This is a genomic window from Psychrobacter sp. CoH-33_TS_01 (assembly GCF_058189395.1).
Map to the genome: position 1 here is coordinate 1 of NZ_JBVGQI010000008.1, position 57,671 is coordinate 57,671.

The window sequence follows — 57,671 nt, forward strand, 5'->3', positions numbered from 1 at the left end:
ATAAAACACCAAATGCCTTATCAGCCTCAAGTCGCTCATATCGCCTCTTGATTCTGATTTGCTAAGATGGTATCTACGTACCATTTTAAAAAGAAGATTTGTATCTATATGAACTATGCAAGAACGTCCCCTCCTTTTAACTACGCGAGCACAGCTCTTGTCTTGCGTCAGGACAAAACAGTGCTTTGTTGTTACCTGACTCAGGGCTGGGGAGGATTTTTCTAATACTCTTCAAAACTAACTCTAGAACTTATAAAGCAAGCCTAAAGTCGTTTTAGAGTCAATACGTGAGTCGACCATAGGGCTATCGTATTGCTTATCCGAGAGATAATCGATGCTCTGACTGGCAAAGCCTGCCCACTTATCATTGAAGTCATACATGCCACTGACGTTGATATAAGGACTAACGCTTGAGCCAGGAGAGTAGCTTGGCAGACCGGTCTTCGTCGCTTCCTGATCGCTAATACCATAGTAATAGTCATTATAATCGCTGTCATTCCACTCAAGGCCGATACTTGGATAGACAGTGAGCTTGTCGGTGCTATATTTGGCCAGATAGGTCAAGCGAGCCACGCTACCATCGGTACGACCGGCGATATCAGTAGCGACTTGGGCGCGGAAGCCACCGATAGGAGTACGCTGTAGATAGCTTAGACCAGCCAGTCCCGTCCATTTACGTTCATCTAGACCCGCGAGTGCACCTTCAGCATCGTCTGGATCAAAGCTGTTGCCAGCGATTTGCGCAAAGCCATCCAATTGATGGGTGCCGTCATTAATGATATAGGCGCCAAAGGTGTTACCACGCGCATAGACTTTATTATTGTCATAAAACAGCCCTGGCAATACCGCAAACTCACTGCTATCGGTATCATAAGGGGACTGCTCATAGCGGACATTGACGCCCACGCTGAGCTCGGCATCCGGGTCAGCCGGTAAGTTATTATCAAACGGAGCAGCTTGCGCAGATACACTGGTCATCAGCAGGACCGTGCTACCTAATAGGGCGGTCGCTAAAGGCAAAGGGCGAAGTAAGGTAGTCATCAGCAAGTCTCGTATATAAAGGTGGGCAGGAGGCTAAATATAGCCTTAGTTGGCATTGATAAAATGGGTAAGATTATACTTTCGTTAAAGAGATATAGCGTTAGGCTTCCAATTGTTTTAAGTGTAGCGCTATCTGTTGATAAATGTCTAGCCAGCAGAAGTAAAAAGCGACCGTAACCGCTACGATGACTAGCCAAGGTAGTAACTGCCAAATGCCATTATTAGCGTTATGACCATTAGCCCCATGACCATTAGCCGAGACCGCAGCAGGAGAATACGGGGCGTTTGGCTGTACCGTAAGGCCTTGTTTACGATAGGCAAGAGCGATAGGTAAGGCCAGTAGGGCACCAGTGATAGCGCCTCCAATATGAGCCGCATTATCAATGCCAGGCACGGCAAATCCGTAAACTAAGTTAATCCCCATAATGAGGACTAAGCTACGTAGGTTTAGCATTAGGCCACCAACGGCCACTTTAAATAGCGCCCCTACTAATAAAGCCCCACCAATCCCCATAATCCCGCCGGAAGCCCCAGCTGAGAGTCCAGGCTGTGCCCCCTCATTAATTAGTGCATACCAAGTGACATAGTTATTTAATAGCGTGCCGCCGACCGCAGAGAGTAAGAATATGGCCAGAAATTTCGCATGACCAAACATAGGCTCAGCGACTTGCCCAAAGAAATACATGGCAAAGGTATTAAAGATTAGATGCATGAGCCCAATATGCAAAAACGCACTGGTAAGCAGTCGCCAAGGCTCATCAATCATAGTGAATGGCAAGGCATTGGCACCCCAATGAATCAAATCTTGCGAAGTAGGATTATTGGCATCTACCCCAGTGAAGAGCTGAATAAGATATAAGCCGACGAAGCTTATAAGCAATAGGGTGGTAATTGGGGCTTTTTTTAATAACGTTTGCAAAGTCATAGCTAGGGTAAGGCCTTATTTATAGTCAGTCGTGCTTATCGGGTTTGGTAGGCACTCATTTAATAAAAGGAGCTACTAATATAAGGCATTCATAGTATCCATGCCTATCAAAGTATTAGCTAAGCACGTGAGGGAGAAACTTTTAAATTTTCAAACGTTCCCCTCACCAAAATATCATCAGTTACTTTATTAATATTGGTATGGCCACAAAAAGCCATCGTAATATCGCATTCTTTATAGAGAATCTCTAGCGCACGGCGCACACCATCTTCCCCATACGCACCCAACCCATATAAAAATGAGCGTCCAATCATCGTGCCTTTAGCGCCAAGAGAGATGGCTTTCAACACATCTTGTCCTGAGCGCACGCCGCTATCGAGCCAAACTTCAATATTGCTATTTTCCGCATGGACGGCCTGTACGATATCAGATAAAGCCGCGATAGAGGAGAGCGCGCCATCCAATTGCCGACCGCCATGATTTGAGACTACTAGCGCATCGGCACCGCTACGAGCCGCTAAAATAGCGTCTTCTGGTTCCATGATGCCTTTGATGATGAGTTTGCCGCCCCACATGTCTTTAATACGTGCGACATCATCCCAGCTCAGACGAGGATCAAATTGCTCTTCGGTCCAAGCGGTCAAGGAAGACAAATCATCTACACCCTTTGCATGACCCACGATATTACCAAAGGTATGGCGACGGGTTTGCAGCATATTCATACACCATTGCGGTTTGGTCATCAGATTCAAAATATTAGCCAAGGTCGGGCGCGGTGGCGCTGACAGTCCATTCTTAATATCTTTATGACGTTGCCCCAATACCTGCAAATCCGCAGTTAATATCAAGGCCGAGCAGTTGGCAGCCTTAGCGCGTTTAATAAGGTTGGCCACATACTCATGATCGCGCATGACGTAAAGTTGAAACCAAAATGGGCGACTGGTATTTTCAGCCACATCTTCAATCGAGCAAATACTCATAGTGGATAAGGAAAAAGGAATACCAAATTTCTCAGCAGCTCGCGCGGCATGAATCTCACCATCTGCCCACATCATCCCAGTAAATCCAGTCGGCGCTATCGCCACTGGCATATGCGCCTCTTCACCAATCATTTTGGTGGCCAAACTACGGCCTTCCATATTGACTAGCACACGCTGGCGCAATTTAATGCGGTCAAAGTCCGTTTCATTATTACGGTAAGTCGTCTCTGTCCAGGACCCTGAGTCTACATAATCATAGAACATACGCGGTACTTTACGCTCAGCCACACGGCGCAAATCTTCAATTTCAGTAATTTTTTTCAGGTCTTTCATCGCATGTCCTTATGAGCCAGCTAGGGGGTAAGTGCTCAATTTCTTATTAAGTAAGGGGATTATTATTGGCAGTCCACTCAAGATTGGGTGCAGAGTCAACAGGATTGACTGTAGAGGGTACTGAGTTGGGGCTAGAGGTCGTACAAATTCAGAGCTAAAGCATTAATATAGTTATTAGTTTAATACGGGAAACGCTATTGTGCTGAGTAATCTTTGGCTATTTTTGTGCAACAGCAATTTTGACTTCCTTGATGCCTTAGCGGCGAGCGTAGTAGTGAGAGTGCATTGCTATGGGTTAAGGCTGGGTAGCCAACTGCTGCAAATCTAATATAGAAAAAGGATAGTTCAGCCGTGCCTTGGGGGTAAGTAGTACCGGAATTTCAGTAGCAAAGGCCGCCATGTCATCATCCGTTAGTCTAACAATATCTAATAGTTGATAAGAGATGGGAATGACAGTCTGCAATCGTTGAATCAGGCCTTCAGCCACATCACACAGATGACAGCCAGCCGTACCGAGTAACCACCAAGTATCCGCATCCAAATCAGGGCACTGCGCCGCCAACCGTTGTCGCCACTGCTCAGGATTCATTGGCGTCGTGGTTAAGGTGGCGGTCACTAATGGGGAGATAGTCATAAGGAATTAACCTATTGCAATGGATGAAACGGGAATAATGGCCAAGGCTTTGCGGTCAAAGCCAATCATTAAAGGCACTAACAAGGCTATAATACAGGTACTAATAAGACCATAAGCAGTAAAGTATTGGCATAGAATTTTTAAGAATTATCATTGATTATCCTCAATTTAAACTACGGACCATAGTGGTTAGCTAATGACACTAGGGGCAGGTTTGGGTAAGATAGCATACTTTATGGCGTCCACTAAACGCGCACACTGTGGATGCGCTGACGGCAGCTCGCTATGCCGCCCAGTATTTAATACCTTCTTTTCATTATATTAGGCAGTCGCTAATGTCAGCTTTGTTTAAATTTATTAAGCGCATACTTATCTCTCTCATGCTGCTATTCGTGGCCTACCAAATTTTGGTCATAGCTTTACTGGCGATGTGGAAGAGTCAACCGGTTGAAAACAGTATGTTTATGCTCGCGCATCGTATTGGCGGCGGTTCGGTCACGCAAGAGTGGGTAGACTATGACCAAATAGCCAAGCCCGTCAAGCAAGCGGCTATTGCTAGCGAGGATGCTAAGTTTATCAATCATGAAGGCTTTGATATGGAAGGTATCGAAGCGGCTAGGCAAAAGAATGAAGAGTCGGGTAAGGCAAGCGCAGGGGGCTCGACCATTACTCAGCAGTTGGCCAAAAATTTATTCTTAACCTCGCATCGCTCCTATGTCCGTAAAGGCGAAGAGGCCCTCATCACCGTGTTGCTCGAAAATATGTGGGACAAACAGCGTATTCTCGCCGTCTATCTCAATGTGGCAGAATTTGGTAATGGTATTTACGGCATTGAAGCGGCAGCTCAGCATTACTTTGATAAGCCGGCTAAAAAACTCAACCGTGATGAAGCAGCGCTATTAATTGCTATGTTACCGAACCCTAAATATTATGAAGAACATCAAGGCGCTAAACGTCTACGTAATAAGCAGCGTATCATCATGAGACGCATGAACAGTGCCGCCTTGCCAGCGCCACCAGCGGAGTAAGCGTCGGCCCCTTGGCTCTGACATAAAACAATCATATTAATACGCTATAATCGATTGAGGATTCAAAGCTTTAAGCAAAATATATGCAGGCGTCTCACTTTAAGGAATAGGCTTATATAAAGCCTATTGTTATTTTACTTAGTTGCACTTAGCGTTACCCGCCCATTAGGAAGCCATCATGACCGCCGTTCCCTCGACCTCTACTACAGACCAAACTACTAAAAATAACGCTACTAACAACGCTACTAAAAGCAACACGACGAAACTGGCCGCTAAAATTGCGGCTGCGAATGCCATGATTGAGGAGCCTATGGCCGCTCAAGATAATGGCAGTGATACTGCTAACGGCGGCGCGGCTTTAACGCAGATTGATTGGCAGCGTTTTGACGATGGCACTTACTCGGCCAACAGCTATATTCATCGCGACATCTCCTTACTGCATTTTCATTTACGCGTATTGGCACAAGCCAAAGACCCACGCCATCCTTTGCTAGAGCGTTTGTTCTTTTTGATTATTTTCTCATCAAACATGGATGAGTTTTTCGAGATTCGTGTGGCGGGTCTCATGCAAAAGTTAAATCATGCCGATGTGGCCAGTACCCCACACGGTATGCGCCCAAGCGAAGTGTTGCGCCTGATTGCCGGTATTACTCATGAGGCCATCGCTGAACAATATCGTATCTTAAACGAAGACGTCTTGCCCGAATTGGCCAAACGCGATATCCGCTATCTGAAGCGCGATGAGCTAGACGCTGCGCAATCTGCTTGGATGAAGCGTTACTTTATCGAGCAGGTCATGCCCGTACTGACCCCGATTAGTATTGATCCGGCGCATCCGTTCCCACGCTTGGTCAATAAAAGTCTCAACTTTATGGTGAGCTTAGAGGGCAAAGACGCCTTTGGTCGTGATATTAATTTAGCAGTCGTGCCAGCCCCGCGCAGTTTGCCACGCGTGATTCGCTTACCTGATGAGTTAACGGGCGGCAAAGAGCACCATGTCATGCTATCGGCTATCATCCATGAGCATGTGAATGAGCTGTTTCCCGGGATGACGGTGAAGGGGTGCCATCAGTTTAGACTGACCCGTAATGCCGATTTAAACCTAGCAGATGATGTTGAGGATATCGCTAAAGCCTTAGAAGGCGAGCTGGAAAACCGTCGTTTTGGCGATAAAGTACGCCTTGAGGTCACCACCAACTGCCCACAGAGCATCATCGACTTCCTATTAGAAGAGTTTGAGCTGCATGCCAACCAGCTCTATCGTGTGAATGGCCCGGTCAACCTGACCCGCTTACTGTTTGATTTTAATCTGCCCGGTCTACGCTACGAGTCTTTTACCCATATGGTGCCCAAAGCTTTCCGCCGCGAGTCTTTCGAAAAAGGCGAGAAATCAAGAAGCATGTTTACGGCCATGCGCCGTGGGGATGTGTTAGTGCATCACCCGTTCCATGCGTTCTCTCCAATTGTAAACCTGCTTTGGCAAGCGGCTAATGACCCTAAAGTCCTCGCTATTAAGCAGACGCTATATCGCTCTGGTACCAACTCTGAAATCGTACAAGCGCTAGCTGCTGCTGCCCGTAATGGTAAAGAAGTTACCGCCGTCATCGAGCTACGCGCTCGCTTTGATGAGGCGTCTAATATCGCCGTAGCGAACTTCCTGCAAGAGGCTGGCGTGGTCGTGGTCTATGGTATCGTCGGTTATAAAACCCATGCCAAGCTCATGCTCATTGTGCGCCGAGAAGATGAGTATATTCGCCGTTATGTGCATTTAGGGACGGGTAACTATCATGCGGGTAATGCCAAGGCCTATACCGATTACGGCTTATTTACAGCTGACCCCGATATCTCTGAAGATGTGCATAAAATCTTCCAAGAGCTGACCGGAATGGGCAAGCCGGCCAATTTGAAAAAGCTCTTACATGCGCCTTTTACCTTGCACGATCAGCTCATGGCGTTTATTGATGATGAGATTGCCAATGCTCAAGCGGGTAAAAAAGCGCATATCATTATCAAGGTCAATGCCCTAACTGAGCGTAAACTGATCGATAAACTTTATGATGCCTCGCAAGCCGGGGTAAAAATTGAGCTGATATTACGCTCGATGTGCTGTCTGCGCCCGCAAGTACCCGGACTGTCAGACAATATTACCGTGCGCTCAGTGATAGGTCGCTTTTTGGAGCATACCCGCGTCTACTATTTTTATAATGGGGGCGACGAGCGCTTATATTGTGGCAGCGCTGACTGGATGGACCGCAATCTATTCCATCGTGTTGAGGTGGCTTTCCCCATTGAAGATAAGAAATTATTCAAAAAGGTGTATGAGCAAGGTCTGATTAACTACTTGCAAGATAACGTGCAGGCTTGGGAGTTGGCAGGCAATGGACAGTGGCATCGTTGTCACCCTCAAGCAGGCGAGACCCCGCATATTGCTCAGGATTACTTATTAGCTACGATTAATGAAGTCAGTCTGCTCAATACAGAGAGTTAATATTGGTTATCTAGCATTGCACAGACAGCGCCTTAAATTGGGCGCTGTTTTTGTTTGTATGGGTTATTCATGCAAAATAAGCAGTACAAGCTTATAAGCCTAAAACTAATGATTTATAAGCAATTGAAATTACGTGTGCTAACTAGCTAAAAATCTAGATTTATTGGGTCATATGATGTAGTGGTTATCTTATCGACTAAAAATTCGACTACGCAATGCGGGCAAGTCTGGTTACAAAGCGAGCAGGGTTATCACAATTTTTCACATTTGGATACGCGTGACCACTGGCAACATACCGTAGATTATTATAATTTTGAACCTAGCAGAGTTAATAACATTCAATAACTAAAATAATCTAGGACATACCATTATGAGTAATAATCAACCTAATAATCCAGACCAGTCTCAAGTAAAGCAAGCCATTGATAATGCTGATGCCGAGCAAATTTCAGAAAACTTAGATACGAGCAATGTTGATAAAGCTGAAGAAGCTGAGAGCCTGACAGAAGAGCAGAAGACTCCTTTTATTGATGACTCCGTGCGTACGGATAAATAAGCGTTATATCTATTTATTTCACCTCTAGTTATTCGACATCTATTTATTCAATATCTGTAAGGACATGTTATGAACGACAAAAAAGTAATCATTGATGACGAGCGTCAAGTTGTTGTTGAAGAGTCAGCAGAGCAGGTCTCTACGACGCCAGAAATTCCAACAGATGAAAACCCAAAAGACAGCTTTGAAGGCCGCAAGCATCAGCCTGATATTGATGGCCCTATGCAGGACTCACAAGAGACTGATGAAATTTATTCAGACCCGCGTAAGCAGGAAGACTTACCACCAGGTGGCAAAAATGTCGCTGACCTAAATGCCTATGATTTGAGCCAAAAAGGCAATGAAATCTAAGCTGCTATTCTAACGATCTATGATTTTGACTAATGAATAGTCATTTTTAAAATTAGATAGTAACCCCTAAAATAATGAACAATAAGGTGAATACGATGGAAACCAATGACCCGCATTTAAGTAAAACCCCTATAGAGCCTGCCATCAATCGTAGTGAGCCTGTCGAAGCCAATCATATCGCAGATGCTTCACTGGATGACACGGTTCTAACTGATAGAGTAGCAGAAGATGCTCGTTTAGCGGCAGAGACTTCAGTCAATAAAGGGACGGAAACTTTTGATGATAATCTAGTCGGTACGGAGCACGTAAACGAAGGCGATATGCCTGCTCGTCAGCCTGACCGTCGTGATCAAGAGGGTGATGCTTTCGATGATGGCGTAAACGACAAAACTACTGCGCATGCTAGCCCGCATAACCCTAAAAGTGATGAGATTAATGACCTAAACCGCTATGCCAGTGTCGATAATGCGCAAACTCGAGTATTAAATACTACTGATCAAGAAAAGTAGGCTAGAGCCTACTGCCATTTGCTCTCTATATTTATCATTTTTTAAGGAAATATTATGTCGATAAATGATTCACAACCTGACCAAGATAAAATAGCAGATTATAAATTAAGAGATGCAGATGATACCAATGGGGTCGTGCCAGAGGATGCGTTACAGAATGCCAATCCTGCTGCTGCGGCAGAGTTAGTGCCCGATCAAGATCCGCATCATGTCGCCAAAGACCATACCCAATACAATACAGACGTTACCAAAGACTGAGAGGGATTGAGCCGAGTTGGGTAGGTATAGTTAGCTAGTTAGATATAAGTCATAGCTTAGTATAAATAATTAATCTCAGTAAGAGGCTTAGAGGCGCTTTTACTGAGATTTTTTTATGGCTAGAAGTCAGCAGCTAGAGTCTTTATAACTAGGCTGGCACGCCACTATGAAAACGTACTTCAGGATCAGGGCTAGTAATCAGCTCAGCCTCTACTGCTTTGAATAGCGCAATACGCTGATCTATATCCTCGGCAGGATCTTTAGCCGTCATTTCACGAGCTAAGGCCAAATAGTCTTCAAAATGTCGGCTTTCTGATTTGAGCAGGTAGCGATAATATCGAGCCAAACGCTCATCTTGTATTTGCTCCGCTAAGGCCGCAAAACGCTCACAAGAACGCGCCTCTATAAAGGCCCCAATGATTAGCACATCAGCCATGGCAGCAGGCTCATAAGAGCGCTTATGTTTCAGCATGCCCTTAGCATAGCGTCCCGCAGATAGGTGCTGCCAAGTTTGACCGCGCTCATGCATCAGTTTAATCACTTGCTCATAATGCAGCATCTCCTCACGAATCAGCTGCGCCAATTTACACTGTAGATTATAGGCAAACTCATAACGAAAGATGATATTCATAGCCGTACCCGCAGCCTTTTTTTCACAATTGGCATGGTCTTGGATAATCGTCGGCAAGTTCGCTAGCGCAGCATCAACCCAAGCCTGAGACGTTCTAGCACCCAAAAAATTATAGATGGGGGTCAAATCTACTGTGGATGAGGCTGTAGTAGGGGTAATATCATCAGACTGTGTCAATGTGTCGGCAAGGGGTAACTCAGCATTTTCGAGCATAACCTCAGTATTCATAGTAATCACTTATCACTTATCACTTAACAGGAAACTCGCAAGGAGTTAGGAAGCCAATATAGGGCGTTCTTTAAAGGCAAATTAAAGGAAAGTTAAACGCAAAAATTTTATGCCGCTATTGTAGCAAACAAGCTGAAGCCTAGCCTAATCTCGTAGTAATCCTTTAAGTTTCTATAAGCTTACCCATAAGTCATGATATATTTTTCGTAAAAATATGCGCTGCAACCCTGTAAATAATTGGGACATCACATTTATTGAGTCCTACTATTTATTAGCTAAATACCCCTGCCTTGTTAATTTCCTACTTTGATAGTACGATAACAATTGTGACAGCGAAAGAGGGCTAAGACAGTGGTGCTATCTGCACGCTTATTTACAGTCCGCTATCATGATTTGGTCCACCAATAGTCATCACTCAATAGGCACTTTAAAGCCAATATGCCTCTTAAAGCCGACAACGCCTTAATAGCGTGCTAGGGTAGTGGTGAGTTATTATCCCCTAAAAAAAAGACATGCCTAGACCGTCTTTAGCCTACATTAGGCTTCTAATGCTACGGGTTGAGGCGAGTTGTCATAGCTTATGTCTATGTTCATATAAAAAGCGGTTGAATTTAAAACCTTAACTGCCTTATGCTAAAACTCAACTTTACAACCTGCTAATCAGCGGTTACCCGCTAGTGTTTATAAAGGCTCAGTCTTGCTACTGGTCTACTAAGCTCACTAGGAACGCCGCTTGTGTTCCTATCTCACAGTTCTTACTCTTTTCATCGTACTTTATTTTATTACTCTGACAATAAGGATAGCAATATGACCCAGTCTCAAAATCAGGCACAACAGCAGTCAACAGATAATGCCAATCGGGTACAAAAAGGCGCGCTTGCCATTGATAAGCAGCTTTATGACTTTATTGAAAATGAAGTACTGCCGCGCGTTGATGTGACCTCAGACAGCTATTGGACCGGCTTTGAAAAGGTCGTCAAAGACCTGATGCCACGCAATAAGGCGCTATTGGCAAAGCGTACGGATTTACAAGAGCAAATTAACCAATGGCATTTGGATAACCCTGCGCAAGATGGTCAGATTGACTATCCTAAATATAAGCAGTTTTTGACCGATATCGGCTATCTGCTACCTGAAGGTGATGATTTCACCGTGACTACAGAAAATGTGGATGCTGAGATTGCCAGTATTCCAGGACCGCAGTTGGTAGTGCCTGTACGTAATGCTCGTTATGCGCTAAACGCTGCAAATGCGCGTTGGGGCAGCTTGTACGATGCCTTATACGGCACCGATATGATTGATGATGCTGACGGTAAAGACAAAGGCAGCAGCTACAATCCTAAGCGTGGTGCTGAAGTCGTGGCTTATGCCAAAGCTTTCTTAGATGAGCACTTTGCTTTACAACAAGGCTCGTATAACGATGCGACGGGTTTTGCAGTAGAAGAAGGCAAGCTGGTTGTTTCCCAAGGCGATAGCAAAACCGAACTAAAAGACGCGGCTAAGTTTGCGGGTTATGTGGGCGACGCTGCTGCACCAACGGGTATCTTGCTGAAGAATAATAACTTGCATGCTGAGATTCAAATCGATGCCAACCATCCGGTAGGTCAAGACGATCCTGCGAATATCAAAGATGTGTTGCTTGAGTCGGCGATCACGGCTATTCAGGATTGTGAAGATTCCGTCGCTGCAGTAGATGCTGAAGAAAAAGTAGAAGTATATCGCAACTGGTTTGGCCTAATGAATGGTGATCTTTCTGAAACCTTTATGAAAGGCGGTAAAGAGCGTACGCGTAAACTGAATCCAGACCGCGAATACACCACGCCAGATGGCGGCAAATTAGTGCTACCAGGTCGCTCGTTATTGCTCATTCGTAACGTCGGTCACCTAATGCAAAACCCAGCAATTTTAGTAGATTTGGGAGAAGGTCAAGAAGAGATCTTCGAAGGTATCATGGACGCTCTTATTACTTCGTTACTCACGTTAAATGATATCAAAGGCAACAATGAGCTGTCTAACTCACGCAAAGGCTCAATGTACATCGTGAAGCCGAAGATGCATGGCCCTGAAGAGGTGAAATTTGCAGTAGACCTATTCTCAGCGGCTGAAGACTTGCTAAACATTCCTCGTAATACTTTAAAAATCGGTATTATGGATGAAGAACGCCGTATGACGGTCAACCTAAAAGAAGCGATTCGTCAGGCCAAAGAGCGTGTTATCTTTATTAATACAGGCTTCTTAGACCGTACTGGCGATGAGATGCACACCAGTATGAATGCCGGTCCTTTTGTGCGTAAAGGCGATATGAAGTCACAAGTGTGGCAGCCTGCCTATGAGCAGTGGAACGTGGATATCGGTCTTGAGACGGGTCTACAAGGCCATGCGCAGATTGGTAAAGGCATGTGGGCCAAGCCTGATGAGATGAAAGAAATGATGGCGACCAAAGCGGGTCATCCACAAGCGGGCGCGACTACGGCTTGGGTACCTTCACCTACTGGGGCTACCTTGCACAGCATCCATTACCATCAAGTCAACGTGAATGAAGTGCAAAATGAGCTGAAATCGCGTAAACGGGCCAGCCTTGATGACATCATCACCATTCCATTAGCCAAAGACACTAACTGGACGGACGAAGAAAAGCGTCAAGAAGTTGAGAATAATGCGCAGGGTATCTTGGGCTATGTCGTACGCTGGGTAGATCATGGCGTTGGCTGCTCAAAAGTGCCGGACATCAACGATGTAGGCTTGATGGAAGACCGTGCCACCCTACGTATCTCTAGTCAGCACATTGCCAACTGGTTGCACCATGGCATCGTGACAGAAGAGCAAGTTATGGACGCTATGAAGCGTATGGCCAAAGTCGTCGATGAGCAAAACGTTGGTGATGCTAGCTACCAGCCTATGGCAGCTGACTTCAAGGGCTCTGTAGCCTTCCAAGCAGCGTGTGACTTGGTCTTTAAAGGTCGTGAGCAACCTAGTGGCTATACTGAGCCGTTATTGCATCAAGCACGTCTAAATCTAAAGGCTAAAGCTTGCTAATTTAAAATAAATAAAGACTAATACAGTAGGGGTCGTAGCCATAGTTACGACCCCTATTTTATGGCCTGTAGGTTCTCTCAGCTGTAGCTATTTACTGGTCAATCATAAAGTTAAGGTAGGTTGCCGAAAACCAATAGTGCAGTTTCAGATGAAGAATTGCACACAAAATGGTATGAAAAAATGATTGCCATCCAGTTATTGATGGCGTTGTTAGCGACTAATTTTATTCACTGTTTGTTAAGTAATGGTTTTTATTTGCCAGATTAAAAAGCATTTTTTTACTCTGCTAATGGGTTCGATGAGCTGTGAAGCCTATGCCTATTGATGGTCAATAATCTATCGTTGAATCTGCGAAAATAAAAGTACTAGGACGATTAAAAAAAGTGTTGCAAATTATGTCAAAGTTGTTATGCTTATATCCGAAGTACGAGTTTAGTAACGGATGTTACGGCACTATTATGTAACTTACATAAGCTGATTATCATAGGTTGGACGACCAATCTTAGAGCAGAGTATGACGGTTTCATGAAAATGTAACAAAAGTTTGCTATACTTTTACACCTTACCTTGGTAACGAGTCTATCATTACTTTTTGAGGATTCGACGAGTTATCATCTTGGGCGTTAGCTTGCTAGGGCAGCCCGTTAATAAAATTGTTAAGTGGAGATATTCCCCATGAAAAAACTACTTTTAGCATCAGCCGTTGCTGCTCTATCTGTTTCTGCTGCTAACGCGGCTCCTACTGTTTACGGTAAAGCTTTCGTAGCTGCTGACTATGTAAATGCTGAGTTTGATACAAGCGCAGCTGGCGTTAACTACGACGAAGATACTGTAGAAATCAACTCTCATGCTTCACGTATTGGTCTTAAAGGCTCTGAAGCTATGACCGCTAACACTGATGTTATCTATCAGTTAGAGTACGGCACTAGCGTTGATGGCGACAAAAATGGTTTCACTAACCGTGACACGTTCCTTGGTGTGGTTAACAAGCAATTCGGTGAGTTCCGTGTTGGTAAAAACCAATCAAGCCTAGCTAGAATTGACAACGTTGTTGTAAACCAAGGTTACTGGGATAACCTAGGTACTACTCAGAACGAAAACGAAGTTGTTGATGCGCTAAACATGGCGGATAGTAACCGTATTCCAAGCTCAATCATCTGGACTGCGCCTAAATACAATGGTATGCCATTACAACTGTCTGCAATGTATAGCTCTGATGATGCTAACGGCAATGACAACGCAGGTTTTGGTGTAGCAGCAATGTTTGATCAAGGCACAGGCTTCACAGCTGGTCTTGCTTATGACAAAGATCAAAACATCGCTGGTGATATCATCCGTGGTACCGCTACTGTAGACCTAGGCAAATACATGGCTGCTCCTGTAATGCTTGGCGCTCTATACCAAGTAGCTGACTATGATGGTGGTGCTGAAAAAGAGAAAGGTCTAGTTGTAAGTGCTGAAATGGGTCTAACTAACTTTGCTCGTCCTGCGTCTGTATACGCTCAGTACAACAACACTACTAACCTAAACGGTTTTGGTGATGCTGATTCAAATCAGATCGTAGTTGGCGGTAAATACATGTATAAAGACAATATCATTGCTCATCTTTATGCTGGTATGAACAAAGCTGACGATGTTGCCTATCGCTATAATACTGGTATAAAAGATACTAATGGTGATGATGTTTACGCACCTGCAATGGGCGATGCTGAAGTATTCGTAGTTGGTACTGGTCTAGAATACAAATTCTAATCTAACCATTAGAATCTAGTACTAAAAAATCCATCCCTCGGGGTGGATTTTTTTATGATAACTATTTTTCCTAGGTTAATAGTGCGTAGGCTCTGTTAATTTGAAGGGATTTTTAGTAGAATCCCCTTTTACCACTACCGTGTTTTGATGCCATGATGACTAGTAACGAAATAATTAACAACGACCCAACGACCAAATCACTGACCAACCCTAAGTTTATCTTCGTAACAGGTGGTGTGGTTTCCTCTTTAGGCAAGGGTATTACCGCAGCCTCGCTAGCGGCCATCTTAGAGGCCCGTGGCCTAAAAGTCACTATGACTAAGATGGACCCGTATATCAACGTTGATCCAGGGACCATGAGCCCTTTTCAACACGGCGAAGTGTTCGTCACCGAAGACGGCGCTGAGACTGACTTAGATTTAGGCTACTACGAGCGGTTCTTACGCCACTCTAAAATGAGTAAAACCAATAACTTCACTAGCGGCCGTATTTACCAGACGGTATTGAATAAAGAGCGTCGTGGTGATTATCTTGGTGGTACCGTACAGGTGATTCCGCACATCACTGATGAGATCAAGCATCGCATCAGAGCTAGTGGTGAAGGTTATGACATCGCTATCATTGAGATTGGTGGCACCGTAGGTGATATCGAATCACTTCCCTTTATGGAAGCTGTGCGTCAGATGAAGGTCGAGCTTGGCCATCGCAATGCAATGTTAATGCATTTGACCCTAGTACCTTATATCTCTAGTGCCGGTGAGACTAAGACCAAGCCAACCCAGCATTCGGTCAAAGAATTACGCTCAATTGGTCTGCAGCCAGATATCCTAATCTGCCGCTCAGAGCATCCCATCTCAGAAGATAATCGCCGTAAAATCGCCCTATTCACAAACGTGGAAGAGCGCGCCGTCGTCATGTGCCAAGATGCGCAAAGCATTTATCAGATTCCGCGCACGCTATATGAGCAAGACTTGGACGATATCATTTGTGAGCGTTTTGGTTTAGACGTTCCGGAAGCTGATTTATCCGATTGGGATAATGTGGTTGATGCTTTGCTGAACGCTGATGGTGAAATTACCGTCGCTATCGTTGGTAAATATGTCGAGCTGCCTGATGCTTATAAGTCTATTAACGAAGCCTTGCTACATGCCGGTATCATTTATAAAAAGCACATCAATATCGATTATGTAGATGCTGAAACTTTAGGCGACTATAGCGATGACGCTGTGGTAGAACGTTTAAGCCAAGCCAATGCTATATTAGTGCCTGGTGGGTTTGGCGAGCGCGGTACTATGGGTAAGATGAAAGCTATTACCTATGCGCGTACGCAACAAGTCCCTTATTTAGGCATCTGCTTAGGCATGCAACTGGCGGTAATCGAATACGCCCGTAACGTCCTAAAGCTTGAAGCCAACTCTTCAGAGTTTGACCGTAAGACGGCAGAGCCTATCATCGGTCTCATCACTGAGTGGTTGGATGAAAAGGGTGAGCTACAGATTCGTAGTGATGATTCAGACCTAGGTGGCACTATGCGTTTAGGCGCACAGCAAGCTGAATTGGTTGAAGACTCTAAACTGCGTAAGATTTATGGCGCTAGCACGATTACTGAGCGTCATCGTCACCGCTATGAGATGAACAACCGTTACATCGAGCCTTTAGAGTCTGCTGGTATGAAAATCTCTGGCTACTCTGCCAAGCAGCATTTGGTAGAATCGGTTGAGATTCCAGAGCATCCTTGGTTTGTCGCTGTGCAGTTCCACCCGGAATTCACTAGTGCGCCACGTGGCGGCCACCCGCTATTTGCTAGCTTTATCAAAGCTGCTATTAGTCAGCAAGAGCAGAAGGCTTAATCATTATAGCTAGCTAGTGACTAGCATTAGTCATTAAGTAGGGTTGGCTAAGTCAAGTTGCCCTTTTGATAAAAGAGACCAATATTAATATTGGTCTTTTTTTATCTGCGCATTTTAACAGCGGCCTTATATTCCGTTACAATAGAGGGCACTATTCAGCGTATGATAGTCTCTATAACCTATTTAGGGTCAAACAGACCCCACTAATCTAATAAAAAATAAGGACCTCCATGAGCGAATTAACTACTGCGCAGTCGCATCTACAGTTAGGTGATATCCGGATTGGCAATGATCAACCTTTTGTATTATTTGGTGGCATGAACGTCTTAGAGTCGCAAGAAATGGCGTTTGAAATTGCCGAAAGCTATATCGAGATTTGTCAGCGTTTAGATATCGGTTATGTGTTTAAGGCGAGTTTTGATAAGGCCAACCGCTCAAGCTTGCATTCGTTCCGTGGGCCTGGCTTAGAAAAAGGCATTCAATGGCTGGCTGATATTAAAGAAAAATATAATGTGCCTATTATCACGGACGTGCATGAGCCGTATCAAGCCGCGCCCGTCGCTGAAGTAGCTGATATTATTCAGCTGCCTGCTTTTTTAAGCCGGCAAACTGACTTAGTACAAGCTATGGCAAAGACGGATGCCATTATCAATATCAAAAAAGCGCAGTTTTTAGCCCCGCATGAAATGCGCCATATTATGAATAAGTGCTTAGAGGCCGGTAATGATAAGATTATCTTGTGCGAGCGTGGTACAGCGTTTGGGTATAACAACCTAGTGGTGGATATGCTAGGATTCGATACCATGAAGCAAATGGATGTGCCGGTATTCTTTGATGTGACCCATAGCTTACAGCAGCCGGGTGGCCGTAGTGATAGTGCAGGTGGCCGCCGTGAGCAGATTACTACTCTAGCCCGTGCCGGGATGGCAACGGGTTTGGCTGGACTGTTTTTAGAAGCGCATCCTGAACCTGAAAAGGCCAAATGCGATGGTCCGTGTGCTTTAAGACTTAGCCAATTAGAAGCCTTCCTCAAGCAGCTTAAGCAGATTGATACTTTGGTTAAAGGTTTTGAGACTTTAGATACCCATTAATCTATTTGACACTCTTACTCTTTATTCTCACACTCTATTGGAGTCCCTATAATGGCTACCCAAATAGCGCAAGTTAGCATCAAAAATATAGACGATACAGCAGGCCTAGAAGAGGTGATGGTGGCGCTTAAAAACATCGATGGTGTGACGGCTATAGAGCTGCATCCTGATACCGATGTGGCGCTGGTCCGCTATGAAGATACGGAGACGTCGATACATGCCTTAACCGCTGCTATCAGTACGGTTGATTATGTGACCCAGCCTTTTCCTGTAGATGCCCCGCAAAACCCTAATAACGACTTATAATTTATAATAATTTTCAAGTAGGCTGCGAGTCGACAGTGTTTGTGTCAGACTGTGGTTAAAGTATTTATTAAAAAATAGCCTACTTAGCAACACTTATGACGACAACCCATAAATACACTAAGGAAAAATATTATGACTATGCAAACTCGCCTTATCAACGTCGATGGTATGACCTGTAATAACTGCGTACAAAGCGTGCATACGGTCGTTAGCAAACTAGCGGGCGTAGAGACACTTTCAGTGAACCTAGAAGATAAATTGGCCACAGTGACTTTTGATGATGCGCAAGTAAGCGCTGAGCAAATCGCTGCAACCATTGAAGACGCAGGTTTTGATGCTACCGTGGCTAATGCTTAGCTTTGGCCATAGCTGTTATTGATTAGTAGCTATAATTTGTTAGATAAATAGGCGCTTCTTTAGAGGCGTCTATCGTTATGGCTAAGTTTCTAATAGCTAAGTCCTTAATAGCTAAGCCCTTAAGTATTTCCCTCGCAATTAGACCGTCTATTATCTATTCCATCTTTTTCAAAAATGAGCATTATCATGTCATTGTCTACTCCTGTTACCTCTACCGATACCACTGCAAAGCAAGCAGAGCCTGCTAAACTTGCCCATTTGCAGTTGGCAGTAGACGGTATGTCTTGCCAAGCCTGTGCCACCCGCATCGAAAAGGTTTTGAATAAAAAACCAGCCATCACGCAAGCCAGTGTCAATTTTGCCGCAGAGACGTTAAATGTAGATTATGACAGTACGCAAACCAGTGCCGATGAAGTGATTGCTTGGGTAGCGAAGACGGGCTTTGAAGCCAATGTGAAAGAGAGCCAAGCCCTTGGGGCCGTAGCGGAGGAGACACCGACCGAACTGCCTTGGCGATTACTGGCTATTTGGCTATGTTTAATCCCGTTTTTAGTCGGTATGGCCGGCATGATGGTTGGGCAAGGGATGGCTTGGATGCCACCAGTGTGGTTACAGTTTATCCTCGCCACCATCGTGCAATTTGGCCTGGCTTGGCCTTTTTATAAGAGTGCCTGGGCCTCCATCAAGGGCGGCGTCGCCAATATGGATGTGCTGGTCGTGTTGGGCACAGTTACCATTTGGGCGTACTCAACCTATGCTTGGCTAATCTTAGGCGGTGGTCTAGAGATGTTGCAAAGTCTCGCGGCTGGGGCTGCCCCCATGGCGATACCAATGACCCATGACTCGCATATTTACTTTGAAGCCGGGGTGATGGTCATTGCTTTTGTCCGTTTGGGTAAGTATTTAGAAGCCCGTACCAAAAAGCACAGCTTAAACAGCATTGACCTTTTATTATCCTTAACGCCAAGCGATGTTGAAAAACAACAAGCCGATGGTAGTTTTGTCACAGCGGCCTTATCTGAAGTCGTGGTGGGGGATCAACTGCGGGCTAAGCAGGGCAGCCGTATTGCCACCGATGGAGTGGTTATCGCCGGCTCAGGTTGGTGTGTTGAGAGCCACTTAACCGGTGAGTCGGTACCGCTAAAAAAACAAGACGGTGACGGGGTGCTCGCAGGCGCCTTGGTGGATAATGGCAGTTTGGTTTATCGAGTGACTGCCACAGGAGCGCAAACGCAGCTGGGCGATATGGTGCAAGCGCTGAGCGATGCCCAAGGCTCAAAAGCTAATTTAGCCCGTCTAGCCGATAAGGTTACGGCTATCTTTGTCCCTGTGGTCGTTGCGATTGCCTTGGTGACTTTGGGACTGACATGGTGGCTTACGGGCAATCTTGAAACAGCGATTATGCATGCAGTAGCGGTTTTAGTCATCGCTTGTCCTTGTGCCTTAGGGTTAGCAACGCCAGCAGCCATTATGGCGGGTATGGGCGTAGCAGCACGGCATGGGGTTTGGTTTAAAGATGCGCAGAGCTTAGAGGCGGCGGGCAATATCGATACCGTCGTGGTGGATAAGACAGGGACGCTTACAGTAGGCCGTCCCGTATTAGTAGATCAGGTAGTCGTTGATAACACTATTAATATTCAAGACGTCTTACAACTGGCCGCCAGTGTCGAAGCCCATGCTAGCCATCCTTTAGCGACTGCGCTAGTCAATGCGGCTCATGCGCAAGGCTTAGAATTGCTGGATGTTAGCGATATTAATGTCGTCCAAGGGCAGGGCATCTCTGCACAGATTGCAGGCTTAGGCACTATCAAGGTCGGTACGCCTGATTTTGCCTCTTTAACCTTGCCTAAGCACATGCCTAAAGTGTGGCAAATTGCGAGTAGCGTCGCGGTCAGTGTGAATGGCTCGCCATTGGGAGCTTTTGCGCTAGCCGATGATTTAAAAAATGAGGCCAAGCAAACCATTGATGCCTTACGGGCAGACAATATTAACGTGATTTTGATGAGTGGCGATAAAATGTCGGTCGTCAATCATGTGGCTGGCGAGTTAGGCATCACTGAAGCTTATGCGCATCTGAGCCCGCGCGACAAAGCGGAGAAGATAGCCTCCTTACAAGGGGCAGGGCATAAGGTGGCCATGGTCGGCGATGGCGTCAATGATGCCCCCGCTATGGCGACGGCCGATGCCAGTTTTGCTATGTTTGAAGGCACGGATGTGGCACAACACAGCGCTTCCGCTAGGCTAATGGGCAGCTCGCTAATGCATGTGGATGCGGCACAAAAAATTGCCCATGCAACTGTGAAAAATATTAAGCAGAATCTGTTTTTTGCCTTTATTTATAATTGTATTGGTATTCCGCTAGCGGCCTTTGGTTTTCTGAATCCGATGCTGGCCGCGGCTGCCATGGCACTCAGCTCCATTTCCGTATTAATGAATGCGATGCGTTTAACCCGTTATCAGACCAGTGTTGGTAGTCAAGAAGTGACTGTGACGCCTATCGATTATGATAAGCCCGTATCATCGGAAGATGCGACGATTTAACGCAGCGGCTATCTAAATAAGTGATTTGACGAATACACTTGAAGAAGTGACTTGGAGAAACGAGTCGAACAAGAATGTTAAAGGCGTTCGTGCGGGTAACGCTGCTAAATTATGGGCAAGTTATGTTATTATGAGCGCTATGCTTATAGTTGGCGATTGTGCTCTAACTGAGTGGTTTTTTTAAGCTTATTTTATGGTTTATGAAGATGGACTGCCCATAAGCGTTCCTTTATGACTCACAGCCCTAATAGCTATTAACATCCTTAATAACTATCAACAGCCCTGAGCTGATAAGTAGTAGTTCTGAGCGCTAGCAAGTATTGTTATGGACAGTCACAGCGACTGCCTAAGTATTGAGCGTAATTCATGTTGGGTTAACCCCGTATCATGACGACAAGCTCTGCAAAAAAGATCCGCTTGGCTTATCGGCCAATTGATCGTGGTTTCATGTATTTTATCTATATATATTCTATCTAAATGTTTGGAGACATTATGTACGCTGAAGATACCAAGAACGTCAGTGAAATCAAAGATATTCTAGCTAGAGAGATTCTAGACTCGCGTGGCAACCCTACGATTGAAGCTGATGTTATCTTAGCGGATGGTACGCTAGGACGTGCTGCTGCCCCTAGTGGCGCTTCCACGGGCTCTCGTGAAGCTTTAGAGCTGCGTGATGGCGATCAGACTCGCTACATGGGCAAAGGCGTAAAAAAGGCAGTGGCTAATGTGAACAGCCAGATTCGTGCCGCTCTAGTTGATACTGATGTGACCGAACAGCAAAAGATTGATGACATCTTGATTGCGTTAGATGGCACTGAAAATAAAGGCAATTTAGGCGCAAATGCCATGCTAGCGGTATCGTTAGCAGCTTCTAAAGCAGCGGCTCTATCACAAGGCTTACCGCTACATCAGTACATCGCCAATCTACGGGGTCAGACCTCATTGACTATGCCTGTGCCGATGATGAACATCTTAAATGGTGGTGAGCACGCGGATAACACCGTCGATATCCAAGAGTTTATGATTGAGCCAGTCGGCTTTAGCAGCTTTTCTGATGCGCTACGTGCGGGTACAGAAGTCTTCCATAGCTTAAAATCAGTCCTAAAGTCACAAGGCTTAAGCACTTCTGTTGGTGATGAAGGTGGCTTTGCCCCTAACTTACGTAGCAATGAAGAAGCCATTACCGTCATTATGTCGGCTATCGAACAAGTCGGTTATACGCCAGGTAAAGACATCTACTTAGCGCTAGATTGTGCTGCCAGTGAGTTCTATAAAAACGGTCAATATATCTTAGCGGGCGAAGGCAATAAAGCTTTTGATAGCCAAGGGTTTTCAGACTACCTAGTCGGCCTAGCCAATCAATATCCTATCATCTCAATCGAAGATGGTCTGGATGAGTCAGATTGGGAAGGTTGGGCTTATTTAACCCAGCAAATCGGTGATAAAGTGCAGTTGGTAGGCGATGATTTATTCGTGACCAACCCAGCTATCTTACAAGAAGGCATCGATAAGAAAATCGCTAATGCTATCTTGATTAAGTTTAACCAGATTGGTACGCTTTCTGAGACCTTAGATGCTATCTATATGGCGAAGAAAAACGGTTATGCTACGGTTATCTCACATCGTTCAGGTGAGACGGAAGACAGTACTATTGCTGATTTGGCCGTAGGGACAGCTGCAGGTCAGATTAAAACGGGCTCGCTATGCCGTTCAGACCGCGTAGCTAAGTACAACCAACTGCTTCGTATTGAGCAGCAAGTGCGTGCCAGCTATCGCGGTCCACAAGAATTCATCGGTCTACGTGGCGAGTAATTACCATGAAATACTTTAGCCAGTTTATGTTGTTTATTGTCGCTGTGGCCGTATTCTTAGGGCTGCAGTATCAGTATTGGCTAGGGGAAAATGGGCATGCCCAGTATGAAGCTTTACTGAGTGAGATTGCTGAACAGCAGCAAATTAATGACAATCAGGTCGCTGATAATAATATCTTGCGCGCAGATGTTCGCGATTTGAAGACGGGTTTAGAAGCCGTCGAGGAGCATGCGCGTTTAGACTTAGGTCTGATAAAAGCGGATGAGACCTTTGTGCAGCTCTCTACTGCTCCGACCGCGACTCGTTCAGCAGCAGCGACTGCCAATTAGAGCTAGGTTTTTACTAAAGTGCTAGTTTATTAGTAATAGGTCATTAAGCTTTAGCGCTGCACACTTAAGTAAAGTAGACCGTAACGGCAGTTAGAATTAGATTCTGACTGCCGTTTTTACTTTATAAACTTATCAATTGCACGGTATTAAACTGAAATACAGTAAGTATAACTACAGGATAAATAAAAACAGTGCTTATGACTCATAACCAAAGTAACGCTGCCAAAGCAGCCGCACAGCTTAAAGATAATTCTAAGACAGTAGGAAGTGCTGATATAGCTATTCATGCGTTAATAGTAGCGGCGGGGAAGGGCAGTCGCTTCGGCTCTGACTTACCTAAACAATATACTCAATTGGGCACACAGACCTTACTGCAGCACTCGGTAGCCCGCTTGGCCAGCTGCTCTGATATTCATGAGTGTCTTATTGTGATTGCCGCTGATGATAAGCAGGCGCAGCAACTGGACTATGCGATACCCGTAAATTTTGCGATAGGCGGAGCTGAGCGTTGGCAATCGGTGCAAGCAGGCGTGCAGTCGTTACTCGACGCTGGAGGTGGTGCCGATGAGCTGGTGGTAATTCATGATGCCGCTAGACCGGCAGTCCCTCGTAAAGACATAGATGCTGTTATTAAGGCGGCCAGCACCGAACCCTATGGGGCCATTTTAGCCTGCCCAGTGACGGATACTTTAAAAGCGCAACAGCCAGAGGTTAATGACAACAATAGCGGCGCTTATATCGCCAATACCGTCAGTCGAGATGGGTTATGGCAAGCGCAAACCCCACAAGTATTCCGCTTAGCAGCTTTACGCGAGGTCTTAGCGTACGTGGCAGCGCACAACCTAGCTATTACGGATGAAGCCAGTGCATTTGAAGCCTTATCCTTACCCGTTAAGTTGGTAGCCGGCAGTCGTGAAAATTTGAAATTGACCTATCCCGAAGACCATAACTTGTTATTAGCAATTTTAGCTATGGACTCGCAAGATGCAATAGAGCGATAAGCCATCATATAAAATAAGAAAACTTGCAGAAACTATTGAAAAATTGTTTGCTTTAACTGCGAATAGCGCATAAGATGATAACTTATCGCTTTAGATACACTATCTATACGAAATAACATATCAAACAAACATTAGCTGTTTATAATCTTTCTTGTTGTGGCAGTAGCGTTATTAATAATGCGCCCAATAAAAATAATTCAATAATATTCATACTTCCATTTCTTAGTTATTCCCGTAGGTCCTTTTCAAGCATAAAGGTTTTTTATAGGCCTCTAAGCTTTCATTACCGCACATGCCGGCAGGCAAATATCGAATGATCAAGTTAGCGCTTGATAGTGAAGAGACCCTGAAAGTTCCCTTAGCTTATAAAGCTATAAATTATCAGACTGCTGATTAAGGGAAGCACACATTCGTGCACTTAGCCTCTTTACTACATTTTATAATCAGTTATCGCTAATTCTGCCCTGTGTGTTGTACGCGTTAATATTTGGTTGAGCAGTAGCCTTTCTTATAAGCCATTCATAGCTAGTCGCTGTCTTATTAATGGCAGTGATATGGATATAAAAGCTGCTGCACCAACCAATTTTGCAATGTTGTCATGACATTGCGTTAGGAGAAACAACTTGGTATCGATCACCGCACCCGCTATAGCGCAGCCAGAAGAGCTATACAGTATGGTATACATTAGCCGGATTACTTCTGCTGGCATGATGGCCGCAGGTACTTTAAATGACATTGCCGCTACTGCTAGCGCTAATAACCAACAGAATAATATTACGGGTGTGCTGTGCTACGGCAACGGCTACTTTTTTCAATGTTTAGAAGGTAGTGAAGAGGCCCTAACTCATCTTAAAAATGAACTGGTATTAGATAATCGTCATAAAGACATGCAAGTCTTACATTTTGATCGATTATCAGAGCGGGCATTTGCGGGCTGGTCTTTACAATCTTTAGTATTAGAAAATTGGTTGGTCAATAAGTCACAGATGAAAAAACTGCTGCCTTTTCGTCCAGACCGCTGGAGAGGCAAGGATTGGGAAATGTTTTTGGAGGTATTGAAAGACCATCTAGATCAGCATGAGCAGGATCAGACGCCGCCCATTCAATACAATACCTTAGGCTTTACCGTGACCCGTCTGTTTAGCGATCATCAAGCCTTCTTTATGGTACAAGCCATATTGGGTGCCCTAGTGCTGATAACGGTCACTTCTCTGATGTTCAGTAGCTTCTAGAGCAGTAATACAGAGTCGTTCAATGATTAGGGTCATAAGATAGGGTGCGATGGGCAGCTTTTGCTAGTGTCCATCTTAAATAGAGCAGCTATGTTAATTTTTAGACAAAAAAAAGCCAAATTCAATGAATTTGGCTTTTTTAGTGTTACTCAGTTATTTTAGTAGCGATAGTCACTATTAACAATAACTGCGTCCCGAGGTATGTGGCGTCCCCAGGGGGATTCGAACCCCCGTTACCGCCGTGAAAGGGCGGTGTCCTAGGCCTCTAGACGATGGGGACTAGTACAACTAACTTCGACTGCTTTCACCATTAATGTCGAAGTGGTGCGTATTCTAAGGCTAAAGTTATGGTGAGTCAAGCTTTTTTATCAAACTTTTTTAAATTTAATGGTATTGGCTTGAGGGCACACGAAGCACCGGTCTCAAACTGCTTTAAATGATGACGAATCCAAAGGGAAGTGATGATGCTAATAGTCACGGCTAATAGCATATAACCGCCGATGGTGGACCAGAGTATATGATGTGGCTGCATGATAAATTCCTTTTTATCCGGCTCACATATAGAGCACCTTGCCTCTATATATAAGGCTAAGCAGCAAGTATCTAAGTTGCATTGCAAGGATAGTCAGGAATGTCATCATGAAATTTTGAGTAATCGCATCAGGATCGATGAGTAGTGCGGCCGATATACTGCAAATTTAACATAACAGCATGGGAAGGCGATGGGACTAACTAAAAACTAGAGGAAAGGGACTAAAAAATCGCCGTCGTATTAATATCCTTAGCAATGTGGTTATCGCAACTATAAAGGTCAAATAGTCGGTTACTGAGCTATTCCCCTAATAGAACGATACCAAGACGCTGCCTATGGTTTGTCGTTGTCTTCTAACTCTACTGGTATTTGCTCAACATGTAAAGCATTAGGTAGCATAGGATAATTGTTTAAAATGTGGCAAAACAGCTCAGCGGTCTTTTGCGTGTCATACAGGGCAGAGTGGGCATCATTGCCATCAAACTCTAATCCTGCGGCTTTGCACGCCCGCGCTAATACCGTTTGGCCAAAAGCTAGCGCTGAAAGGGTTACGGTATCGAATACGGAAAAGGCATGAAAAGGGCTGTGATTTTTGCTATTGGTGCGTTCGATAGCGGCATTGAGAAAAGCTAAGTCAAAATGCGCGTTATGACCTACCAAGACGCATTGGCGGCACTCATGCTCCCGGCGCACTTCCTTTAAAGTTTTAAAGATACGGCGCATAGCGACTTTCTCTTCTTCGGCAATAGCTTTGCGCATAGGGTTGCTGGGGTCAATACCGGTAAAGGCTAATGCGCGTGGCTCAAGATTAGCGCCCTCGAAAGGCTCAATATGCGAATTGACGGCTTCGCCCGGGTAGAAGTGACCTGTCTCATCCAATAAGATAGGAATACAGGCAATTTCTAATAAGGCATCGGTCTGGGCATTAAAACCAGCAGTCTCGACATCGACTACCACAGGCATAAACTTACGAAAGCGTTCGCTGAGCTTTAACTTAGTTTCGCTCTCAGTCACGTCATTGGTAGCGTTTGCAGTAGTGGCGTCAGTCACGGGAGTCACAGTATTTTCTGCTGGCGGCATTGGGGTATCAGGTGCATTCATACAAGGCATCAGTTCAGTTAATTTTAGTTAGAAAAAGGCAGGCAAGCAGCGGGTAATAGGGTGATAGCAGTTATGGCGGTCACAGCCAGTGGTGATGCTAGCTCTTAAAGGACTACAGGTTTAAGTAACTAGGCTATCCATCCCCTTATCCTATAAGGAAAAAAGATAGCGTCTCACTATAGCCCTAAGATAAGTCAGTAGCCGCAGACTGTTAGCAGCTAGCCACTCAACCGGCTCACTGCTAATGGCTTAGATTAGCTGCTAAATGACCAAGGCAAGGTGTCACCGGCTGCCAGTGGCGTGACGGTAGTGTGCTCCGCAGTATCTGCTAGATAAGGATAGTGGCTAGGCACAAGTAGCGGCTGTTTCACTAGCGTAATGGTGCTTTCGTTGACCGGCAGACCGTAGAATTGTGCGCCGAAACGACTGGCAAACCCTTCCAGCTTATCGATTTTACCCACGCTGTCAAAAGCGGTGGCATATAGCGGCAGTGCGATAGAAGAGCTGTAGCACCCTGCGCAGCCGCATGCGTTTTCTTTGGCATGGGTAGCATGGGGTGCCGAGTCGGTGCCTAAGAAGAACTTAGGGTTGCCGCTGGTAGCCACATCAAGTAAGACCTTCTGATGCTGTTCACGCTTTAAGATAGGCAAGCAATAGAAATGCGGTTTGATACCGCCTACCAACAGGTGGTTGCGGTTATATAATAAATGTTGCGGAGTAATCGTGGCGGCGACTCGGTTGCTTTGCTCCAACACAAAGTCAGCCGCATCGCTAGTGGTGATATGCTCCACTACAATCTTAAGCTCAGGGAATTTCGCAATAATCTGGCTGAGTACTTCTTCTAAAAAGCGTTTTTCTCTGTCAAAGATATCCACATGAGAAGCGGTTACTTCACCATGAATGAGTAAGGGCAGGTTGTACTTCTCAAGCGCATCAAAGATATCGACGCATTTATTAATGTCGGTCACGCCGTCTGCAGAGTTGGTAGTAGCGCCTGCAGGATAAAGTTTGACCGCCTGTACCAGACCTGACCGAGCGGCTTCAGCAATATCTGCTGCCGTCGTATGATCGGTTAAGTATAGGGTCATGCGCGGGTCAAAAGCGTCTTTGCGGGCTTGTGGCAAGTCAGAAGCTTGGAGCGCTGCCATAATACGCTCGCGATAGGCAATGGCATCGCTAGCCGTCTTAACGGGCGGTACCAAATTGGGCATACACATTACTCGATTAAAGCTTTGTGCGGCGTGTGCTACCGTCGTTTTTAGAGCAGCCCCATCACGCAAGTGAATGTGCCAATCATCCGGCTGGATTAGGGTAATAGTCTGGGCCATAGTATCCGCAGAAATAGCGTCAGTTACGGGCAAAGTGGCAGAGGTATCATGAGCAGGCGAAGTAGCTAAATTTTGAGCAGTCATAGAGCAAATCGGCACTTAAATTAGGATAGCGATATGATAACAGATTTTGCCTAGCGACTAAATGAGCAGCGGGTGAGAATGCACAATATGTAAGCAATATAAAGCGCTAAGGGTTTACTAAAGCCAGCAGACGGTCTATTCTATAATGAGGTATTGGGGCGTATTTTTAGACGATAGACCAACGGATTGACCGCTAAATGGCTGTCTTTAGGCTTGGTCTGCGCTTATTTTGCTTATCTTAAGAAATTCGACTTAAGCGAGCACTATGTTTTTTGCGTTTGTTATTCATTATATAAGGATTTTCTATGTCAAAACTTGATCCAAAAAATATCAATAAGATTGTATTGGCGTACTCTGGCGGTCTAGACACGTCGATCATCGCTCAATGGCTACAAGAGACCTATGACGCTGAAGTGATTACCTTCACCGCCGATATCGGTCAAGGCGAAGAAGTTGAGCCTGCGCGTGCTAAAGCTAAAGCCATGGGCATCAAAAATATCCATATCGAAGATCTGCGCGAAGAATTTGCTCGTGATTACGTCTATCCAATGTTCCGTGCTAACGCCATTTATGAAGGCGAGTATTTATTAGGCACTTCAATCGCGCGTCCATTAATTGCAAAACGCTTGGTTGAAATCGCTAAAGAGCATAACGCTGACGCTATCAGCCATGGCGCTACCGGTAAAGGTAATGACCAAGTGCGTTTTGAGTTAGGTGCCATTGCCCTAGCCCCAGATATCAAAACGATTGCTCCATGGCGCGAGTGGGATTTATCGAGCCGCGAAAGCTTAATGAAATACGCAGAAGAGCGTAATATCCCAATCGACTTTGCTGGCAATAAGAAAAAGTCTCCTTATTCGATGGATGCCAACTTACTGCATATCTCTTATGAAGGCGGTATCTTAGAAGACCCATTCGCCGAAGCTGAAGACGATATGTGGCGCTGGTCAGTGAGCCCAGAGCAAGCCCCAGATGAAGCACAATATCTAGAGCTTGAATACGAAAAAGGCGACTTAGTGGCTATCGATGGCGAGCGTCTCAAGCCCTTCGAAGTCATGATTAAGCTGAATGAGTTGGGTGGCAAGCATGGTATCGGCCGTCTAGATATCGTAGAAAACCGTTATGTGGGTATGAAGTCACGCGGCTGCTACGAGACGCCAGCGGGCACTATCATGCTCAAAGCCCACCGCGGTATTGAGTCTTTAACGCTAGACCGTGAAGCGGCGCATCTTAAAGATGAACTAATGCCACGCTATGCTAAGATTATCTATAACGGCTACTGGTTTAGTCCTGAGCGCGAAATGCTACAGGCGCTAATCGACAAGTCGCAGGAATACGTCAATGGTACGGTGCGCGTGAAGCTATATAAAGGCAGCGTGAGCGTAGTCGGTCGTAAGTCAGACGATTCACTATTTGACGAAAAGATTGCTACTTTTGAAGACGATGCCGGTGCTTACGATCAGAAAGACGCAGAAGGTTTCATCCGTCTAAACGGTCTACGTCTGGCTATCGAAGCCAGTCGTGGTCGCGACTTATCTAAATAAGTCCGCGTATATCGCTAGTATCAGTATTAGTACAACGAAAAAAGCAGAGCCTCTCGAGGCTCTGCTTTTTTTATACCTTTTACTAACCTTGATTAATACCCACACTAGATAATAGCTGACGGTTGTTAGTTATTTTGCCGCCTGGATTTGGCTATCAGTGCCAGTACCATTATTAGTGTCGGCGTCGCTAGCTTTAGCCGACATTGAGCTAGGCTTAGCCTTAACTTTAGTTTTGGCGACAGTAGCGGTGTTCTGCATAATATTGGCTTGTTTGGATTGGTATTTCAGCATAGCTAGAGCGCCTAATCCCCCAATCACTATGAATATTAATAAGATAACCGGGTCTTTCCAAAGCGGTTTGGCTTTAGGGGGCACCAGTGTGGCCTTGCTAGCCATCTCATCTGTAGGGGTGGCTACTGTTGGAGTGACCCCTAACATACTTAAACTAACAAAGGGGCGGCTAGGCGGCGATTTTGGCTCTGATGCGATGCGCAAACGTTGGCGACTGAGATAAATATCACTAATCTTGGCCAGCTGTAATAACCAGCGTTGATGCGGTAGCGATACGGCGCCCATAGGACCAAAAGCTAGCAAATCATCGTGCAGGCTTTGATCGGCATTGTCTACCGAGCGCCCGATGATTTTGGCATAATGCGGCACACCATCATCGTTACTTTCGGTGATAACTATAGGGGCTGGCGAGTAATGAGTAATCTCATACCAGTAAGGGTCAAAGGGTGGCGGGGCAATGATAGCGTCCATAGCCGCTAAGTCTTGCACAATTTCTTGATTTAAAATCTGCTTAGGGCGGTTATCGCTAGTGGCGGCCGTATTGTTATTGGTATTATTAGTCGTATTGTTATTCTGTTTATCCCAAGCCTGGTTTTGCTGAGTGAGGGTCGCTAGTTCTAAGGCGGGGTCGTTATTGACGGGGTCAAATCGAGCTGCGGATAAAAACTGCGGTTGCAGTTGTAGCCACTCGCTAACATCCTCGCTATCGAGCTGGGCGTAGTCCGCTAAAATAGCTAATTCACGCAAAAATATGACGCTAAGTGTGGTTAATAAGGTGTGTACTTGTTCTGGCTTTGCTTGAATATCGGCAGCGATATAATCTACTGCGGCAGCGAGACTGCGTGCATCTAGGAATATCGCATCAGCGACGGCTTGCCGATAATTTAACGCAATACTCATCGTGACGAAATTCATCGAATTGTATTGGCGCAAGTCCTTAATACCACTGCGCGAAAACAGTTTTTTTAGCACCGCAGTGCCGCCATGACGAGCTTGGTAAGACAGTAAAGCGCTGAGCAAGGCTTGTAAGCTAGCGGTGAGGGCGCGTTTGGACTGTGGTAGAGATAAATGCGAGATGTCGGCTAATAAAGGCGTCAGCGGCAAGGTGTCGGTATACATAAAGTCATAAATCGACACCCGTGTCGGTGAAATAAGTTTCATAAGACCACAGTGTTAAGGAATGTGACTCTATATTAAGGTCACAATCTCCATGTTACAATCCCTAAATAAACTTTAGCATTTTAAAATAAGTAGATATGACTATGACCAAGCCCTCTGATAACGCTAGCGCCGCGAATACAGATGCCTCACAATTACTCGTAAGTGTGAGTGAGCAGACTTTACGACATTACCGTAATGGTGAGTTGGTAAAAACGTACTCAGTCTCTACGGCTGAAAATGGTATTGGCAGTACGGAAGGCAGCGGCAAGACACCGCTAGGTCGCCATATTATTGGCAGTAAGATTGGCGGTGAGCAGCCTATTAACGCTGTGTTTATTGCTCGCGTTCCTACCGGTGAGGTCTATAGCGAGGAGCTTGGACAAGAGTACCCTGAGCGTGATTGGATTTTAAGCCGTATCTTACGTTTAGAAGGCTGCGAAGAGGGGCTGAATAAAGGCGTTGATGCTAATGGCGTCTGTTGTGATACTTATGAGCGCTACGTCTATATCCACGGTACTCCAGACTCTGAGCCGATGGGCATCCCGCTATCCTTTGGCTGTATTCGTATGCGCAATCAAGATGTTGTTGAGCTGTTTGAGCAAGTCGTGGAAGGGACAGTGGTTAATATCGTTGCTTAGTTGCTTTCGCGAGTAACGACTACAGAACGAAACAAGGCTGGAAGATATTCTCCCAGCCTTTTCTTATATAGGGTTATAGACGTATAGGTCGGTAAAAAGGTAGGACTCGTTCGAAAGAGCGTTAGACCGCTACCAGAAAACCGGCGCATCCTGTACAGATTTTAAGCTCACGGCACAATCTCTAGCCGCATGCTGTTGTTGGGCACTAAAATAACCCACAGCAAACCAAGCCGCCGCATCGCTCTCGGCTTTCAGGCGATAGAACTCTTGACCCACAATATCATCGTTATACTCTCCTAACACTTCTTGTGCCGGCTCAAGGTATTTTAAGAATTTCTTAGTAGGTTTGTTTTTATACATTGGGGCCACAAATTCGCTGATATAGCGTAAGCTTTTTAGGCGTTTGCGGACATCATGCTGGGCCTCGATATCGAGCTCGGCGAAATGACTGCTGGCTTGTGAGATTTTGCCAAATAGTTTGCCAAGTATCTTACTCACCTGGTCTTTAGCGGGCTTACTGGTAGCGTCTGTCTCAGTAGCACTATCGGCATCTGTAGACCCCATGCTGTACTCAATCAGCTCCAGTAAAGTAATCTGGAAGTCGTTGGCGCGCACCGCATCTATGGGGGCGACCATTAGGCTGTCGCGTTCTGGTGCCCAATCTACGAAAGGCGCACCTTTGTCTTCTAGCATAGGCTGGGTCTTGGTCTGCAGCAACTCACGATCGCGGTATTCACCAAGGAGGCTAAACGTTTGCTTTAGCACCGGCATCCAATCTGAATTAATAGTGTCTGAGAAGTCCGCAAAAAACTTCAGCGCAGTCCGTAGGCGACGTATGCCAACACGTAGCTGATGCACATGATGGCCATCTTGGCTACCGGCAGCGATAGCACTGGCGTTGGGCAATATCTGCAGCATACAGTGATGCACAACCGCACGTAAAAACTCAGCTGGGCTCATCTCAGCCGTGACTTCTAATGGGTTTGCATTGGCCTTAGTCGCGTCAGAATGGGCTTTGCCCGCGACCAACAGACCCCCGCGTTCTGCTTTTGTGACGGTAGAGACGCACAGCTTATAGCGCTTACACCAAGTCTTGGCAATCTCAAACAGATAACTCGTATCGCCTTCTATCAGCTCAAATTCGACTTCATGAATACTGCTTTGCTGGGTATCATCTTCACCATGAATCACGACGCCGGTGTCATAAGCCACTTCGATAACGTTGCTGTCTTTTTTTACCAGGCGAGTAATCCGCTCGACATCGGTAACGTATTGACGCTGCAACGACTTCGCCAATTTTTTCATTTTAAAATCTTGCAGTACTGTGGCAATCTCGCCTGTTTGATAGACACTTAAATCAGGCGCTAAGGCCTGATCTTGAATAGCTTGCTCAGCCGCTGCTTGATCCAATATATGATTATGCTCAAGGCGAGCGGCCATACCATCGCCGGCGGCCTTAATAGTCTGCACCCAATCAGCGTTCTCTTTACGAATGCGTAGGGCGATACCAGCGTTTGCCAATTCGCGATTTGCGGTATCAAAATAGTGAGCTGCCAATTGCGAGGTTGCAGAAGATTTAATTTTGGTTTGTCGCATGAGCGCATTTACTTTATATTCAGGCACTAAAAACTTCAGTTCAATCTCTTGCATGACTTTCCTCGGCGGTTTTTATTCATTAGTAATAGAACTAGACGTCTAGGCCATAAGATGAGGTAGGCCTAAAAAATTATCATAATCAACACATCCTATGGGAGCTGCAGAGGAATGACAAGCTAAATTACATGACAGATTCATGACAATAGCCAACCTCTAAATTTAATAGAGTAATAAGTGTTGTAAGTCGGGCTATGCGGCCAACTCGTAACATTTCATGTTATGGAGATATTTTGTACTAAAAGTCGCTATAATCAAGGCCAACAATTAGACAAAAGTAGGCTGTGTATGTTAAATAAATTCAATGATTTATCCAGAGCATCCACGCAAACTCTGTCTAAGCCTATGGGGGCTGCTAGACCGCTTGCAGAGCCTATAGAATTAGGGGGGATCCCAGTATCAGTATCATTACTAGCAACAGCAACAGCAACAGCAACAGCAACAGCAACAGGGTCTTATCGCCTAGTCTTGGGCAGCATGGGCATAGCGGTCTTATTAACAAGCGGCTGTGGTCAGGTCCCAGAGGACGGCTACGAGAGCGAGGCGGCTATAGAGTCCTATCAAGATATGGCTATGGAAGAGATAGCTGCGGCGCCGCAAGCTACGGTAGAGGGTGCTGCGGAGACTAAGGAAAAGACCGTTGAGAGACTAGCCGTTGAAAATATCTCAGGCGATAGCGAGCAGACCCTAGGCAGCCAAGTCGCTGATATTGAGATTCCGGGTAAGACGCTAGTTGTCAATGCTCGCGCTGACTTTAAAGTGGCGGACGTGGTCAAAAGTAAGGATGCTATCGAGACCTTAACCCGGCAGCAAGGCGGTTACGTGGCCGCAATTAGCATTAGCAACAATGAGATAGACCGGCGCACTTACCTTAGCGGTGAGCAAGATATCAGTTTGACCACGTATTCGCGGCATGCCGATATGACGGTGCGAATCCCTAAGGCAAAGGTCAGCGAATTTATGCGCCAGCTGCAAAAGCAGGTCGCCTTTTTGCAGGGGCAAGAGTTTAGCGCCCAAGATGTCACCTTAGATATCTATCGTGAGCAATTAGCCGCCCAACTGAACGGCGATATGGCGGCTGAGCTAAGCGCGGAGCGGCTCAATAGTGATAATGAAAAAGAGCAGGGCAGCAATGTTGATACGATTACCGCCACTTATGCGGCCAAACAGCAACAGCAGCTGGCCAAGCTTACGCAGATGGATATCGCTGATAAAGTGCGCTTTAGCACTATCGCGCTCAGTTTTAACCAACCGCCTAATACCTATAAAGAGACCACGCAAAATTTAGACGTATTACTAGAAGCGGAGCAACCTGGGTTTATCTCACAAGCCGGTGAAGCGTTTAAATCAGGTTGGGATGTTTTAAAATCAGTGGTGTTAGGTATTATCCAACTGTGGTGGCTCTGGGCATTAATAGCCTTAGCTTATCTGCTTTACAAAGCGCTGCGAACTACGCTACGACGCTTATTTAAACGCAATACTGCGCGTAAGCCTGCGACCAAAAAAGTCGTTCGACCAGTGGTTATGCCTCCCAATAATAGTGTCAATAAAGACGACGATATTACTTAGAGTTGATTCGATTTATAACGGATACAGTTGCCCGAACTATAATGACTCGGATTTATTTGCACTTGCCTTTAGCAAAGAGCTATTAGTTAAATAAAGCTTGAGCATCAAAGTCCAGACCATAAAAAACCGCCCCACTATTACTAGCAGGGCGGTTTTTTTAAGCTTAAAAAAGTACTTAAGCTAATAGCAGTTGGTCGCTAATTAGAACTGGTTCATCGTGTTCTTTTCGCCGCCAGCTTTAAGTGCCATATCACCAGAGAAGATCTCTTTGTGATCATCGCCTAGGTCAGAACCCGCCATGGCTTGGTGCTTAACACAAGAGATGCCTTCACGGATTTCTTTACGTTGTACGCCAGCAGCATAAGCCAACATACCGTCTTCACCGAAGTAGCCTTTAGCAAGCTCATGCACGCTTAGGGCAGTGGTGTGGTAAGTCGGTAGCGTGATTAAGTGATGGAATACACCAGCTTCACGTGATGCATCACGTTGGAAGTTACGAGCAGCGTCATCAGCAGCAGTATCTAGTTCAGTACCGTCGTAGTCAGCACTCATCAAGTTGTCTTTGTCGTATGCTGAGATGTCTTTGCCTTCTTCTTCCCACTGAGCGATCACTTGCTTACGGAAGTTAAGCGTCCAGTTGAATGATGGGCTGTTGTTGTATACAAGCTTCGCTTTTGGCTGCTGCTCTTTAATACGGTCAACCATCATTTTGATGTGTTCAACGTCTGGAGTAGGTGTTTCGATCCAAAGTAGATCAGCACCGTTTTCTAGAGCCGTTACACAGTCAAGGACAACGCGGTCAATGTTCGTGTCTTCACGGAAAGAGTACAGACCGTTAGGCATACGAACTGGACGAACTAGCTTGCCATCACGCTTAAGCAATACGTCGTTTTCTTGCGCTTCAGAGATGTCGATTTCTTCAACGTCGATGAAGTCGATGTATTTAGAAGCCAAGTCACCTGGCTCATTAGATACTGGGATCTTCTGAGTTAGTGATGCGCCTTCAGAATCGGTACGAGCAACGATAACACCGTTGTCAACACCAAGCTCTAGGAAAGCATAACGGATAGCGTTGATTTTAGAGATGAAGTCTTCATGCGGTACAGTTACTTTACCCGCTTGGTGACCACATTGCTTAGCATCAGATACTTGGTTTTCAACCTGGATAGCACAAGCACCGGCTTCAATCATAGCTTTCGTTAGCAAGTAAGTCGCTTCTTCGTTACCGAAACCGGCATCGATGTCAGCAATGATTGGCACAACATGAGATTCGAAGTTATCGATTTTAGCTTGGATCTCGCTAGTGTCTTTACCAGCATCAGTAGCGGCTTTTAGCTCACGGAAATAGTCGTTTAATACTTTCGCATCAGCTTGACGTAGGAACGTGTAGATCTCTCTGATTAGGTCAGGCACAGTCGTTTTTTCGTGCATTGATTGGTCAGGTAAAGGACCAAGCTCTGAGCGTAGGGCTGCAACCATCCAACCTGATAGGTAGATGTAACGCTTAGAAGTCGTACCGAAGTATTTCTTAGCAGCATACATAGACTGCTGAGCGATGAAACCATGCCAAGCGCCTAGAGACTGTGTGTACTTAGAAGTGTCAGCGTCGTACTCTTCCATATCTTTACGCATGATATCAGCAGTATATTTAGCGATATCAAGACCAGTTTTAAAGCGGTTTTGGACCATCATGCGTGCGGCATCAGTCTCGCTAATGTTCTGCCAGTTGCCATGTTTTTGTTTTATTTCACGGATATGATCAATTGCTGATGTATAAGTCGACATCAATACTCTCCTTGGTGGTGAACGAATGAGTGAATCAAAAAATAGATAGGATGACTTTTCTATAAGTGGTTTGATATAAGTAGAAAGTTGCTCGCAGAAGGTATGGCTTAAAATACTAAGTCTCTGCCAGTAGCAAGTATTAAACTATAAGAGTTTTGCCCTAAAAGCAATCAAAACCTGTCGCTTTGGTCAGCTTTTATCATTTTGCCCAATAACTGCACACTTCTCGAGGCTTAATTGAGCCTTTTAAAAGACTTGCTTTAGCTGCTAAAGCTTTTATTACCCTAAACAATGCCAGCGGCCCATTCAAGCTCAGAGACAAATGAGCGCTACAAAGATAAGTTTGCGCAAGGTTAAATAATAAGTTTTTAGCTTCTACCGAATCTTTAAGATGCGATAAAATAATGCTTAGCAGCTAGCCCATTAAAAGCTAATGATAACGGTCTGATAATAAAGAACGACTAACGAGCGCTTGCCAGTTACTATAGCTAGGTTACCTTAATTTATCTAATTTATGATAGTTATCTTGGGTATTTTTATTAATTATAGTATAGTGGTAGCAAGGGTTTAAGGTGGGTTCTGCAGAGCTAAATAGACGCTAATGAAGGTTTTATCTCTAATAAATGTAACAGATTATTTTATAAGGGATATTTAGTAATTTTAGCCTGTGAGTGTCTACAGTGATGGGCAGACCGCCTAGTATGAAGTGAAAATTGAGTAAAATATAAGTGATTTAAAAGTAAGGTATTGGCTACTGGATAGGTTCATCCAGCGCACTTATATTTAGCTAAAAAATGGCCTAAAAAGATGTTTAAAGAGAAATTTATATGAATTTGCAACGCGTAGATCTAAACCTATTAGTACATTTAGACGTCTTATTAAGAGAAAAAAACGTCACTCGGGCAGCAGAACAATTGGGCATTACCCAACCTGCGATGAGTAATATTTTAAGACGCCTGCGCAAATTATTTAACGACCCTTTATTGGTGCGCTCATCCGAGGGCATGACGCCGACTGAGCGCGCGTTAGAATTACAGCCCCGTATCCGCGAAATATTGGCGGATTTGACCCAAGTATTGGAGCCGCGCACAGAGTTTCGTCCTTATAGCACCTCGCGGGTGTTCCGGATTATGACCTCAGATTATGCAGAAGCGACGCTAGTACCGCGTTTAGTCAAAGCGTTACGTTCGGAAGCCCCGAATGTCATCTTGGACTTTTTGACCCCTTCTGATGTCTCATACCGGGATATGGAACAGGGTCGTGTTGATTTAGCTATTAACCGCTTTAACGAAATTCCGCAGAGCTTTCACCAAGTGTTGGTATGGCGCGATACCTTTAGTTGTTTGCTCGCCGCAGAAAGCCCCTATGTAAACCGTTTTAATTTAAAGAACTATCTAAAAGCACAGCACGTTTGGGTGTCAAAAACTGGTATGGGCGTAGGCTTTGGGGTCAATCCCGATAAGTCGGGTGGTCTAGGCTCTATCGACCAAGCCTTACAGCGTCTGGGCCAAAAGCGTCAAATTAGTGTCTTTACGCGTCATTATCAGATGCCTGCGATGCTAGCCGCTAATAAAGACTTGATTGCTACTTTGCCAACCCGTGTCGCTAGAATGCAGGCGGATAACGACAGCATCGTAATGAAAGAGCCGCCGTTTTTTATTCCTGAATTTGAGCTGACGATGGCCTGGTCACCGCTATTGCAGCATCATCCTGCGCACCGTTGGTTGCGTCAGCTAATCATGCATGTGGCGCGTCAAGTGGTCGCCGATGAGGAGCATGAAGGGCATGAAGTCCCGGTGATTAATCATTTGTTCTAAACTGTGCTGACATAAAAGTAAGCTTGCGTAACCTCTCAATGACCCTAGCCCAAAACTAGGGTTTTTTGTCACCTAAAACCTTTACTCGCAACATGTTAGCCACATATCTCTATGAAACGTAAAAGTCTATTGAGCTGAATCTGTTAGGCTATTATTAGTTTGAAGTTAACCTATATCAATTAAAATTAAGTATTACTTAACAGTCGTTTTTAATGACTGGGTTTTAATTATTGGTTTTTAATGACTGGGTTTTGATAAACAGATATTAATCAGAAACTTCTTCTAATAAAGTTTTTACTAACAATGATTTTTTACTAAAAATGACAAGGACAATAAAAAAATGGCAGATATTACTACAGTCAATCCCGCTACTGGCGAAGACATTGCTAACTATGAGTATATGAATGCGCAGCAAGTTGATGACATTATTAATAACTCGCATGAAGCTTTTCTACAATGGCGTGAGACCAGTGTTGAAGAGCGTGCAGAAGTCATCAAATCGATTGGGGATTCCTTGATGAAACACGAGGAAGAACTGGCCAAATTGATGACCCAAGAGCGCGGTAAGCTATATGAGCAGAGCCTACAAGAAATAGCCCTATGCAAAGGTATTTGCGACTACACAGCCGCTAATGGTATTACCGCTCTTGCTGACGATGAACGTGAAGTTGAAGGCATGAAAAAGGGGCTAGTATCGTATCAGCCTATTGGTATTATTTATGGTATCCAGCCGTGGAACTTTCCAGCGTATCAGGTTTTCCGTTATACCATCGCCAATTTAATGGCAGGTAATAGCATCTTGCTTAAACATGCTTCAAACGTCACAGGCTCAGGATTATTAGTCGAAAAAATAATGCATGAGTCTAAGCTGCCTAAAGCTTTATTCCGCACGCTTCTCATTGACCATGACCAGTCAGAAAAAGTTATCGGTCATGAAAAAGTACGCGGTGTGACCTTGACCGGTAGTGACACGGCAGGCGTCATCGTCGGACAGCAAGCCGCTAAAGTCATCAAAAAGACCGTGCTTGAGCTAGGTTCAAACGATGCCTTCATTGTGTTAGAAGATGCCGATATTGATTTGGCTGTGGTGACCTGTGCCCATGCCCGTCTTTATAACAATGGCGAAACCTGTGTGGCCGCCAAGCGCTTTGTCGTAGTAGATAGTATCTATGATGAGTTCCGTGATCGCCTAGTCAAAGAGTTTGCCAAATATGAGCTGGGTGATCCGATGTTAGAGACGTCGAAGATTGGTCCTATGGCACGAGAAGATTTGCGTACTAAACTGCATGAGCAAGTAGAAGAGAGTGTGAAAAAAGGCGCTACCATTACGCTAGGGGGTGAAATACCAGCAGGTAAGGGTGCGTATTACCCAGCGACTATCCTAGAAGATGTCAAACCTGGCCAGCCGGCTTATGAAGATGAGCTATTTGGTCCAGTAGCCTCGCTAATCCGTGCCAAAGATCAAGACGATGCGCTACGTCTAGCCAATGACAGCCGTTATGGTCTAGGGGGCGCTATCTTCTCTAAAGACGAAGATAAGGCCATTCGTTTAGCGCGTGACTACTTTGATACCGGCATGGTGTATATCAATGGCTATGGTCTAGCTAACCCTGCTATGCCTTTTGGTGGCGTGAAAGACTCAGGTCATGGTCGCGAGCATGGCGGCTTTGGGATTAAAGAGTTCGTGAATATCAAAGGTATCCATGTGATTGGCGCTAAACCTGCCTAGTTTAAGGTTAGACACGGCTAGCCCTATTGCTAACCTATAGGACTAGCGCTAGATAAAAAAATCCCCAATTGCTAAGCAGTTGGGGATTTTTTTATTCAGTAAGTAGGGCAATGGCTGCTATTAATATGAAGCACTGGTAGCCTAAAGCACTTGCTCATCTAACCAAAGACGTAACGGTAAGGTCGGTAAAGGCGACTCTGCTGCTGCATGGTCATCGGTACTTTCAGCTATAGCCGGTTCACCTGATAGCGCAGCCTTCGGAATCATCCCATTGGCAATCAACAAAATCGTCCAAGGCAATAATTGATGCTCTAGCTCTTGCACTCTACCTTGTAGCGAGTCTGCAGTGTCATCGGCACGAATGGAGAGCAGCGCTTGCGTCAACACTTGACCAGCATCCAGCTCAGCGGTCACCACATGCACACTACAGCCGTGCAGGCGCTCACCAGCTTCGATAGCGCGGGCGTGGGTATCGAGACCTTTATAAGCGGGCAACAACGAAGGATGCAGGTTGATCATCGGGGCAGGGGCTGCATTGATAAAATCGCCACTCAATACGCGCATAAAGCCTGCTAACACAATCAAGTCGGGATGCCACTGGGCAAGCTTAAACTTAGCATGGCGCTCAAAAGTCTTAATATCCATACGCTTGCCAGCATTTTCACCGGTCAAAATATGCGAGAAAATCGCCGTATCAATCCCAGCTTCGGCCGCACGGGTCAGCGCATAGGCATCTTTGACATTGCAGATGACCCCCACGATTTTAATAGGCAGCACACCCGCATTCATCGCATCAATCATGACTTGCAGATTGCTGCCATTACCCGAGGCTAGAACGACCACTCTAAGCGGTGTCGTAGTCTCTTTTGGACTCAGTCCGCCCAGTTGCGGAAGCGGTGGCAGCGTCATTAGATAAAGTCTACGGCAGCGATATCACCACTACGAGTGATCATAGTGCCGAGTTGCCAAGCCGTTTCGCCCGCTTCGGTTAAGACGGCGATAGCTTTTTCAGCTTCAGCAGCGGGTACGACGATAACGAAACCCACACCACAGTTAAAGGTACGATACATCTCAGATTGCTCGATATTACCATGACGCTGCAACCAAGTGAAAAGCTCAGGCAGCTGCCAGCTCTGCGTATTGACTTGGGCGCTTAAGCCTTCTGGCAATACTCGTGGCAAGTTTTCAGTCAGACCGCCACCCGTGATATGGCTCATAGCATGCAGGTTGGCATTGCCCAAAGCGTCTTGTAGCGCTCGGATAGCTTTGACATAAATTTTGGTGGGGGCCATTAACGCATCAGCGATAGGTTGACCATCTAGGGTCTCATCGCTAGTGCTGATATCGACACCGCTCACTTCAATGACTTTACGCACTAACGAGTAGCCGTTGGAATGGGCGCCGCTAGAGGCTAGACCGATGAGTACATCGCCTTCCGCGACATTTTCACCAGTGATCACTTCAGACTCTTCGACCACACCGACGCAGAAGCCGGCTAAGTCGTAATCTTCCTCAGAATACATACCAGGCATCTCGGCCGTCTCACCACCGATTAAGGCACAACCTGACTGCTTACAGCCTTCGCCAATACCCGTCACTACGGCAGTTGCAGTATCGACATCCAGCTTGCCCGTGGCATAGTAATCTAGGAAGAATAGCGGCTCTGCACCGCACACTAACAGGTCGTTGACACACATAGCCACTAGGTCGATACCGATAGTGTCATGACGCTCTAACTGTAGCGCTAACATGAGCTTAGTACCAACGCCGTCAGTACCAGAGACCAGTAATGGCGAGCGATAGCCTTGCGGGATACGGCAAAGCGCACCAAAGCCGCCTAGACCGCCGACCACTTCAGGACGTGACGTGGCTTTGGCTACGGATTTAATACGCTGAACCAGGGCATCACCGGCATCAATGTCCACACCAGCGTCTTTATAGCTTAGAGAAGGGGAGTTACTCATGAGAAGTAGGCTACCTGTATTTTGAGAGAGGAGGAGTCTGTCGAGTTGAGATGACTAAGAAATTGCATTAAAAAATGGCAGTAAATCAGTAATATCCAGTGGCGCAAGCGGGGTATAGTGGCATCGCTTTACGGCTACTTTAACGTAAGAATTACTTGGCGAGTCACTAAGAGTGACCAGTATTTAATCTTACCGTCATCATTATGGGCACATTATAACGAATAATCCGGCACTGTCACAAAATGATTAGGAATATCGTGCTAATCTTGAGATAACGAACAAAAATATTCCGCTAAGGGACGTGGCAAAGGTAACTAAAGGATTTATTTACCTATTGACGATTAGAGTTCAACATAGTCTACCTAGAGAGCCGTCTGTTAAGCTAAATCTTATAAATACGTAGCGAGGTTAACTAAGCTAATAAAAATAACTTTATTAACGACATTAGTCTGCGATAATACCGCCGATACGCCTAGTTAAGGCAGCACTATTTTAGGAACTACCACCCATGCAAACCAAGGTTATTGATCCATTTTTTCGGCGTCTGTTTATTTTAGTCGCTATTGTTTTAGCATTTATCCTGCTGCATTTAATGATGCCCGTGATTATCCCTTTTGTCGTGGCGTTTTTCTTAGCTTACTTATTTGATCCTTTAGTCAAAAAATTGAGCCGTTACGTGCGCCGCTGGATGGCTATCTTAGTGGTGTATTCTGCGATTACTGCGATGATGGTACTGCTGCTATGGTGGCTCATACCGACGCTATGGACGCAATTGCAGGATGCTTGGGCCTATTTGCCGCAAGCCGTGACTTGGTACAATGACGTGCTGCGGGGTTGGTTGGCGGATAACACCCGTATTGTACTGCCGGTATTAGAAGTCAAAGGTTTTTCTGAGACCTTAGTCGACTATATGCAAAGGAACTATAGTGCAGGGGATGCTGGCTCATTAATGAGTCAGGTGCTGGCCTCGAGTATGTCCTTTATCAATAATGCGGGGCTGATTGTGTTAGTGCCTATTTTGACCTTTTATTTTCTGTTCAATTGGGACCAACGCTTATTACAGTGGAAGATGGCTATCCCTAAAGGCTATGCTAAAAAGACCCTGCAGATTTGCCACGAATGTGACCAAGCGCTCAAAGAGTTTATCAAAGGTCAGTTATTGGTCATGATACTGCTCGGCATTATCTATGCCGTGCAGCTACAATTGATTGGCTTAGAGCTTGGCTTAATCATTGGTATGGCGGCAGGCGTGGCCAGTTTTGTGCCTTACTTAGGATTTGGGCTAGGATTTATCGCTGCTGTGACCGCATCCTTGTTTCAGTTTGGCCTAGATTGGTTCCATTTAAGTTTAATCGTCGGTGCTTTTTTAGTGGGGCAAGCCGTCGAAGGCTATGTGCTGCAACCGTTATTATTGGGGGATAAAATTGGTCTATCGCCACTTTGGGTCATATTTGCAGTCTTAGCTGGCGCCAGCTTATTAGGCTTCGTCGGTATGCTGATTGCGCTACCTGTATCCGCTGTAATCAACGTCTTATTTAGACATTTATACGCCGCCTATTTAAATAGCGATTTTTATAGAGGCCGTAAGCAGCTCAAGCTATTTGATAGATAGCGTGACTGATAAATAGGCAGTTGGTTCGAGAGTTTTTATGACGCTCAGCAAAGAGCCTTAATTAAGGTTATAATTCATCTAGGTGGCAGATCGGCACAGTAGCTCAATTCAACTGTAGTGGCTTTGTGCTGATTTACGCGTATGATATCGCTAGTAATTAACTATAACTAATTGATATTTATATTGAATTACTAGGGTTGGTATATTGCTCGGCAAGTGGCCACGCTTGTCAGTGATTTTATAAATGTGGTATATATAGCTAAAAATTAATACGGTTATCAAGGCAGCTATAGTCTAAGAATTAGGCGAATGGCCAGTGGCGATAACACTGATTGAGTTGAAGGTTCATGGCAGATACGCAGCTTAGCCTAAATTTAGAGATCAAGCATGACGCTAATCTTAGCGATTTTGCGGGTCCTGGGTGGATGGCGATTATTGACGCTGTCAGGCAGATGCATGTCGGCTTGATGCGCCAGCTTTATTTGCATGGCAGTCCGGCTACGGGCAAGTCGCACCTTATGTCTGCGATTTGCGAGTCATTCCTTGAGATAGACAAATCCGCTATTTATTTATCGTTAAACGAATTAGTCTATACCGATGTGAATGTGCTGTCCTCCCTAGAGACTTTTGATGTCATCGCTATCGATGATTTAGAGATCCTAGAAGAGAGCCCGCAGTGGCAAGAAGCCTTATTTCACTTGATTAATCGCAGCCGAGAGGGGCAGCGCCAATTGTTATTTGCTGCCAATAAACCGGCTAGCGAATTGCCTTTTCAACTGACCGATTTGCTCAGCCGCTTAATGCAAGCGCCTTCTTTTAGAGTGCCCGATGGCCACGATATTAGAGACCGACAGACGATGCTAGAGTCGATCTTGAAACGACGCGGTTGGCAGTTTGATGAGCGCATCATGAACCATCTGCTCACTGAAGGTCCGCATCGTATCGGCGCTATGATGGACGTGTTAAATTATATCCAGCCGATGTTCTCTAATTTAAGCCGGGTTAATATCTCCAAAGCCGTCATTAGCGAGGCTATTAAGACGATTGATGAGCAAACGCTGGTCGCTGAATTATTGGATTTGGGTATGAGCGCAGACGCATTGGATAATGAGTCAGACTCTGACACGCCACAACCGACCACTATGTCGTTAAATCTTTAGCGGTTATACAGACTTTATTACCCTTATCTATGATTAGCAGATGGTCTTTATAGTGTGCTATTACGCCGCTTAGCTGGCCTTTTCTTTACTTTTTTCTGAATTATTGACTCATTTCTTACCCCTACCTACTCTAGGATACCTCATGAAATTTGCAGCGAATATGAATAAGTTACTGGTCACTGGTGCGCTAGTAGGCGCAGTTATGTTGCCACTATATGCCCAAGCCGCCGTAACGCTAAAGGTGGATGACCATATCAAGGTGACGGCGATTAATGGTCAAGAAATTGGCCAAAGTCTTTTGCAGCCTTTAGCCAAAGAATTCACGCTAGCCCCTGGTAAGCATGTCATCACTGCTAAATACGATCGTCTTTACGATGTGCGCCGTGATGAGCACGACTATTTGCGCTCAGGTAACGTCAGTGTAGCCGCTGAAATGCAAGACAATCAGACTTACACCTTGTCTATGTTAGGGCAGCCAGAAGAGTACCGTGCGGCCAAAGAGTATGCCAAACAGCCTACTTTAGCAGTCACGCAAGGCACTACCGTAGTGGCCAGTCAAAAAGGTATGGTTAATAACGACAGCGGCATCTTCTCTGGGTTAAGCAATGCCTTGGGTGGGATTTTTGGCGGCGGTAATGATGCCCAAGCTGCGAATCAACGAGCCATCGCATCTTTAGAGCAGACCGGTTCAGTAGCTAATACCTCTAATACGCAAGCTATTCCCGCTATGGCGCCTTTGACTCAAACGACTCAAACCGTAGCCGCACCAGCTCCTGCAGTTAGCAACAATGCAGCGACCTTAGACCAATTCATGCAGCTGTGGCTCAAGGCTACGCCCGCTGAACGTGAAAAAATGCGTCAGTGGATTCAGCAGTAAGCACATGATGTTTGCGTAGTGCCTTTAAGCTAAAGCTGACTGTCATAAAAAAGCCCGTAACTCATTAAGTTACGGGCTTTTATTTTACGGCTGCTTTACTTTAGTAACATAAACAGTTAAAACAGGATCAGCTGGTAATAAACTAGCCTAGGAAAGCGTTATACATCCAAACGAGCTTTTCTTGCTCTTGCACATAGTCAGCGACTAGGTCAGCAGTACCTTGGTCTTCAGCTTCTTCAGCCGCAGCAGCGACATTACGTTGCTCTTCGATAAGGGTTTGCAGACCGGCTACTACGCCATGGACGCACTGTTTGCCATCATGGACGTTTTTATCTTCTTTAATGCTAGCGTTTTGCGCAAAGTCGCTGTAAGCATGTAGTGGCGTGCCACCTAGCGTTAAGATGCGCTCAGCGATTTCGTCAATTTGTAATTGTAAATCAGTGTATAGCTCTTCAAATTTCTCATGCAGTGAGAAGAAGTGCTCACCTTTTACGTTCCAATGATAGCCACGAACGTTAATGTAATAGATATGGTAGCTAGACAATAGGCCGTTTAATTTTTCGATGATAGCGCGCATATCTGCTCTTTCTAGACCGATTTGGTTGGTACTCATAGTCTTATCCTTAATTATTAGTCAATTATAAATGTTGCGTTATTAGAATAGATTTCTTTAAGAAAGCCCGCTTTACCACACCCTAACGATGCTGACTATCTTTAGTAAACAGTCTCAACGGATGTTGGTGAAATTATACCATAAGAGGTCAAGGCGAACTTTCCTAACCACAAGAAGAATAATAGCAAAAACAGCTGATTAAGTTAAATGAATCATATTAAACATTGCGATTGATTTACTAAAACCAGTTGCTCATCTAATCAACATCATTTTTAGTAAGAACTAATGCGAATAAGCCTCAATGACTATTTGATATAAAAGACAGCCAATCGAGTAGCAGACACAAACTCTAAGGCTTATTTACCTGCTAGCGTCTCAGGGCGTAAGCCGCGGATAGGGACTACTTCTTCTAAATGCTTACGCACTGAGTCGATAGGGAATTTTTGTGCTTGTAGACGTTTTGGAATAATTTGGCTGCCTTGCTGACCTTTCATCTCAAACAACATAAAGATAAAGTCGTCGGTCTCTTCCCAGCTTTTTACCGCTGTCCATGGAATGACTGCTTGTTGTACTGAGCCAGTACGCATCTGCATACCACGGCTGGCTTTGGGCTGCATACCCATATCAGGGGCGGGCATGGCCATAATTAAGCCATGTTTCTGTACGCCAAGTTTGATATTGCGCATTTCATCAGGCATCTCTTGCTCAGCGACTTGCTTTTCAAACTCTTTTTTGACATACCATTTAAAGCCAAGCGTACGAATCAACACGTAAATCACGACAGCGACTAGCATGACCCAAAAGATAATGGTCGAATACCCTGTGACAAATACCAAGCCAGCAATAGCCAATACCACCACAATAGCCATGATGATCCATTCTTTCATCTTGATGCTTGCTAGACCAAATGACTGTGAAGATTGGGAAAATAACTCATACTGGGCTTGTTGAAATTCTGCTTCACTCAAATCTAACGGGACGGGCTGAAGGGTATAAGGGTACAGTGCCATGGGAGTGCTCAATGTGATGGATAAAAAGAAGGTGAATTAAAGAAGAATAGCAGATTAAGGGTGCTAGTAGCGTATCTTACCGAAATCACGCTTTAAATGAAACTGCTAGAGAGAAACTAGCGGCTTGCCCATAGTCAAAATTGGTCATTCTTGCTATCATAGCAGCCATTATTTTACTGTATTTTCATTCCTGTTTTTTGCTGGGTAGGTTGGTATTTATAGCCTCGTATCTAGCGACTCAATTAGCCGTTCATACCACTGTATTAACCCATTCCTATAACTAGCTCCGTTAACCAGCTCTTTTTAAAAGGTACTGTCATGATAGACCCCAAATTACTACGCCAAGATTTAACTGCCCTAAAAGACCAACTCGCCGCCCGTGGCTATGAGTTAGATACGAGCTTTTGGGAGCAAGTGGAGTCCGAGCGTAAGTCATTGCAGGTCAAGACTGAAGACCTACAGGCACGTCGTAATGCCGGTGCTAAGCAAGTAGGGGCACTGAAAAAGAATGGCGAAGATGCCAGTGAGCTATTGGCAGAGATGCAGACCATCAGTGGTGATATTAAGCAGGCCGAAGAAGAGCTAAAGGCTCTGCAAGATAAAATTAATAATGCTGCTCTACAAATTCCAAATATTCCAGCCGCAGACGTGCCAGTGGGGACTTCAGAAGACGATAATGTGGAAGTGCGTAAATGGGGCACACCGCGTGAGTTTGATTTTGATGTGAAAGACCATACTAGCGTGGGTGAAGACTTAGGCATGTTAGACTTTGCCGCTGCAGCCAAGCTAACGGGCAGCCGCTTTAACGTCTTAACCGGACAACTGGCGCAACTGCATCGTGCCTTGATTCAATTTATGCTTAATACGCATACGATGAAATATGGCTATACCGAGACTTACGTTCCTTATATTGTGAACTCTGATAGCTTGGAAGGTACGGGGCAATTACCAAAGTTTGAAGAAGACCTGTTTAAGCTGACCAACCACACCAATAATGACGAAATGGGCTTTTATCTTATCCCGACCGCTGAAGTGCCGATGACCAACTTGGTCCGTGGTGAGCGTTTGGAAGCTAGCGAGCTACCATTGAAATTTACTGCGCATACCCCTTGCTTCCGTAGTGAGGCGGGCTCGCATGGTCGTGATACTCGTGGTTTGATTCGTCAGCATCAGTTTGAAAAAGTAGAGATGGTCAATATCGCTACCGCTGAGCAGTCTGATGAGCTACTCGAGCAGATGACGGGTCAAGCTGAATATATCCTGCAGCAGCTGAACCTACCATATCGTGTGGTGAAATTATGTACCGGTGATATGGGCTTTGCCGCACAAAAGACCTATGACATAGAAGTTTGGTTGCCAAGCCAAGATACTTACCGTGAGATCTCTAGCTGCTCAAACTGTGGTGATTTCCAAGCTCGCCGAATGGCTACTCGCGTGAAAGACGGTAAAAAGACGGAGCTGGCGCACACGCTAAATGGCTCAGGCCTGGCAGTAGGGCGTACCTTGCTAGCGGTTATGGAAAATCATCAGAACGCTGATGGTAGTATTACTATTCCAGAAGTATTGCGCCCTTATATGGGTGGGGCTGAGACTATTGCTGGTTAATGGTGGTTAGCTATTATTAATAACTACTATTCATTAAGGATTAACCCTCTCTTAACCTCTCCCTAAACATAGGGGGAGGAACACGTCTTTATTTAATTAAGCTAGAGTGAAAATCTTATTATTGTTAGTACTGTCAAGTAGGGTATGCTCCGCGCACCACTAAATGTCACTAAAAAATACTTTGATAGCACACTTTTAAATTAAGAAGGATTTATGCTTACATCACTGTCTTAGCTGACAGATGTTTGGCTATGGCTGTTGGTGGTAATAAGTCGGTTAGGACGAGTTACAAGATAGACGGCTCAAATAGCAAAAACACACGTGCTGGTCAGCAAGTCGGGGTCACTTCATGGTAAAATACTTCGCAAATTTAACCCATTAAGCTCGCTAAATTTTATTATCACGGCCTCTTTTACCGTCACCAAAACCTTTACTCTCATCAAATCTGCTAGGAAACTTTATGTCTACGCCAATTAATGAACGTAAGCTAGCCAATGCCATCCGCGTCTTGTCTTTTGACGCTGTGCAAAAAGCCAACTCTGGTCACCCAGGTGCTCCGATGGGTATGGCAGATATCGCAGAAGTCCTATGGCGTAAGTTCCTCAAGCACAACCCGACAGATCCAAACTGGCACAACCGCGACCGTTTTGTCTTATCAAACGGCCATGGCTCAATGCTAATTTATTCGTTATTACATTTAACGGGTTATGACGTTAGCGTCGACGATTTAAAAGGCTTCCGTCAGCTACATTCTAAGACCCCAGGTCATCCAGAATATGGCTATACCGCTGGTGTAGAAACCACTACGGGTCCACTAGGCCAAGGTATCGCTAACGCCGTTGGTTTTGCTATTGCAGAAAAGACTTTAGCTGCCCAATTTAACCGTGATGGCCATAACATCATTGACCACAACACCTATGCTTTCTTAGGGGATGGTTGTTTGATGGAAGGCATCAGCCATGAAGTTTGCTCGCTAGCTGGTACATTAGGTCTGGGCAAATTAATCTTCTATTACGATGATAACGGCATCTCTATCGATGGTGAAGTTGAAGGTTGGTTTACTGACGATACGCAAGCCCGCTTTGAAAGCTATGGCTGGCAGGTTATTAAGGTCGACGGTCATGATACCGATGCGATTACCAAGGCCACTGAAGAGGCTATCGCTGAAACTAGTAAGCCTACGCTAATCATCTGTAAAACGATCATTGGTGCGGGTAGTCCGAATAAGCAAGGCACGGCATCTAGCCATGGTGCAGCATTAGGGGACGACGAAATCACCTTGACCCGTGAAGCGCTAGCTTGGAAACATGGTCCGTTTGATTTAGACGATGAAATCTATGAAGCTTGGGATGCTAAAGCCAAAGGTGATGTCGTTCAGAAAAATTGGGAAGCGGACTTTGAAGCTTATAAGAAAGCTTATCCTGAATTGGCGACAGAGTTATTGCGTCGTCTAAACGGTGATTTGCCAGCTGATTTTGAGCAGCAAGCGGCAGAATATATCCAACAGTGTCAGACTGAAGGTGCTGATGTGGCGAGTCGTAAAGCCAGCTTTAACGCCATCAACCAATTCCAGCCTATGTTACCAGAACTGCTTGGTGGCTCTGCTGACCTAGCCGGCTCAAACCTAACATTGTTTAAAGACGCCAAAGGTATCCAAGACGACGCTTCTGGCAACTACATCTATTATGGTGTGCGTGAATTTGGTATGACCGCTATCGCCAATGGTATCGCTCTCCATGGCGGCTTTATCCCTTACGTAGCGACCTTCCTGATGTTTATGGAATACGCGCGTAATGCGGTGCGTATGGGCGCTTTGATGAAGCAACGTATCATCCACGTCTACACGCATGACTCTATCGGTCTGGGTGAAGATGGTCCGACGCATCAGCCTGTCGAGCAGTTGACCAGCTTGCGTACCACGCCAAACCTACACACGTGGCGTCCTTGTGATACTACTGAGTCGGCGACTGCTTGGGTAGAAGCTTTGAAAGCGGTAGAGAACCCATCAGCATTAATCTTTAGCCGTCAAAACCTAGCGCATCAAGAGCGTGATAGCGAGCAAGTGGCTAATATCGCTAAAGGTGGTTATGTGTTAGCGAAAGAAAAGGGCGAGCTACAAGCTATCATCATCGCTACTGGTTCAGAAGTGGGCCTAGCGATGGAAGCGTATGCGGCATTAAGCGAGCAGGGCGTTGGTGTCCGTGTGGTGTCTATGCCATGTGCGGAAGTGTTCATGAAGCAAGATGCGGACTATCGTGAAGCGGTATTGCCAAGCGCTGTCCGTGCTCGTGTTGCGGTTGAAGCGGCCCATGTTGACTATTGGTTTAAGTTCGTTGGTCTAGATGGCAAAGTCATCGGTATGACCACTTATGGTGAGTCAGCTCCTGCCGAGCAACTGTATAAAGAGTTTGGGATTACGACTGAGGCGGTTATTGAGGCTGTTACTAGCTTGGTTAAATAACTGTCGTAGGCTGTGGCTTTAGCCCAGCTATGAGACTTAATACAAAAAAAAGAGCTGCTAGAGAAATCTGGTGGCTCTTTTTTTTTGGTCTTAAGATAATGGGGAGGGAGTATGAATTCCGTGGGTTGTCACCCACGCTATCTCTAGAGTTACCAGGACTTCATAATAAAAGCCACATCAAAATCATGCTTAGGTACAAAATTAGTCTCTTTAATCTCAAACGTCGTCGGTCCTACCTTCTTAACTTTACCCTTACCTTTCCAACAAAAAGAGACCAACTCATTAGGGTCGCGCTCTACCGTAAGTTTAAAATTCGCAATGGGTTTCGCCCAATTCGCGCCTGTCGTCAAGATATAACTTAAGGCATGATAGGGGCGAGCACCCGTCTTATTTAATCCTAGCTCCGTAGGCCCGTCCACGCAAAAAGTAGCAAATTCCTCCTCACCTAAATGTACAGAACCGCCCACTAAAGGCTGATAAGTATGATTGATTTTGGTAATGGCTTTGGCTTTAAAAGTCTGTTGCCAGCTATAAACAATTTGCGAGTCCCAAGAGATGTAACTGTCTTCTTCATTAACATCAATAAACTGATTTATTCTTTTGTCAGTACAGTTTTGCAGCTTCTGATCCACATTATCCGTTTCCCCTTGATTCGTCCATGGGGTCATCATTTCACTGTCTTTAACGCCACAGGCTTTGAATATTTCAGTGGTATCAACAGCTTTGTCAGCGTAGGTTTTCTCACCATTTTTCATGACAAGAGGGTACATAAAGGTACGGACATGCGTTTTCGGAGTAACAGCTTTGCCATTGCTCAAAATCTTAAAGTTATCCACCAACCCAGTAGTATCTGCAAAATCACTCTCTAACTGTGAGGGTACAGGTGGCAGGGGGAATAGCACAGTCTCAGTAATATCTTTATTGCTTAAGTTTTTAAACTCGTAATTGACGCGAATCTTATCTTTGGAGATATAAAGGTCTTCGCTGTGCATGCTGATATTGTTATTTTTAAGGTATTGAACACCGCCCGTACCGACATACCCAGTAGAGTCATTGGCTTGGGCTGTGGTCATGGCTAGCATTAGCGCATAAGCTAATGTGCTACCAAAGAGGAGGTGAGGTTTAAGTACTTTATTATGATAGTTTTCCACAATGGCCATCCTTGGTTTTAGTTATATGATTTATTTAGATTATTTAGCAAATTATGGACTAATAGTGCGTGCTATGAAAGCTTATTCAAACTCAGGTCACTTTATGTTTATATAGGGGTAATAAAAAGCACCCGTAATCAATACGAGTGCTTTTTTATTATCTGTAGCATGGCTTAAATTAAACCACGCTATCGTTATAATCAGTGACGATTAAGCAGACTGATGTTGTGCATTCAAGCCTGCTAACGACGGAGTAGGGACGGCTTGGCCGCCATTACCGATACCATGACCATGTTCCGCTTTGATAAGGTCAGCAATTTTTTCAGCAATCATAATCGTTGGGGCATTGGTATTAGCACTGATTAAGGTCGGCATGATTGAAGCATCGACCACGCGCAATCCTTCCACACCGCGAACTTTACATTCTAAATCAACCACGGATTCGCTATCTGAGCCCATGCGGCAAGTGCCTACCGGGTGATAAACCGTATCGGATTTACTACGGATAAGGTCGAGTAGGCCATGTTTTTCAATATGATCGGCTGCGTAATCTTTTTTGATGTATTTTGCTATCGGCTCTTCTTTCATAATCTCGCGGGTACGTTCTGCTCCCGCCAGCATCACTTCGACATCTTTGGGATGCGATAAGAAGTTTGGGTCAATCAACGGGCGGTCGTTCGGATTAGCCGAAGCCAGCTTAACCGTACCACGGCCTTCTGGACGCAGGCAGCAACTGTGGACTGTGACGCCATAGCCCCATTTAAGGTCACGGCCATGCTCATTGACGCGCGAGATAATGAAATGCAACTGCGTGTCTGGCCAGTCTGGGTCGCCATCTTCCATAGCCGTAAAGAAAGCACCAGCTTCTGAGAAGTTGGTGGAGAGCAGTCCTGAGCCATCTTTTCTCCATTGAGGTAGCGCGTTTAGCAATCTACGACCACCACCAAAGCCAATACCAAAGACGTCTTTAGTGTTTACTTCATAATCAAGGACAATATCTAAATGATCTTGCAGATTTTCACCGACATTCGGAGAGTCATAAACGACGTCGATACCGTGTTCTTTAAGCTGCTCAGCAGGCCCGATACCCGACAGCATAAGTATTTGCGGTGAGCCAAATGCGCCACTACAAACGATAACTTCTGAGCGAGCAGTGACACTATGCTCAACGCCATACTGACGATAGACCACCCCAGTAGCGCGTTGATTCTCAATAATGACACGTGAGCCTAGGGCTTTGGTAATAATAGTAAGGTTAGCGCGGTCCTCGTGGGGATGCACGTAAGCTGCGGCAGACGAACAGCGTTGGCCTTGTTTTTCTCCATGGAAGTGGGTGACTTGATAGAGCCCTGCACCAATTTGGCTAGGCCCATTAAAGTCGTCATTTTTAGGCAGACCATTAGCCACAGCTGCTTCGACAAAATCTTCAGAGATACCACGTGGACTCAGCTGTTCAGTGACATGCAAAGGGCCACTATCGCCATGGTACTCATCGGCACCGCGGACGTTATTTTCGGCTTTTTTGAAATAAGGAAGGACGTCTTGGTAGCTCCAACCTGTACAGCCCAACTCTGCCCAAAGGTCGTAGTCTTTCGGGTTGCCGCGGGTATAGACCATAGCATTGATAGCAGAAGAACCGCCTAAACACATACCACGCGGTTGAAAGCCTTTGCGATTGTTTAAATGGGCTTGAGGAGTAGTGCTTAGGCACCAATTGTTTAATTTAAAAGGTTTGCCTGGGACCATGAGTACCACACCTGCAGGGACGCGAACGGCGAGGTCTTTACCATCACCACCGTACTCTAATAGGCAGACACTGACGTTAGGATTTTCTGAGAGACGACCGGCGAGTGCACAACCTGCAGAACCGCCACCAACGATGACATAGTCAAATTCCATTTTCGATTCCTTCTTGCTTCCATGCGATTAAAATAGTATCGATGTTCAATAACTAAGCTATTTAAGCCATTAAGTCACTTTTATCGATTGATATCGAGTATAGCGAGATATAAATGGTGACATAGTTTTTTTCGTAGGCTCGCAAGTCAGTATAAATAAGTGAGGTCATTTGGGTGAACCGTTTTTCTTATGGTTGCCTGATTTATATTCTCCCTATTAAATCGTCATAATTTGTCGAATAAACGTTGAGCGATAAAAAACCGCTGCATCCAACAGGGAATACAGCGGTAATTACTGATAACTAATAGCTAATAACTAGGCCAGCTAACTTGGCAAGCTAGGCTATCTCAGAGCGCCCATGAATCTCCTCTAAGCGCAGACAAGCTACCAAACGACCTTCCCATTCGCGCAATTTCGGCTCGACTTCGCTACATTCAGCAGTAGCATAAGGACAGCGTTTATGCAGAGCACAGCCCGTCGGCAGGTTCAAAGGACTGGGTAACTCACCTTGTAGCGTGAGCTCTTTTTTATGCCCCGTGATGGACGGAGCGGCCGACAATAGCGCGATGGTGTAAGGGTGCTTCGGCGCTGCATAGATGGCTTCTTTAGGACCATGCTCTACTGCCTGACCTAAATACATCACCATCAAATCATCGGCGACGTGGCGAACTACCGACAGATCATGCGAGATAAACACATATGCCGTATTATATTCGTCTTGCAAGTCCATAAAAAGATTGAGCACTTGCGCCTGAATCGACACGTCTAACGCAGAGGTAGGTTCGTCAGCGACCACGATTTTTGGGTTGAGCATCATGGCACGGGCAAGCGCAATACGCTGCCGTTGACCACCGGAGAACATATGCGGATAGCGCCCTGAGTGTTCAGGACGTAAGCCGACATGCTTCATCATCGCTACGACTTTATCGCGCTTTTCTTCTTTTGACAGCTTGGTGTGAATATCTAGCGGCTCAGTCAGCTGATAGCCAATAGTATGGCGCGGGTTAAGGCTGCCATACGGATTTTGGAACACCATCTGAATCTCGGTGCGCAGCTCTTTTAAGTCGCGGCGGCTATAGTTGGTAGTGGCGGCATCGTTGATTAGCAGTTCACCACTGGTAGGAGATTCAATCAAGGTCAGCTGGCGGGCGAGTGTAGATTTACCGCAACCGGACTCACCAACGATCGCTAAAGTCTTGCCGGCCTCTAATTCAAAAGAGATGCCATTAAGCGCGCGCACGTAGGCTTTGCCTTTACCTAAGCCTTTCGAGACCGGGTAATGCTTATGCAGATCATCTGCCTTTAAGACAACTTTGTTACTCATACTGGCGTCTCCAAGATGACTGCTGGGTTAGAGGAAGGCAAGTCGGTATGAATACAGCGCACTTTGCCATGAGGGGAGGGAAGGATAGGTGGCGGTACCTCACACGCAGGCTCTTTGTATGGGCAGCGCGGTGACAGCAGGCAGCCACTAGGGCGATCGTATTGGCTAGGCACGACACCGGGCAAGCTGTGCAAGCGCTCTTGACCGATGGCCAATTCTGGGATCGCTTGTAGCAAGGCTTCGGTATAAGGGTGCGCTGGCTGTTGAAAGACGTGCGGTACGGTACTGGTCTCCACGACCTGTCCGGCATACATAACCGCGACATCGCGGGTACTCTGTGCTACCAAACCTAGGTCATGAGTAATGAGTACCATCGCCATTTGCTTTTCGCGTTGCAGGCGGGCAAGCAAATCCATAATCTGCGCTTGGACGGTCACATCCAGCGCTGTAGTAGGCTCATCCGCAATCAGTAACTTAGGCTCGCAGGCGAGTGCCATAGCGATCATCACTCGTTGGCTCATACCACCAGAGAGTTGATGCGGATAGACTTTCATACGGCTAGCGGCATCGGGCATCTCTACTAACTCTAGCAGCTCTAAGATGCGTTGACGTACCGCGGCTCCACGCATGCCTAAATGGGTCTTTAACACTTCGCCAAGCTGCATCTCTATGGTAAAGCTAGGGTTCAAGCAAGACATGGCATTCTGAAAGATCATCGAGATATCTTTGCCAATAATCTTGCGTTTATCGCGAGCACCCATAGTCATTAGGTCGTGACCATCAAAGTGTAAGCGATCCGCCAATACCGTAGCTGAGGGTGGTAATAGCCCCATCAACGCCATCATCGTGACCGACTTACCAGAGCCGGACTCACCAACGATAGCGATAACTTCACCTTGACGCACTTGTAGCGACACATCATCGACCGCACGGAAAGCACGCGGCCCCGTACCAAAGGTCACCGATAAATGCTCGATATCTAGAATAGGCGCAGTATCTAAAGTATTAGGCGTTGTTTGCATTAAGCCAGTGTCTAAACCAGGGTCTAAAATAGGAGAATTGTTCATTACGACACCTGCTTGAGTTTAGGATCCAGCGCATCACGCAGACCATCACCTGTTAAGTTAATAGATAAAGCGGCTAAGAAAATTGCGACACCCGGCCAAATAGCCAACCAAACATTACTTTGAATGTACTGACGGGCCGTACCTAGCATGGCACCCCATTCCGCATCCGGTGGCTGCACACCAAAGCCTAAGAAACCAATGGCACCAGCCTCCAAAATGGCGGAGGAGAAAATCATCGTGGCTTGGACGATAAGCGGCGCCATACAGTTAGGCAAGACTGTGATAAAGAGCAGACGTAAGACGCCCGCACCCATAACTTGGGAAGCGGTGAAGTATTCTCGTTGTAGCTCTACCATAGCGGTCGCTCGCGTTAAGCGAATAAACGGTGGCGTACAGACTAGGGCAATGGTAATGATGGTATTGGTCA

Annotated in this window: 47 protein-coding genes and 1 tRNA gene (1 of these 48 running past the window's edge); 27 read left to right on the plus strand and 21 right to left on the minus strand. The window is 45.5% G+C overall.

Features of this window, described 5'->3' with window-relative positions; translation table 11 throughout:
- Nucleotides 1-243: 243 nt before the first annotated feature.
- The 4 genes from ACZ2XM_RS11900 to ACZ2XM_RS11915 all read right to left on the minus strand — a co-directional run bounded on the left by ACZ2XM_RS11900 (nucleotide 244) and on the right by ACZ2XM_RS11915 (nucleotide 3,913).
- Nucleotides 244-1,041 (minus strand): MipA/OmpV family protein, encoded by a 798-nt coding sequence (locus tag ACZ2XM_RS11900; RefSeq protein WP_490589078.1) that lies wholly within the window; start codon nucleotides 1,039-1,041, stop codon nucleotides 244-246.
- Between the two features lie 100 nt (nucleotides 1,042-1,141).
- On the minus strand, nucleotides 1,142-1,966 hold the full coding sequence (locus ACZ2XM_RS11905; protein ID WP_490589077.1) for a rhomboid family intramembrane serine protease: 825 nt from the start codon (nucleotides 1,964-1,966) through the stop codon (nucleotides 1,142-1,144).
- Between the two features lie 119 nt (nucleotides 1,967-2,085).
- Complete coding sequence (locus ACZ2XM_RS11910; protein ID WP_490589076.1) at nucleotides 2,086-3,279, minus strand: alpha-hydroxy acid oxidase; 1,194 nt, start codon at nucleotides 3,277-3,279, stop codon at nucleotides 2,086-2,088.
- 295 nt (nucleotides 3,280-3,574) lie between these two features.
- On the minus strand, nucleotides 3,575-3,913 hold the full coding sequence (locus tag ACZ2XM_RS11915; protein ID WP_490589075.1) for a glutaredoxin family protein: 339 nt from the start codon (nucleotides 3,911-3,913) through the stop codon (nucleotides 3,575-3,577).
- Between the two features lie 335 nt (nucleotides 3,914-4,248).
- Here ACZ2XM_RS11915 and mtgA point away from each other — a divergent pair, with 335 nt between their 5' ends.
- From mtgA to ACZ2XM_RS11945, 6 genes are all read left to right on the plus strand, one after another.
- Complete coding sequence (gene mtgA / locus ACZ2XM_RS11920; RefSeq protein WP_490589074.1) at nucleotides 4,249-4,941, plus strand: monofunctional biosynthetic peptidoglycan transglycosylase; 693 nt, start codon at nucleotides 4,249-4,251, stop codon at nucleotides 4,939-4,941.
- Nucleotides 4,942-5,251: 310 nt separating this feature from the next.
- On the plus strand, nucleotides 5,252-7,429 hold the full coding sequence (gene ppk1 / locus ACZ2XM_RS11925) for a polyphosphate kinase 1 (protein WP_490589089.1): 2,178 nt from the start codon (nucleotides 5,252-5,254) through the stop codon (nucleotides 7,427-7,429).
- Between the two features lie 370 nt (nucleotides 7,430-7,799).
- The gene (locus ACZ2XM_RS11930) at nucleotides 7,800-7,985 is read left to right on the plus strand and encodes a hypothetical protein (protein ID WP_490589073.1); all 186 of its coding nucleotides are present in this window, start codon (nucleotides 7,800-7,802) and stop codon (nucleotides 7,983-7,985) included.
- A 69-nt stretch (nucleotides 7,986-8,054) separates the two neighbouring features.
- A complete protein-coding gene (locus ACZ2XM_RS11935) occupies nucleotides 8,055-8,336 on the plus strand; it encodes a hypothetical protein (protein WP_490589072.1) in 282 nt (93 codons plus the stop codon).
- 95 nt (nucleotides 8,337-8,431) lie between these two features.
- Complete coding sequence (locus ACZ2XM_RS11940) at nucleotides 8,432-8,845, plus strand: hypothetical protein (protein ID WP_490589071.1); 414 nt, start codon at nucleotides 8,432-8,434, stop codon at nucleotides 8,843-8,845.
- A 54-nt stretch (nucleotides 8,846-8,899) separates the two neighbouring features.
- Nucleotides 8,900-9,103 carry a hypothetical protein gene (locus ACZ2XM_RS11945; RefSeq protein ID WP_490589070.1) on the plus strand — a complete coding sequence of 68 codons (204 nt, stop codon included), beginning with the start codon at nucleotides 8,900-8,902 and terminating at the stop codon, nucleotides 9,101-9,103.
- A gap of 148 nt (nucleotides 9,104-9,251) precedes the next feature.
- Here ACZ2XM_RS11945 and ACZ2XM_RS11950 read toward each other — a convergent pair whose 3' ends face one another.
- Nucleotides 9,252-9,947, minus strand: coding sequence for a MiaE family protein (locus ACZ2XM_RS11950; protein ID WP_490589088.1), 696 nt, complete (start codon nucleotides 9,945-9,947; stop codon nucleotides 9,252-9,254).
- 822 nt (nucleotides 9,948-10,769) lie between these two features.
- Here ACZ2XM_RS11950 and ACZ2XM_RS11955 point away from each other — a divergent pair.
- From ACZ2XM_RS11955 to ACZ2XM_RS12005, 11 genes are all read left to right on the plus strand, one after another.
- Nucleotides 10,770-12,998 carry a malate synthase G gene (locus ACZ2XM_RS11955; RefSeq protein WP_490589069.1) on the plus strand — a complete coding sequence of 743 codons (2,229 nt, stop codon included), beginning with the start codon at nucleotides 10,770-10,772 and terminating at the stop codon, nucleotides 12,996-12,998.
- Between the two features lie 675 nt (nucleotides 12,999-13,673).
- Nucleotides 13,674-14,750, plus strand: coding sequence for a porin (locus ACZ2XM_RS11960; protein WP_490589068.1), 1,077 nt, complete (start codon nucleotides 13,674-13,676; stop codon nucleotides 14,748-14,750).
- 155 nt (nucleotides 14,751-14,905) lie between these two features.
- Nucleotides 14,906-16,600: a CTP synthase gene (gene pyrG, locus ACZ2XM_RS11965; RefSeq protein ID WP_490589067.1), complete on the plus strand. Its 1,695-nt coding sequence runs from the start codon at nucleotides 14,906-14,908 to the stop codon at nucleotides 16,598-16,600.
- A 230-nt stretch (nucleotides 16,601-16,830) separates the two neighbouring features.
- The gene (gene kdsA / locus ACZ2XM_RS11970) at nucleotides 16,831-17,691 is read left to right on the plus strand and encodes a 3-deoxy-8-phosphooctulonate synthase (protein WP_490589066.1); all 861 of its coding nucleotides are present in this window, start codon (nucleotides 16,831-16,833) and stop codon (nucleotides 17,689-17,691) included.
- 51 nt (nucleotides 17,692-17,742) lie between these two features.
- Nucleotides 17,743-17,997: an RNA-binding protein gene (locus ACZ2XM_RS11975; RefSeq protein WP_490589065.1), complete on the plus strand. Its 255-nt coding sequence runs from the start codon at nucleotides 17,743-17,745 to the stop codon at nucleotides 17,995-17,997.
- A 132-nt stretch (nucleotides 17,998-18,129) separates the two neighbouring features.
- Nucleotides 18,130-18,354 (plus strand): heavy-metal-associated domain-containing protein, encoded by a 225-nt coding sequence (locus ACZ2XM_RS11980; protein ID WP_490589064.1) that lies wholly within the window; start codon nucleotides 18,130-18,132, stop codon nucleotides 18,352-18,354.
- Between the two features lie 279 nt (nucleotides 18,355-18,633).
- On the plus strand, nucleotides 18,634-20,895 hold the full coding sequence (locus tag ACZ2XM_RS11985; protein WP_490589087.1) for a heavy metal translocating P-type ATPase: 2,262 nt from the start codon (nucleotides 18,634-18,636) through the stop codon (nucleotides 20,893-20,895).
- A 492-nt stretch (nucleotides 20,896-21,387) separates the two neighbouring features.
- Nucleotides 21,388-22,707 carry a phosphopyruvate hydratase gene (gene eno / locus ACZ2XM_RS11990; protein ID WP_490589063.1) on the plus strand — a complete coding sequence of 440 codons (1,320 nt, stop codon included), beginning with the start codon at nucleotides 21,388-21,390 and terminating at the stop codon, nucleotides 22,705-22,707.
- 5 nt (nucleotides 22,708-22,712) lie between these two features.
- Nucleotides 22,713-23,036 carry an FtsB family cell division protein gene (locus tag ACZ2XM_RS11995; RefSeq protein ID WP_490589062.1) on the plus strand — a complete coding sequence of 108 codons (324 nt, stop codon included), beginning with the start codon at nucleotides 22,713-22,715 and terminating at the stop codon, nucleotides 23,034-23,036.
- 197 nt (nucleotides 23,037-23,233) lie between these two features.
- Nucleotides 23,234-24,037: a 2-C-methyl-D-erythritol 4-phosphate cytidylyltransferase gene (gene ispD / locus ACZ2XM_RS12000; protein ID WP_490589061.1), complete on the plus strand. Its 804-nt coding sequence runs from the start codon at nucleotides 23,234-23,236 to the stop codon at nucleotides 24,035-24,037.
- Between the two features lie 623 nt (nucleotides 24,038-24,660).
- Entirely contained in the window at nucleotides 24,661-25,269 is a 609-nt protein-coding gene (locus ACZ2XM_RS12005) for a BLUF domain-containing protein (RefSeq protein ID WP_490589060.1), read from the plus strand.
- A 204-nt stretch (nucleotides 25,270-25,473) separates the two neighbouring features.
- Here ACZ2XM_RS12005 and ACZ2XM_RS12010 read toward each other — a convergent pair.
- The 4 genes from ACZ2XM_RS12010 to pyrC all read right to left on the minus strand — a co-directional run bounded on the left by ACZ2XM_RS12010 (nucleotide 25,474) and on the right by pyrC (nucleotide 28,230).
- Nucleotides 25,474-25,549 (minus strand) — tRNA-Glu (locus ACZ2XM_RS12010).
- Nucleotides 25,550-25,624: 75 nt separating this feature from the next.
- Entirely contained in the window at nucleotides 25,625-25,801 is a 177-nt protein-coding gene (locus ACZ2XM_RS12015) for a hypothetical protein (protein ID WP_201499108.1), read from the minus strand.
- A 333-nt stretch (nucleotides 25,802-26,134) separates the two neighbouring features.
- Complete coding sequence (rnt, locus tag ACZ2XM_RS12020) at nucleotides 26,135-26,902, minus strand: ribonuclease T (protein WP_490589059.1); 768 nt, start codon at nucleotides 26,900-26,902, stop codon at nucleotides 26,135-26,137.
- A gap of 254 nt (nucleotides 26,903-27,156) precedes the next feature.
- Nucleotides 27,157-28,230, minus strand: coding sequence for a dihydroorotase (gene pyrC / locus ACZ2XM_RS12025; protein WP_490589086.1), 1,074 nt, complete (start codon nucleotides 28,228-28,230; stop codon nucleotides 27,157-27,159).
- Nucleotides 28,231-28,619: 389 nt separating this feature from the next.
- Between pyrC and ACZ2XM_RS12030 the strand changes: the two genes are divergently transcribed.
- A complete protein-coding gene (locus ACZ2XM_RS12030) occupies nucleotides 28,620-29,858 on the plus strand; it encodes an argininosuccinate synthase (RefSeq protein WP_490589058.1) in 1,239 nt (412 codons plus the stop codon).
- A gap of 129 nt (nucleotides 29,859-29,987) precedes the next feature.
- Here ACZ2XM_RS12030 and ACZ2XM_RS12035 read toward each other — a convergent pair whose 3' ends face one another.
- Nucleotides 29,988-31,310 carry a hypothetical protein gene (locus ACZ2XM_RS12035; RefSeq protein WP_490589057.1) on the minus strand — a complete coding sequence of 441 codons (1,323 nt, stop codon included), beginning with the start codon at nucleotides 31,308-31,310 and terminating at the stop codon, nucleotides 29,988-29,990.
- 101 nt (nucleotides 31,311-31,411) lie between these two features.
- Between ACZ2XM_RS12035 and ACZ2XM_RS12040 the strand changes: the two genes are divergently transcribed.
- Nucleotides 31,412-31,948 (plus strand): L,D-transpeptidase family protein, encoded by a 537-nt coding sequence (locus tag ACZ2XM_RS12040; RefSeq protein WP_490589056.1) that lies wholly within the window; start codon nucleotides 31,412-31,414, stop codon nucleotides 31,946-31,948.
- Between the two features lie 129 nt (nucleotides 31,949-32,077).
- On the opposite strand, the gene ACZ2XM_RS12045 is transcribed toward ACZ2XM_RS12040, so the two are convergent.
- Nucleotides 32,078-33,598: a CYTH and CHAD domain-containing protein gene (locus tag ACZ2XM_RS12045; protein ID WP_490589055.1), complete on the minus strand. Its 1,521-nt coding sequence runs from the start codon at nucleotides 33,596-33,598 to the stop codon at nucleotides 32,078-32,080.
- A gap of 291 nt (nucleotides 33,599-33,889) precedes the next feature.
- Between ACZ2XM_RS12045 and ACZ2XM_RS12050 the strand changes: the two genes are divergently transcribed.
- Nucleotides 33,890-35,170, plus strand: a complete 1,281-nt coding sequence (locus ACZ2XM_RS12050) for a DUF4349 domain-containing protein (protein ID WP_490589054.1) — start codon at nucleotides 33,890-33,892, stop codon at nucleotides 35,168-35,170.
- A 201-nt stretch (nucleotides 35,171-35,371) separates the two neighbouring features.
- On the opposite strand, the gene ACZ2XM_RS12055 is transcribed toward ACZ2XM_RS12050, so the two are convergent.
- On the minus strand, nucleotides 35,372-36,955 hold the full coding sequence (locus ACZ2XM_RS12055) for an isocitrate lyase (RefSeq protein ID WP_490589053.1): 1,584 nt from the start codon (nucleotides 36,953-36,955) through the stop codon (nucleotides 35,372-35,374).
- An 827-nt stretch (nucleotides 36,956-37,782) separates the two neighbouring features.
- On the opposite strand from ACZ2XM_RS12055, the gene ACZ2XM_RS12060 reads away from it, so the two are divergent.
- Both ACZ2XM_RS12060 and ACZ2XM_RS12065 read left to right on the plus strand, forming a co-directional pair.
- Nucleotides 37,783-38,772 carry a LysR family transcriptional regulator gene (locus ACZ2XM_RS12060; protein ID WP_201499115.1) on the plus strand — a complete coding sequence of 330 codons (990 nt, stop codon included), beginning with the start codon at nucleotides 37,783-37,785 and terminating at the stop codon, nucleotides 38,770-38,772.
- Nucleotides 38,773-39,112: 340 nt separating this feature from the next.
- Nucleotides 39,113-40,501, plus strand: a complete 1,389-nt coding sequence (locus ACZ2XM_RS12065; RefSeq protein WP_490589052.1) for an NAD-dependent succinate-semialdehyde dehydrogenase — start codon at nucleotides 39,113-39,115, stop codon at nucleotides 40,499-40,501.
- A 141-nt stretch (nucleotides 40,502-40,642) separates the two neighbouring features.
- Here the strand turns inward: ACZ2XM_RS12065 and purN are convergent, their stop codons facing one another.
- Nucleotides 40,643-41,410 carry a phosphoribosylglycinamide formyltransferase gene (purN, locus tag ACZ2XM_RS12070; protein ID WP_490589051.1) on the minus strand — a complete coding sequence of 256 codons (768 nt, stop codon included), beginning with the start codon at nucleotides 41,408-41,410 and terminating at the stop codon, nucleotides 40,643-40,645.
- Nucleotides 41,410-42,465 (minus strand): phosphoribosylformylglycinamidine cyclo-ligase, encoded by a 1,056-nt coding sequence (gene purM / locus ACZ2XM_RS12075; RefSeq protein ID WP_490589050.1) that lies wholly within the window; start codon nucleotides 42,463-42,465, stop codon nucleotides 41,410-41,412. Before purM ends, purN begins: the two co-directional genes overlap by 1 nt.
- Nucleotides 42,466-42,973: 508 nt before the next feature.
- Here purM and ACZ2XM_RS12080 point away from each other — a divergent pair.
- The 3 genes from ACZ2XM_RS12080 to ACZ2XM_RS12090 all read left to right on the plus strand — a co-directional run bounded on the left by ACZ2XM_RS12080 (nucleotide 42,974) and on the right by ACZ2XM_RS12090 (nucleotide 46,114).
- On the plus strand, nucleotides 42,974-44,077 hold the full coding sequence (locus ACZ2XM_RS12080) for an AI-2E family transporter (protein WP_490589049.1): 1,104 nt from the start codon (nucleotides 42,974-42,976) through the stop codon (nucleotides 44,075-44,077).
- A gap of 347 nt (nucleotides 44,078-44,424) precedes the next feature.
- On the plus strand, nucleotides 44,425-45,237 hold the full coding sequence (gene hda, locus ACZ2XM_RS12085) for a DnaA regulatory inactivator Hda (RefSeq protein ID WP_490589048.1): 813 nt from the start codon (nucleotides 44,425-44,427) through the stop codon (nucleotides 45,235-45,237).
- 142 nt (nucleotides 45,238-45,379) lie between these two features.
- A complete protein-coding gene (locus ACZ2XM_RS12090) occupies nucleotides 45,380-46,114 on the plus strand; it encodes a DUF2057 family protein (protein WP_490589047.1) in 735 nt (244 codons plus the stop codon).
- A gap of 142 nt (nucleotides 46,115-46,256) precedes the next feature.
- Here ACZ2XM_RS12090 and ACZ2XM_RS12095 read toward each other — a convergent pair whose 3' ends face one another.
- Nucleotides 46,257-46,727 (minus strand): Dps family protein, encoded by a 471-nt coding sequence (locus ACZ2XM_RS12095; protein WP_490589046.1) that lies wholly within the window; start codon nucleotides 46,725-46,727, stop codon nucleotides 46,257-46,259.
- Nucleotides 46,728-47,083: 356 nt separating this feature from the next.
- Nucleotides 47,084-47,737: a YcxB family protein gene (locus tag ACZ2XM_RS12100; protein WP_490589045.1), complete on the minus strand. Its 654-nt coding sequence runs from the start codon at nucleotides 47,735-47,737 to the stop codon at nucleotides 47,084-47,086.
- Nucleotides 47,738-48,055: 318 nt separating this feature from the next.
- Here ACZ2XM_RS12100 and serS point away from each other — a divergent pair, with 318 nt between their 5' ends.
- Nucleotides 48,056-49,342 (plus strand): serine--tRNA ligase, encoded by a 1,287-nt coding sequence (gene serS, locus ACZ2XM_RS12105; RefSeq protein ID WP_490589044.1) that lies wholly within the window; start codon nucleotides 48,056-48,058, stop codon nucleotides 49,340-49,342.
- A gap of 460 nt (nucleotides 49,343-49,802) precedes the next feature.
- Nucleotides 49,803-51,803, plus strand: a complete 2,001-nt coding sequence (tkt, locus tag ACZ2XM_RS12110) for a transketolase (protein ID WP_490589043.1) — start codon at nucleotides 49,803-49,805, stop codon at nucleotides 51,801-51,803.
- Nucleotides 51,804-51,952: 149 nt separating this feature from the next.
- Here the strand turns inward: tkt and ACZ2XM_RS12115 are convergent, their stop codons facing one another.
- The 5 genes from ACZ2XM_RS12115 to ACZ2XM_RS12135 form a co-directional block, all read right to left on the minus strand.
- On the minus strand, nucleotides 51,953-52,885 hold the full coding sequence (locus ACZ2XM_RS12115) for a DUF4424 family protein (protein WP_490589085.1): 933 nt from the start codon (nucleotides 52,883-52,885) through the stop codon (nucleotides 51,953-51,955).
- A gap of 279 nt (nucleotides 52,886-53,164) precedes the next feature.
- Nucleotides 53,165-54,853, minus strand: coding sequence for a GMC family oxidoreductase (locus tag ACZ2XM_RS12120; protein WP_490589042.1), 1,689 nt, complete (start codon nucleotides 54,851-54,853; stop codon nucleotides 53,165-53,167).
- Between the two features lie 337 nt (nucleotides 54,854-55,190).
- A complete protein-coding gene (locus ACZ2XM_RS12125) occupies nucleotides 55,191-56,177 on the minus strand; it encodes a peptide ABC transporter ATP-binding protein (protein ID WP_490589041.1) in 987 nt (328 codons plus the stop codon).
- Nucleotides 56,174-57,244, minus strand: a complete 1,071-nt coding sequence (locus tag ACZ2XM_RS12130) for an ABC transporter ATP-binding protein (protein ID WP_490589040.1) — start codon at nucleotides 57,242-57,244, stop codon at nucleotides 56,174-56,176. Before ACZ2XM_RS12130 ends, ACZ2XM_RS12125 begins: the two co-directional genes overlap by 4 nt.
- On the minus strand, nucleotides 57,244-57,671 hold the end of the coding sequence (locus ACZ2XM_RS12135; RefSeq protein ID WP_490589039.1) for an ABC transporter permease. 487 nt of this gene lie beyond the right edge of the window; 428 of the gene's 915 nt are visible here — the last part of the coding sequence; the start codon falls outside the window, past its right edge; it ends in the stop codon at nucleotides 57,244-57,246. Before ACZ2XM_RS12135 ends, ACZ2XM_RS12130 begins: the two co-directional genes overlap by 1 nt.

Excerpts from the sequence above, each read along its gene's own strand:
- ACZ2XM_RS11985 (WP_490589087.1), top strand. The coding sequence starts at position 18,634 with ATGTCTTGCCAAGCCTGTGCCACCCGCATCGAAAAGGTTTTGAATAAA.
- ACZ2XM_RS11945 (WP_490589070.1), top strand. The coding sequence starts at position 8,900 with ATGTCGATAAATGATTCACAACCTGACCAAGATAAAATAGCAGATTAT.
- ACZ2XM_RS12040 (WP_490589056.1), top strand. The coding sequence starts at position 31,412 with ATGACCAAGCCCTCTGATAACGCTAGCGCCGCGAATACAGATGCCTCA.
- ACZ2XM_RS12100 (WP_490589045.1), bottom strand. The coding sequence starts at position 47,737 with ATGGCACTGTACCCTTATACCCTTCAGCCCGTCCCGTTAGATTTGAGT.
- ACZ2XM_RS11915 (WP_490589075.1), bottom strand. The coding sequence starts at position 3,913 with ATGACTATCTCCCCATTAGTGACCGCCACCTTAACCACGACGCCAATG.
- ACZ2XM_RS11960 (WP_490589068.1), top strand. The coding sequence starts at position 13,674 with ATGAAAAAACTACTTTTAGCATCAGCCGTTGCTGCTCTATCTGTTTCT.
- ACZ2XM_RS11930 (WP_490589073.1), top strand. The coding sequence starts at position 7,800 with ATGAGTAATAATCAACCTAATAATCCAGACCAGTCTCAAGTAAAGCAA.
- eno (WP_490589063.1), top strand. The coding sequence starts at position 21,388 with ATGTACGCTGAAGATACCAAGAACGTCAGTGAAATCAAAGATATTCTA.
- ppk1 (WP_490589089.1), top strand. The coding sequence starts at position 5,252 with ATGGCCGCTCAAGATAATGGCAGTGATACTGCTAACGGCGGCGCGGCT.
- tkt (WP_490589043.1), top strand. The coding sequence starts at position 49,803 with ATGTCTACGCCAATTAATGAACGTAAGCTAGCCAATGCCATCCGCGTC.
- ACZ2XM_RS12030 (WP_490589058.1), top strand. The coding sequence starts at position 28,620 with ATGTCAAAACTTGATCCAAAAAATATCAATAAGATTGTATTGGCGTAC.
- ACZ2XM_RS12125 (WP_490589041.1), bottom strand. The coding sequence starts at position 56,177 with ATGAGTAACAAAGTTGTCTTAAAGGCAGATGATCTGCATAAGCATTAC.
- ACZ2XM_RS12080 (WP_490589049.1), top strand. The coding sequence starts at position 42,974 with ATGCAAACCAAGGTTATTGATCCATTTTTTCGGCGTCTGTTTATTTTA.
- ispD (WP_490589061.1), top strand. The coding sequence starts at position 23,234 with ATGACTCATAACCAAAGTAACGCTGCCAAAGCAGCCGCACAGCTTAAA.
- rnt (WP_490589059.1), bottom strand. The coding sequence starts at position 26,902 with ATGAATGCACCTGATACCCCAATGCCGCCAGCAGAAAATACTGTGACT.
- ACZ2XM_RS11905 (WP_490589077.1), bottom strand. The coding sequence starts at position 1,966 with ATGACTTTGCAAACGTTATTAAAAAAAGCCCCAATTACCACCCTATTG.
- ACZ2XM_RS12095 (WP_490589046.1), bottom strand. The coding sequence starts at position 46,727 with ATGAGTACCAACCAAATCGGTCTAGAAAGAGCAGATATGCGCGCTATC.
- ACZ2XM_RS11955 (WP_490589069.1), top strand. The coding sequence starts at position 10,770 with ATGACCCAGTCTCAAAATCAGGCACAACAGCAGTCAACAGATAATGCC.
- ACZ2XM_RS12045 (WP_490589055.1), bottom strand. The coding sequence starts at position 33,598 with ATGCAAGAGATTGAACTGAAGTTTTTAGTGCCTGAATATAAAGTAAAT.
- ACZ2XM_RS12120 (WP_490589042.1), bottom strand. The coding sequence starts at position 54,853 with ATGGAATTTGACTATGTCATCGTTGGTGGCGGTTCTGCAGGTTGTGCA.
- ACZ2XM_RS11980 (WP_490589064.1), top strand. The coding sequence starts at position 18,130 with ATGACTATGCAAACTCGCCTTATCAACGTCGATGGTATGACCTGTAAT.
- ACZ2XM_RS12050 (WP_490589054.1), top strand. The coding sequence starts at position 33,890 with ATGTTAAATAAATTCAATGATTTATCCAGAGCATCCACGCAAACTCTG.
- ACZ2XM_RS12130 (WP_490589040.1), bottom strand. The coding sequence starts at position 57,244 with ATGAACAATTCTCCTATTTTAGACCCTGGTTTAGACACTGGCTTAATG.
- ACZ2XM_RS11975 (WP_490589065.1), top strand. The coding sequence starts at position 17,743 with ATGGCTACCCAAATAGCGCAAGTTAGCATCAAAAATATAGACGATACA.
- ACZ2XM_RS11940 (WP_490589071.1), top strand. The coding sequence starts at position 8,432 with ATGGAAACCAATGACCCGCATTTAAGTAAAACCCCTATAGAGCCTGCC.
- purN (WP_490589051.1), bottom strand. The coding sequence starts at position 41,410 with ATGACGCTGCCACCGCTTCCGCAACTGGGCGGACTGAGTCCAAAAGAG.
- kdsA (WP_490589066.1), top strand. The coding sequence starts at position 16,831 with ATGAGCGAATTAACTACTGCGCAGTCGCATCTACAGTTAGGTGATATC.
- serS (WP_490589044.1), top strand. The coding sequence starts at position 48,056 with ATGATAGACCCCAAATTACTACGCCAAGATTTAACTGCCCTAAAAGAC.
- ACZ2XM_RS12055 (WP_490589053.1), bottom strand. The coding sequence starts at position 36,955 with ATGTCGACTTATACATCAGCAATTGATCATATCCGTGAAATAAAACAA.
- ACZ2XM_RS11950 (WP_490589088.1), bottom strand. The coding sequence starts at position 9,947 with ATGCTCGAAAATGCTGAGTTACCCCTTGCCGACACATTGACACAGTCT.
- hda (WP_490589048.1), top strand. The coding sequence starts at position 44,425 with ATGGCAGATACGCAGCTTAGCCTAAATTTAGAGATCAAGCATGACGCT.
- ACZ2XM_RS12060 (WP_201499115.1), top strand. The coding sequence starts at position 37,783 with ATGAATTTGCAACGCGTAGATCTAAACCTATTAGTACATTTAGACGTC.
- purM (WP_490589050.1), bottom strand. The coding sequence starts at position 42,465 with ATGAGTAACTCCCCTTCTCTAAGCTATAAAGACGCTGGTGTGGACATT.
- ACZ2XM_RS12015 (WP_201499108.1), bottom strand. The coding sequence starts at position 25,801 with ATGCAGCCACATCATATACTCTGGTCCACCATCGGCGGTTATATGCTA.
- pyrC (WP_490589086.1), bottom strand. The coding sequence starts at position 28,230 with ATGGCCCAGACTATTACCCTAATCCAGCCGGATGATTGGCACATTCAC.
- ACZ2XM_RS12065 (WP_490589052.1), top strand. The coding sequence starts at position 39,113 with ATGGCAGATATTACTACAGTCAATCCCGCTACTGGCGAAGACATTGCT.
- ACZ2XM_RS11910 (WP_490589076.1), bottom strand. The coding sequence starts at position 3,279 with ATGAAAGACCTGAAAAAAATTACTGAAATTGAAGATTTGCGCCGTGTG.
- pyrG (WP_490589067.1), top strand. The coding sequence starts at position 14,906 with ATGACTAGTAACGAAATAATTAACAACGACCCAACGACCAAATCACTG.
- ACZ2XM_RS11935 (WP_490589072.1), top strand. The coding sequence starts at position 8,055 with ATGAACGACAAAAAAGTAATCATTGATGACGAGCGTCAAGTTGTTGTT.
- mtgA (WP_490589074.1), top strand. The coding sequence starts at position 4,249 with ATGTCAGCTTTGTTTAAATTTATTAAGCGCATACTTATCTCTCTCATG.
- ACZ2XM_RS12115 (WP_490589085.1), bottom strand. The coding sequence starts at position 52,885 with ATGCTAGCCATGACCACAGCCCAAGCCAATGACTCTACTGGGTATGTC.
- ACZ2XM_RS11900 (WP_490589078.1), bottom strand. The coding sequence starts at position 1,041 with ATGACTACCTTACTTCGCCCTTTGCCTTTAGCGACCGCCCTATTAGGT.
- ACZ2XM_RS11995 (WP_490589062.1), top strand. The coding sequence starts at position 22,713 with ATGAAATACTTTAGCCAGTTTATGTTGTTTATTGTCGCTGTGGCCGTA.
- ACZ2XM_RS12035 (WP_490589057.1), bottom strand. The coding sequence starts at position 31,310 with ATGAAACTTATTTCACCGACACGGGTGTCGATTTATGACTTTATGTAT.
- ACZ2XM_RS12090 (WP_490589047.1), top strand. The coding sequence starts at position 45,380 with ATGAAATTTGCAGCGAATATGAATAAGTTACTGGTCACTGGTGCGCTA.